The sequence below is a fragment of the Chromobacterium sp. CCUG 76385 genome (genome assembly GCF_059916625.1).
The window spans coordinates 1-55,706 of record NZ_JAUCGU010000002.1; the positions used below are offsets into that span (position 1 = coordinate 1).

56 protein-coding genes and 2 riboswitches (1 of these 58 running past the window's edge) are annotated in these 55,706 nt (G+C 62.2%); of the genes, 31 read left to right on the forward strand and 25 right to left on the reverse strand.

Features of this window, described 5'->3' with window-relative positions; translation table 11 throughout:
- Positions 1-346: 346 nt before the first annotated feature.
- The 3 genes from guaA to smpB all read right to left on the reverse strand — a co-directional run bounded on the left by guaA (position 347) and on the right by smpB (position 2,842).
- The gene (gene guaA, locus QUG01_RS01810) at positions 347-1,930 is read right to left on the reverse strand and encodes a glutamine-hydrolyzing GMP synthase (RefSeq protein WP_500828887.1); all 1,584 of its coding nucleotides are present in this window, start codon (positions 1,928-1,930) and stop codon (positions 347-349) included.
- Between the two features lie 226 nt (positions 1,931-2,156).
- Positions 2,157-2,369: a hypothetical protein gene (locus QUG01_RS01815; RefSeq protein WP_500828630.1), complete on the reverse strand. Its 213-nt coding sequence runs from the start codon at positions 2,367-2,369 to the stop codon at positions 2,157-2,159.
- Positions 2,366-2,842, reverse strand: a complete 477-nt coding sequence (gene smpB / locus QUG01_RS01820) for an SsrA-binding protein SmpB (protein WP_255408078.1) — start codon at positions 2,840-2,842, stop codon at positions 2,366-2,368. Before smpB ends, QUG01_RS01815 begins: the two co-directional genes overlap by 4 nt.
- 180 nt (positions 2,843-3,022) lie before the next feature.
- Here smpB and QUG01_RS01825 point away from each other — a divergent pair, with 180 nt between their 5' ends.
- On the forward strand, positions 3,023-3,460 hold the full coding sequence (locus QUG01_RS01825) for a type II toxin-antitoxin system RatA family toxin (RefSeq protein ID WP_071109124.1): 438 nt from the start codon (positions 3,023-3,025) through the stop codon (positions 3,458-3,460).
- On the forward strand, positions 3,453-3,755 hold the full coding sequence (locus QUG01_RS01830; protein ID WP_103319169.1) for an RnfH family protein: 303 nt from the start codon (positions 3,453-3,455) through the stop codon (positions 3,753-3,755). The genes QUG01_RS01825 and QUG01_RS01830 overlap by 8 nt, the downstream gene beginning before the upstream one ends.
- Before the next feature lie 68 nt (positions 3,756-3,823).
- Here the strand turns inward: QUG01_RS01830 and QUG01_RS01835 are convergent, their stop codons facing one another.
- The 5 genes from QUG01_RS01835 to pyrG all read right to left on the reverse strand — a co-directional run bounded on the left by QUG01_RS01835 (position 3,824) and on the right by pyrG (position 9,827).
- On the reverse strand, positions 3,824-5,596 hold the full coding sequence (locus QUG01_RS01835) for a GGDEF domain-containing protein (RefSeq protein WP_500828631.1): 1,773 nt from the start codon (positions 5,594-5,596) through the stop codon (positions 3,824-3,826).
- Between the two features lie 65 nt (positions 5,597-5,661).
- Complete coding sequence (gene ftsB / locus QUG01_RS01840) at positions 5,662-5,964, reverse strand: cell division protein FtsB (protein ID WP_043620961.1); 303 nt, start codon at positions 5,962-5,964, stop codon at positions 5,662-5,664.
- 4 nt (positions 5,965-5,968) lie between these two features.
- Complete coding sequence (gene eno, locus QUG01_RS01845; RefSeq protein ID WP_500828632.1) at positions 5,969-7,252, reverse strand: phosphopyruvate hydratase; 1,284 nt, start codon at positions 7,250-7,252, stop codon at positions 5,969-5,971.
- Between the two features lie 80 nt (positions 7,253-7,332).
- Positions 7,333-8,181, reverse strand: a complete 849-nt coding sequence (kdsA, locus tag QUG01_RS01850; protein WP_199155316.1) for a 3-deoxy-8-phosphooctulonate synthase — start codon at positions 8,179-8,181, stop codon at positions 7,333-7,335.
- 5 nt (positions 8,182-8,186) lie between these two features.
- Complete coding sequence (gene pyrG, locus QUG01_RS01855; RefSeq protein ID WP_500828633.1) at positions 8,187-9,827, reverse strand: CTP synthase; 1,641 nt, start codon at positions 9,825-9,827, stop codon at positions 8,187-8,189.
- 279 nt (positions 9,828-10,106) lie between these two features.
- Here pyrG and rpmB point away from each other — a divergent pair, with 279 nt between their 5' ends.
- Together rpmB and rpmG are read left to right on the forward strand one after the other, a co-directional pair.
- Positions 10,107-10,340: a 50S ribosomal protein L28 gene (gene rpmB, locus QUG01_RS01860; protein ID WP_011137003.1), complete on the forward strand. Its 234-nt coding sequence runs from the start codon at positions 10,107-10,109 to the stop codon at positions 10,338-10,340.
- A 34-nt stretch (positions 10,341-10,374) separates the two neighbouring features.
- Positions 10,375-10,530 (forward strand): 50S ribosomal protein L33, encoded by a 156-nt coding sequence (rpmG, locus tag QUG01_RS01865; protein ID WP_017506994.1) that lies wholly within the window; start codon positions 10,375-10,377, stop codon positions 10,528-10,530.
- Between the two features lie 161 nt (positions 10,531-10,691).
- Here the strand turns inward: rpmG and QUG01_RS01870 are convergent, their stop codons facing one another.
- Genes QUG01_RS01870 through QUG01_RS01910 form a run of 9 tightly spaced genes read right to left on the reverse strand, consistent with a single transcriptional unit; the run spans position 10,692 to position 19,043 of the window.
- Positions 10,692-11,549: a uracil-DNA glycosylase gene (locus tag QUG01_RS01870; protein WP_500828634.1), complete on the reverse strand. Its 858-nt coding sequence runs from the start codon at positions 11,547-11,549 to the stop codon at positions 10,692-10,694.
- On the reverse strand, positions 11,546-11,989 hold the full coding sequence (rimI, locus tag QUG01_RS01875) for a ribosomal protein S18-alanine N-acetyltransferase (RefSeq protein ID WP_500828635.1): 444 nt from the start codon (positions 11,987-11,989) through the stop codon (positions 11,546-11,548). The genes QUG01_RS01870 and rimI overlap by 4 nt, the downstream gene beginning before the upstream one ends.
- Entirely contained in the window at positions 11,986-12,657 is a 672-nt protein-coding gene (gene tsaB / locus QUG01_RS01880; protein WP_500828636.1) for a tRNA (adenosine(37)-N6)-threonylcarbamoyltransferase complex dimerization subunit type 1 TsaB, read from the reverse strand. Before tsaB ends, rimI begins: the two co-directional genes overlap by 4 nt.
- A 31-nt stretch (positions 12,658-12,688) precedes the next feature.
- A complete protein-coding gene (locus QUG01_RS01885) occupies positions 12,689-13,912 on the reverse strand; it encodes an EAL and HDOD domain-containing protein (protein ID WP_500828637.1) in 1,224 nt (407 codons plus the stop codon).
- A 15-nt stretch (positions 13,913-13,927) separates the two neighbouring features.
- Positions 13,928-15,811 (reverse strand): chemotaxis protein CheA, encoded by a 1,884-nt coding sequence (locus QUG01_RS01890; RefSeq protein WP_500828638.1) that lies wholly within the window; start codon positions 15,809-15,811, stop codon positions 13,928-13,930.
- Positions 15,812-15,860: 49 nt separating this feature from the next.
- The gene (cheZ, locus tag QUG01_RS01895) at positions 15,861-16,616 is read right to left on the reverse strand and encodes a protein phosphatase CheZ (RefSeq protein ID WP_500828639.1); all 756 of its coding nucleotides are present in this window, start codon (positions 16,614-16,616) and stop codon (positions 15,861-15,863) included.
- Positions 16,617-16,660: 44 nt separating this feature from the next.
- Positions 16,661-17,056 carry a chemotaxis response regulator CheY gene (gene cheY / locus QUG01_RS01900; RefSeq protein WP_011136995.1) on the reverse strand — a complete coding sequence of 132 codons (396 nt, stop codon included), beginning with the start codon at positions 17,054-17,056 and terminating at the stop codon, positions 16,661-16,663.
- Between the two features lie 51 nt (positions 17,057-17,107).
- A complete protein-coding gene (locus QUG01_RS01905) occupies positions 17,108-18,046 on the reverse strand; it encodes a chemotaxis protein (protein ID WP_043620931.1) in 939 nt (312 codons plus the stop codon).
- A 43-nt stretch (positions 18,047-18,089) separates the two neighbouring features.
- Positions 18,090-19,043: a chemotaxis protein gene (locus tag QUG01_RS01910; protein WP_043620928.1), complete on the reverse strand. Its 954-nt coding sequence runs from the start codon at positions 19,041-19,043 to the stop codon at positions 18,090-18,092.
- 178 nt (positions 19,044-19,221) lie between these two features.
- Here QUG01_RS01910 and QUG01_RS01915 point away from each other — a divergent pair, with 178 nt between their 5' ends.
- Together QUG01_RS01915 and QUG01_RS01920 are read left to right on the forward strand one after the other, a co-directional pair.
- Entirely contained in the window at positions 19,222-20,376 is a 1,155-nt protein-coding gene (locus QUG01_RS01915; RefSeq protein ID WP_500828640.1) for a sensor histidine kinase, read from the forward strand.
- 52 nt (positions 20,377-20,428) lie between these two features.
- Positions 20,429-20,743: an STAS domain-containing protein gene (locus QUG01_RS01920; protein ID WP_103319193.1), complete on the forward strand. Its 315-nt coding sequence runs from the start codon at positions 20,429-20,431 to the stop codon at positions 20,741-20,743.
- Between the two features lie 89 nt (positions 20,744-20,832).
- Here QUG01_RS01920 and fdxA read toward each other — a convergent pair whose 3' ends face one another.
- Entirely contained in the window at positions 20,833-21,156 is a 324-nt protein-coding gene (fdxA, locus tag QUG01_RS01925) for a ferredoxin FdxA (protein WP_500828641.1), read from the reverse strand.
- A gap of 93 nt (positions 21,157-21,249) precedes the next feature.
- Here fdxA and gluQRS point away from each other — a divergent pair, with 93 nt between their 5' ends.
- The 9 genes from gluQRS (at position 21,250) to QUG01_RS01970 (ending at position 34,543) form a co-directional block, all read left to right on the forward strand.
- Positions 21,250-22,146, forward strand: a complete 897-nt coding sequence (gluQRS, locus tag QUG01_RS01930) for a tRNA glutamyl-Q(34) synthetase GluQRS (protein ID WP_500828642.1) — start codon at positions 21,250-21,252, stop codon at positions 22,144-22,146.
- A gap of 320 nt (positions 22,147-22,466) precedes the next feature.
- Positions 22,467-23,750 carry an amino acid permease gene (locus tag QUG01_RS01935; RefSeq protein WP_500828643.1) on the forward strand — a complete coding sequence of 428 codons (1,284 nt, stop codon included), beginning with the start codon at positions 22,467-22,469 and terminating at the stop codon, positions 23,748-23,750.
- 175 nt (positions 23,751-23,925) lie between these two features.
- Positions 23,926-24,018, forward strand: a riboswitch (glycine riboswitch).
- 14 nt (positions 24,019-24,032) lie between these two features.
- Positions 24,033-24,131, forward strand: a riboswitch (glycine riboswitch).
- Between the two features lie 41 nt (positions 24,132-24,172).
- Complete coding sequence (gene gcvT / locus QUG01_RS01940; RefSeq protein WP_500828644.1) at positions 24,173-25,261, forward strand: glycine cleavage system aminomethyltransferase GcvT; 1,089 nt, start codon at positions 24,173-24,175, stop codon at positions 25,259-25,261.
- Between the two features lie 65 nt (positions 25,262-25,326).
- Entirely contained in the window at positions 25,327-25,713 is a 387-nt protein-coding gene (gcvH, locus tag QUG01_RS01945) for a glycine cleavage system protein GcvH (RefSeq protein ID WP_500828645.1), read from the forward strand.
- A 182-nt stretch (positions 25,714-25,895) separates the two neighbouring features.
- Positions 25,896-28,748, forward strand: coding sequence for an aminomethyl-transferring glycine dehydrogenase (gene gcvP / locus QUG01_RS01950; RefSeq protein ID WP_500828646.1), 2,853 nt, complete (start codon positions 25,896-25,898; stop codon positions 28,746-28,748).
- Between the two features lie 215 nt (positions 28,749-28,963).
- On the forward strand, positions 28,964-29,608 hold the full coding sequence (locus QUG01_RS01955; protein ID WP_500828647.1) for a class I SAM-dependent methyltransferase: 645 nt from the start codon (positions 28,964-28,966) through the stop codon (positions 29,606-29,608).
- 205 nt (positions 29,609-29,813) lie between these two features.
- On the forward strand, positions 29,814-31,808 hold the full coding sequence (locus QUG01_RS01960; RefSeq protein WP_500828648.1) for a putative bifunctional diguanylate cyclase/phosphodiesterase: 1,995 nt from the start codon (positions 29,814-29,816) through the stop codon (positions 31,806-31,808).
- Between the two features lie 128 nt (positions 31,809-31,936).
- Positions 31,937-33,520, forward strand: coding sequence for an ABC transporter substrate-binding protein (locus QUG01_RS01965; RefSeq protein ID WP_500828649.1), 1,584 nt, complete (start codon positions 31,937-31,939; stop codon positions 33,518-33,520).
- A gap of 372 nt (positions 33,521-33,892) precedes the next feature.
- Entirely contained in the window at positions 33,893-34,543 is a 651-nt protein-coding gene (locus QUG01_RS01970; protein ID WP_307913716.1) for a TetR/AcrR family transcriptional regulator, read from the forward strand.
- Between the two features lie 150 nt (positions 34,544-34,693).
- On the opposite strand, the gene QUG01_RS01975 is transcribed toward QUG01_RS01970, so the two are convergent.
- Positions 34,694-35,776 (reverse strand): porin, encoded by a 1,083-nt coding sequence (locus QUG01_RS01975; RefSeq protein WP_500828650.1) that lies wholly within the window; start codon positions 35,774-35,776, stop codon positions 34,694-34,696.
- Between the two features lie 571 nt (positions 35,777-36,347).
- Between QUG01_RS01975 and QUG01_RS01980 the strand changes: the two genes are divergently transcribed.
- Positions 36,348-37,229: a Rossmann-like and DUF2520 domain-containing protein gene (locus tag QUG01_RS01980; RefSeq protein WP_500828651.1), complete on the forward strand. Its 882-nt coding sequence runs from the start codon at positions 36,348-36,350 to the stop codon at positions 37,227-37,229.
- On the opposite strand, the gene pncB is transcribed toward QUG01_RS01980, so the two are convergent.
- From pncB to QUG01_RS01995, 3 genes are read right to left on the reverse strand one after another with little or no spacing between them, the layout of a single operon-like run.
- Positions 37,207-38,415, reverse strand: a complete 1,209-nt coding sequence (gene pncB / locus QUG01_RS01985; RefSeq protein WP_500828652.1) for a nicotinate phosphoribosyltransferase — start codon at positions 38,413-38,415, stop codon at positions 37,207-37,209. The two genes, QUG01_RS01980 and pncB, sit on opposite strands and share 23 nt — an antisense overlap.
- A gap of 12 nt (positions 38,416-38,427) precedes the next feature.
- Positions 38,428-39,132, reverse strand: coding sequence for an SAM-dependent methyltransferase (locus tag QUG01_RS01990; protein ID WP_500828653.1), 705 nt, complete (start codon positions 39,130-39,132; stop codon positions 38,428-38,430).
- Complete coding sequence (locus tag QUG01_RS01995; protein WP_500828654.1) at positions 39,129-39,710, reverse strand: Maf family protein; 582 nt, start codon at positions 39,708-39,710, stop codon at positions 39,129-39,131. The genes QUG01_RS01990 and QUG01_RS01995 overlap by 4 nt, the downstream gene beginning before the upstream one ends.
- A gap of 118 nt (positions 39,711-39,828) precedes the next feature.
- On the opposite strand from QUG01_RS01995, the gene QUG01_RS02000 reads away from it, so the two are divergent.
- The 11 genes from QUG01_RS02000 (at position 39,829) to QUG01_RS02050 (ending at position 49,820) form a co-directional block, all read left to right on the forward strand.
- Positions 39,829-40,332: a YceD family protein gene (locus QUG01_RS02000; protein WP_500828655.1), complete on the forward strand. Its 504-nt coding sequence runs from the start codon at positions 39,829-39,831 to the stop codon at positions 40,330-40,332.
- Between the two features lie 45 nt (positions 40,333-40,377).
- A complete protein-coding gene (gene rpmF / locus QUG01_RS02005) occupies positions 40,378-40,557 on the forward strand; it encodes a 50S ribosomal protein L32 (protein ID WP_011136965.1) in 180 nt (59 codons plus the stop codon).
- A 57-nt stretch (positions 40,558-40,614) separates the two neighbouring features.
- Positions 40,615-41,652 carry a phosphate acyltransferase PlsX gene (gene plsX / locus QUG01_RS02010; RefSeq protein WP_500828656.1) on the forward strand — a complete coding sequence of 346 codons (1,038 nt, stop codon included), beginning with the start codon at positions 40,615-40,617 and terminating at the stop codon, positions 41,650-41,652.
- Positions 41,653-41,657: 5 nt separating this feature from the next.
- Positions 41,658-42,617, forward strand: a complete 960-nt coding sequence (locus tag QUG01_RS02015; RefSeq protein ID WP_071109554.1) for a beta-ketoacyl-ACP synthase III — start codon at positions 41,658-41,660, stop codon at positions 42,615-42,617.
- A 129-nt stretch (positions 42,618-42,746) separates the two neighbouring features.
- Positions 42,747-43,676 carry an ACP S-malonyltransferase gene (fabD, locus tag QUG01_RS02020; RefSeq protein ID WP_500828657.1) on the forward strand — a complete coding sequence of 310 codons (930 nt, stop codon included), beginning with the start codon at positions 42,747-42,749 and terminating at the stop codon, positions 43,674-43,676.
- Positions 43,677-43,763: 87 nt separating this feature from the next.
- Positions 43,764-44,501, forward strand: a complete 738-nt coding sequence (gene fabG, locus QUG01_RS02025) for a 3-oxoacyl-ACP reductase FabG (protein ID WP_307913720.1) — start codon at positions 43,764-43,766, stop codon at positions 44,499-44,501.
- Between the two features lie 109 nt (positions 44,502-44,610).
- A complete protein-coding gene (gene acpP / locus QUG01_RS02030; protein WP_103319235.1) occupies positions 44,611-44,850 on the forward strand; it encodes an acyl carrier protein in 240 nt (79 codons plus the stop codon).
- 165 nt (positions 44,851-45,015) lie between these two features.
- Positions 45,016-46,257 carry a beta-ketoacyl-ACP synthase II gene (gene fabF / locus QUG01_RS02035; protein ID WP_500828658.1) on the forward strand — a complete coding sequence of 414 codons (1,242 nt, stop codon included), beginning with the start codon at positions 45,016-45,018 and terminating at the stop codon, positions 46,255-46,257.
- Between the two features lie 137 nt (positions 46,258-46,394).
- A complete protein-coding gene (locus tag QUG01_RS02040; RefSeq protein WP_500828659.1) occupies positions 46,395-47,687 on the forward strand; it encodes an aminodeoxychorismate synthase component I in 1,293 nt (430 codons plus the stop codon).
- Positions 47,687-48,499, forward strand: coding sequence for an aminodeoxychorismate lyase (gene pabC, locus QUG01_RS02045; protein ID WP_500828660.1), 813 nt, complete (start codon positions 47,687-47,689; stop codon positions 48,497-48,499). Before QUG01_RS02040 ends, pabC begins: the two co-directional genes overlap by 1 nt.
- 154 nt (positions 48,500-48,653) lie before the next feature.
- The gene (locus tag QUG01_RS02050; RefSeq protein WP_500828661.1) at positions 48,654-49,820 is read left to right on the forward strand and encodes a dicarboxylate/amino acid:cation symporter; all 1,167 of its coding nucleotides are present in this window, start codon (positions 48,654-48,656) and stop codon (positions 49,818-49,820) included.
- 345 nt (positions 49,821-50,165) lie between these two features.
- Here QUG01_RS02050 and QUG01_RS02055 read toward each other — a convergent pair whose 3' ends face one another.
- On the reverse strand, positions 50,166-50,426 hold the full coding sequence (locus tag QUG01_RS02055; RefSeq protein WP_500828662.1) for a DUF4936 family protein: 261 nt from the start codon (positions 50,424-50,426) through the stop codon (positions 50,166-50,168).
- A gap of 81 nt (positions 50,427-50,507) precedes the next feature.
- Here QUG01_RS02055 and QUG01_RS02060 point away from each other — a divergent pair, with 81 nt between their 5' ends.
- The gene (locus tag QUG01_RS02060; RefSeq protein ID WP_500828663.1) at positions 50,508-51,398 is read left to right on the forward strand and encodes a prephenate dehydrogenase; all 891 of its coding nucleotides are present in this window, start codon (positions 50,508-50,510) and stop codon (positions 51,396-51,398) included.
- Here QUG01_RS02060 and QUG01_RS02065 read toward each other — a convergent pair.
- On the reverse strand, positions 51,395-52,282 hold the full coding sequence (locus tag QUG01_RS02065) for a LysR family transcriptional regulator (protein ID WP_500828664.1): 888 nt from the start codon (positions 52,280-52,282) through the stop codon (positions 51,395-51,397). The two genes, QUG01_RS02060 and QUG01_RS02065, sit on opposite strands and share 4 nt — an antisense overlap.
- Positions 52,283-52,385: 103 nt before the next feature.
- On the opposite strand from QUG01_RS02065, the gene QUG01_RS02070 reads away from it, so the two are divergent.
- The 3 genes from QUG01_RS02070 (at position 52,386) to QUG01_RS02080 (ending at position 55,343) form a co-directional block, all read left to right on the forward strand.
- Positions 52,386-53,642: an MFS transporter gene (locus QUG01_RS02070; RefSeq protein WP_500828665.1), complete on the forward strand. Its 1,257-nt coding sequence runs from the start codon at positions 52,386-52,388 to the stop codon at positions 53,640-53,642.
- Positions 53,643-54,032: 390 nt separating this feature from the next.
- Positions 54,033-54,737, forward strand: coding sequence for a hypothetical protein (locus tag QUG01_RS02075; RefSeq protein WP_500828666.1), 705 nt, complete (start codon positions 54,033-54,035; stop codon positions 54,735-54,737).
- A gap of 12 nt (positions 54,738-54,749) precedes the next feature.
- Positions 54,750-55,343, forward strand: coding sequence for a C39 family peptidase (locus QUG01_RS02080; RefSeq protein WP_500828667.1), 594 nt, complete (start codon positions 54,750-54,752; stop codon positions 55,341-55,343).
- Between the two features lie 47 nt (positions 55,344-55,390).
- On the opposite strand, the gene miaA is transcribed toward QUG01_RS02080, so the two are convergent.
- On the reverse strand, positions 55,391-55,706 hold the final stretch of the coding sequence (gene miaA, locus QUG01_RS02085) for a tRNA (adenosine(37)-N6)-dimethylallyltransferase MiaA (protein ID WP_500828668.1). 662 nt of this gene lie beyond the right edge of the window; the window shows 316 of its 978 coding nt (coding positions 663-978); its start codon lies off the right edge, out of view; its stop codon occupies positions 55,391-55,393.

The window sequence follows — 55,706 nt, forward strand, 5'->3', positions numbered from 1 at the left end:
TGCGGCGCGCGAAACGCCTCGATTCGGCGCAAAACGCATCCCGGCGCGACCGCTCACCAAACGTCAACAGCCCCTAGTGTATTTTGACACAGCCGTTTAAGCGCCTGGGCCTGGTTGCTGTGTCACTCAGGTGGAGTCGCGGACTAAATCTAGTAAAAGTCCTGAGCCAAGGCCCGCGATTCCGACCGGTATTGGACCGGCGCAGGTAAATTTTGGACGGTTTTTTTAATCAATTTTGCCGGTCATCCGCCGGTCCGATATTTTGTCAAGAAAAAAGGCCAGCCGTTTGGCTGACCTCTTTTGGTTTCAATTGATTGGGTAAAGTCAATGAAAAATCAGTGACTTATTACTCCCACTCAATCGTTGCCGGCGGCTTGCCGGACACGTCGTAAACCACGCGGTTGATGCCCTTGACCTCATTGATGATGCGATTCGAGGCGCGGCCCAGCAGGCTGTACGGCAGCTCGGCCCAGTGCGCGGTCATGAAGTCGCTGGTCACCACGGCGCGCAATGCCACCACGTAGTCGTAGGTGCGGCCGTCGCCCATCACGCCGACGGACTTCACCGGCAGGAACACGGCGAAGGCCTGGCTGGTCAGTTCGTACCAGTTCTTGCCGGTCTTCTCGTCCACGGTGTTGCGCAGCTCTTCGATAAAGATGGCGTCGGCCTGGCGCAGCAGGTCGGCGTATTCCTTCTTCACTTCGCCCAGGATGCGCACGCCCAGGCCCGGGCCAGGGAAGGGGTGGCGGTAGACCATGTCGTGCGGCAGGCCCAGGGCCACGCCCAGCTGGCGCACTTCGTCCTTGAACAGCTCGCGCAGCGGCTCCAGGAGCTTCAGGTTCATGTCTTCCGGCAGACCGCCCACATTGTGGTGGCTCTTGATGGTGTGGGCCTTCTTGGTCTTGGCGCCGGCCGATTCGATCACGTCCGGGTAGATGGTGCCCTGGGCCAGCCATTTGGCGTTGGTCAGCTTGCCGGATTCGCGGTCGAAGACTTCGATGAATTCCGCGCCGATGATCTTGCGCTTCTTTTCAGGGTCGGATTCGCCGGCCAGCTTGGCCAGGAAGTCGTCTTCGGCCTGCACATGCACGACTTTGACGCCCAGGTTCTGCGCGAACATTTCCATCACCATCTTGCCTTCGTTCAGGCGCAAGAGGCCGTGGTCGACGAAGACGCAAGTCAGCTGCTTGCCGATGGCGCGGTGGATCAGCGCGGCGGCCACGGAGGAATCGACGCCGCCGGACAGGCCGAGGATGACCTCTTCGTCGCCGACTTGCTCGCGGATCTTCTTCACCGCTTCGTCGATGTAGTTGGGCATGGTCCAGCTGGGTTTGCAGCCGGCGATGTGCAGCACGAAGCGGTGGATCATCTCCGTGCCGCGCTTGGTGTGGGTCACTTCAGGGTGGAACTGCACGCCGTAGAAGCCGCGGGCTTCGTCGGCCATGGCGGCGTACGGGCAGGACGGCGTTTCGGCGATCACTTGGAAGCCGGCCGGTAGCTGGGTGACTTTGTCGCCGTGGCTCATCCACACGTCGAGGAAGCCGTTGCCGGCGTCGTCGATCTGGTCTTGCAGGCCTTCCAGCAGCTTGGAGTGGTGGCGCGCCTTGATCTGGGCGTAGCCGAATTCCCGCTTGTCGCCGCTTTCCACCTTGCCGCCCAGGGTCTGGGCCATGAACTGCATGCCGTAGCAGATGCCCAGCACCGGGATGCCCAGCTCGAACAGCTTGGGATCGGCCTGGTAGTCGGATTCGTATACCGAGTTGGGGCCGCCGGACAGGATGATGGCCTTGGGCGCGAAAGCCTGGATCTCTTCGATGGGCATGTCGAAAGAATGAAGCTCACAGTAGACGTGAGCTTCGCGTACGCGGCGGGCGATCAGCTGGGTGACCTGGGAGCCGAAGTCGAGAATGAGGATCTTGTCCATGCCTATCCTTGAAATGTAAAGCAGACCGTTAAGGCCATTATCGTCAATGCTGTAAATAATTCTGCGGTTTCAGGGCGTCAGGCGCCGGGTTCCGCTCAATCGGGTTGCCGCGGGAAGCGGCGCGGCGCTTCGCGTCGTTCGGGCACGCGGTCGCTGCGCGCGATCAGCATCAGCACGCCGGCCAACACCATGCCCAGCGCCACGAAATGGCTGGTGCGCAGGCCGAGCTGGTCTATCGCGTAAATGGCGCCGCCGGCATAAGCCAGCAGCGGGCTGCTGACCAGGGTGGATTTGTTGATCCATCCAGCGCCAATAGCAGCACGCCGGCGGCAAACAGCAGCAGAGCGAGCAGGGTGGTGGTGTTGGGCAGCAGAGCGGTGCTCTTCAACAGCCAGACGCAGCCCAGGCAGATCAGCATGATGGGCAGGGCGGCGCTGCGCTTCATGCCGCGCCTCGCTGGTTCTTCATCACGCGCTGTTTCTCGCGCTGCCATTCGCGGTCTTTTTCGGTATCGCGTTTGTCGTGCAGCTTCTTGCCTTTGGCCAGGCCGACTTCGGCCTTGACGTTGCCTTTGCTGTAGTGCAAGTCGAGCGCCATCATGGTGTAGCCGGCGCGTTCCACCTTGCCGATGAAGCGGTTGATTTCAGCCTGCGACATCAACAGCTTGCGCGGGCGCACCGGGTCCGGTTTGACGTGGGTGGAGGCGGATTGCAGCGGGGTGATGTGGCAGCCGATCAGCCAGAAGGCGCCGTTTTTCCAGTCCACGTAGCTTTCCTTGAGCTGAACGCGGCCGGCGCGGATGGCCTTGACCTCCCACCCTTCCAGCACAAGCCCGGCCTCGAGTTTTTCCTCGATGAAGTAGTCGTGGAAAGCCTTGCGGTTCTGGATGATGCTCATGTGTGGCGGGTTCCTTTGAATCCGCCATTGTAGCAGAAGCCGCCACGCAACCAAAGTCGTACAAATTCAGTGGTTTGACGTGAAAGCACTTGCTCCGGATAGCGCGCGCTTGGCGCGGGAAGGGCGGAGCGGGGCGGTTTTTGCTAGAATTGTGGCTTGATTGTCAGATTCGAGACCCCGGCCGCGCCGGGTTTTTTGCCGATGCAGCATGTCGAAAAAAGCGTCCTGGTGGCGCACACGCCGGCGCAGATGTACGCGCTGGTGGAGGATGTCGATCACTATAGCCGTTTCCTGCCCTGGTGCAGCAAGGCCGAGGTGTTGTCGCGAGATGGCGGGCAGGTATTGGCCAGCCTGCATATCGATTACCTGAAGGTGCGTCAGCACTTCACCACCCGCAACCGCAATGTGGAGAACGAATCGATCCGCATGGAGCTGGTGGACGGCCCGTTTGAGTCGCTGGAGGGCGTGTGGCAGTTCAAGCCGCTGGGCGATTACGGCTGCAAGATAGAATTCAGCCTGCGCTACCAGTTTTCCAGCCGCATTCTGGAGAAGCTGATCGGGCCGGTGTTTGGCCACATTTCCAGCACGCTGGTGGATGCTTTCATTCAAGAAGCGGACAGGAAGTATGGCGATGACTGAACGGCTGCGGGTGGAAGTGGCGTATGCCAGGCCTGACCGGCAATGGCTGGCGGCGGTGACGCTGCCGGCAGGCGCTCATGCCTTGGATGCCGTGCGCGCGTCCGGCATTCTGGCGCAGTGCCCGGAGCTGGATGAGGCGGCGTTGAAGCTCGGCGTTTTCGGCAAGGCTGTCAAAGCGGAGGCGCCGCTGCGCGACGGCGACCGTGTGGAAATCTATCGCCCCTTGCTGGCCGACCCGAAAGAGGTGCGTCGTCAGCGCGCCGAGGCCGGCAAGCGGATGAAGAAGGGCGGCTGAAGCCGTTGGCGGGGTTCATGAAAAAAGGGATGGCTTAAGCCATCCCTTTTTGTTGTCTTGTCTCAGCCTCAGGCTATCTCATTCTCCGCAGAGCAGACGCGGTTCTTGCCATTGATCTTGGCTTGGTACATCGCGTGGTCGGCGCGTTCCAGCACGTCTGCCTCCTGCTCGCCCAGGTGCCAGCGCGCGATGCCGGCGCTGAAGGTGATCAGCAGCTTGTCGTTGTTGGCCAGGAAGAAGGTCTTGGTCAGCTCGCGCTGCAGCCGTTGCACGGTTTGAATGGCTTCGGTTTCCGGCGTGTCCGGCATCAGGATGACGAACTCCTCGCCGCCGAAGCGCGCCACGATGTCGGCCGGCCGCAGGCTGTGCTTGATGGTGTCCACCAGGTACTTCAGCGCGTCGTCGCCGGCCAGGTGGCCGTAACGGTCATTCAGCTGCTTGAAGTTGTCGACGTCGATCAGCGCCACGGATAGCGGCGCGGCGGTGCGCTCGGCGCGGCTGATCTCGCGCTGGAAGTATTCGGCCAAACCGCGGCGGTTGTAAGCGCCGGTCAGCTGGTCTTCCTTCACCTTGGCGCTGGCGGCTTCCAGCGCGGCTTCCAGTTCGTGGATGCGGTGTTCCGCCGCTTCCACCTGCTCTTTGGCTGAGACCAGTTCGTCGCGCGAGCGGGTCAGGTCCAGCTGCATGATGGAGGTGTCTTCCATCAGCGCGCTGATGATGCCGCCCAAGTCGTCTACATTGCTGGTGTGTTTCAGCTTTTCGCTGTGATTCTGGATCTTGGTATGGAATTCGTCGGTGCTGTCGGTCATCGCCGCCAGCCGGCTGACGAAGCGGTCCAGCAGGGCGCGCAGGGAGCTGGCGGCTTCGTCCAGCGAGCTTTTCAGCATGCCCTGCTTGCGGATGACTTCCTTCAGGCTGCTTTCCAGCTGGTAAATCTGCTGCATGGACAGCGGTTCCTGGCTCAGCATTTCCTGCAAGGAGCCAACTTGTCCCAGCAGGTAGTCATCCGAGCGGTTGAGCTCCGCGATATTGTCCAGCATCAGCTTGAGCAGATTGGCCAAGCCGGTGGCGAGCCGCCCTTCCTGTTGCGACTGCAGCTCCAGTTTGATCATGAAGGCGCGCAGCTTGGGCATGAAGGCGTTCAGATTCTCGTCGTCGACGATGCCATCCAGTTCCTTCAGCAAAGCCTCCAGATTGTCCACCAGGTCCGGATAGCTGGCCAAGCGCGGCTCCAGGCCGTGCTTCAAGGCGAAGGCCAGCGTTCTTTGCCAGGCTTGCCAACTGTCCGGGCTGATGGGGATGTCCGCCGAGCTTTCGCCGTTGACGGTTTCGATCCCGGGCAGGGTTTCGCGCACGGAGGGCGCGGCGTTCCAGTTCTGTAGCAGCCCAACCAGTTTCTGATTCAGCTCTTCCGGCTGGTTGCCGTAATTGATCAGCACGCGCTCGAGCGTGCTTTGCTTGTGATGCTGGGGAAGGTCGGGCTGGCGGATTTCCCAGCTTTTGATGAGGTTCTGGATCAGCAGGCCCCAGCTCTGCGTCAACTGCTGGCTGGCGAAGCTGCTGCGCAGAAAGTCGATGACCAGCTGCGGAGCCTGCTCCCAGCGGTTTTCGTCGCAGACCTGTTTCAGGCGATTGAACGTCACCTTGGCCTGGACGTTGTCCTGCGGGAGGGTCTCCAGGGCGCGCAATAGCAATATGGCCAGCTTGTTGTCGCGCACCATGGGAGTTTGCGTCAACTCGTGGTAGACCCGCTCGAAGTTTTCTGGTGTCGGAAGCAGTTTTCGCGATGACAGCTGCTTCAGGGTTTCGCGTGCCACTTCGATAGGGTTCTGTGTCGTCATTGCCCAAACCTTGGTGCTTTTAAGGCGGCCAGCCATCATGGGATTGTTCAGCGAATGAGGGTCCGTTATCGGGTGACCCGCGGCGGAGGCCGCTTGCTGGAGTCCAGCAATTGGAAAAATACCTCACCGTCGCGAATCATGCCAAGTTCGTTACGAGCTCTTTCCTCTATGGCATCGCTGCCTTGCTTCAGATCGCGCACTTCCGCGTCCAGAGCAGCGTTGCGGGCAATCAGCTTTTGGGTGATTGCCCGCTGTTCCTGCAGCTGCTTGTCCAGCTGCCAGACCCTGAACCAGCTGCCCTTGCCGAACCAGAGCGGCCATTGCAAGGCAAGGATTACGGACACCAGGGTCGCGGTCAGCCAGCGCATGCAATTACTTCAGGTGGTAGAAGGCCGCGCGGCCCGGGTAATAGGCGGCGTCGCCCAGCTCTTCTTCGATGCGCAGCAGTTGGTTGTACTTAGCCATGCGGTCGGAGCGGGACAAGGAGCCGGTCTTGATCTGCATGCAGTTGGTTGCGACTGCCAGATCGGCGATGGTGCTGTCCTCGGTCTCGCCCGAGCGGTGACTCATAACGCAGGTATAGCGGGAACGCTTGGCCAGATCAACTGCTTTCAGGGTCTCGGACAGGGTGCCGATCTGATTTACCTTAACCAACAGCGAGTTGGCGACGCCCTTGGCGATGCCTTCGGCCAGGATTTTCGGGTTGGTGACGAAGACGTCGTCGCCCACGATCTGCACCTTCTGGCCCAGGCGGTCGGTCAGCAGGCTCCAGCCAGCCCAGTCTTGTTCGGCCATGCCGTCTTCGATGGAAATGATCGGGTACTTGTTGACCAGGTTTTCCAGGTAGTCGGCGAACTCTTCCGAGCTCAGGGACAGTTTTTCGGCAGTCAGGTGGTACTTGCCGTCGCGGAAGAATTCCGAAGCGGCGCAGTCCAGCGCGATCATCACGTCCTGGCCGGCCACGTAACCGGCAGCGTCCACGGCTTCCAGAATCAGCTTGATCGCGTCTTCATGGCTTTCCAGGTTCGGCGCGAAGCCGCCTTCGTCGCCGACGGTGGTGGCGTAGCCCTTCTTGTCACAGATCTTCTTCAGGTTGTGGAAGATCTCGGCGCCCATGCGCAGCGCTTCGCGGAAGGTTTGCGCGCCCACCGGAATGATCATGAATTCCTGGATGTCCAGGGTGTTGTTGGCGTGTTCGCCGCCGTTGATGACGTTCATCATCGGCACCGGCAGGGCCATCGGGCCGGCACCGCCCAGGTAGCGGTACAGCGGCAGGCCGGCGTCTTCGGCGGCGGCGCGGGCCACGGCCATCGATACCGCCAGCATGGCGTTGGCGCCGAGGCGAGACTTGGTTTCGGTGCCGTCGAGTTCGATCATGGTCTTGTCGATGAAGACTTGGTCGGCGGCGTCCAGGCCGATGATGGCTTCGCAGATTTCGGTGTTGATGTTGTCTACGGCTTTCAGCACGCCCTTGCCCAGGTAGCGGCTCTTGTCGCCATCACGCAACTCCAGGGCTTCGCGGGTGCCGGTGGAGGCGCCGGACGGCACGGCGGCGCGGCCCATGACGCCGGACTCCAGCAGGACGTCGGCTTCTACGGTCGGATTGCCGCGCGAATCCAGAATCTCACGAGCTACTACGTCAACGATCGAACTCATTGTCTTTCCCTTCATAGCTTTCAGTTGAACTTGCAGAGGCGGTCCGCCCGGCTTGCCGGACGGACTCTACCGGCTGTCTATTACAGCGAGTGCTCCAGCCAGGGATTTTGCTTGACCAAGCCATCCAGCGCCTTGAGCGTGGTCAGCAATTCCTTGATGCGGTGCAGCGGCCAGGCGATATGGCCGTCGCACAGCGCCCGATCGGGATCGGGGTGGGTCTCCAGATAGATGCCGGCCACGCCTGCCGATACGGCGGCGCGCGCCAGCACCGGCATGAAGCGGCGGGGATTCGCGTCGCCGGCCTGCAGGCCGGGCAATTGCGCCGAATGGCTGACATCGAACACCACCGGGCACGCGGTTTCCCGCATCACGGCCAGCGAGCGCATGTCGGCGATCAGATCATTGTAACCGAAGGAGGTGCCGCGCTCGCAGGCCAGGAAGACATCTTCCGGCAGGCTGGCCTCGCGGGCCGCCTCGCGCGCGCGCTGAATCACCTGCTGCATCTCGCCGGGCGCCATGAACGGCCCCTTCTTGATGTTGACCGGTTTGCCGCACTGCGCCACCGCGCGGATGAAGTCGGCCTGATGCGCCAGGAAGGCCGGCGTCTGCACCACGTCCACTACGCTGGCTACCTGCACCACTTCGTTCTCGGTGTGCACATCGGTGAGAATGGGCACGCCGATCTGGCGGCGCACATCCTCCAGAATGCGCAGTCCCTGGTCGATGCCAAAGCCGCGGAACACGCCGAGAGCGGGGCGGTTGGCCTTGTCGTAGCTCGACTTGTAGATGAACGGAATGTCCAGCGCGTCGGCGATCTCCTTCAGCCGGCCGGCGGTGTCCAGCGCCATCTGGGCGCTTTCCACCACGCTGGGGCCTGCGATCAGGAACAGCGGCCGGTCAAGGCCGACTTCGAATCCACACAGCTTCATCGGCTTCAGTTGCCCTGCTTGTCGGCCTGATAGGCCAGCGCAGCCTTGACGTAGGCGATGAACAAGGGATGGCCGTCGCGCGGGGTGGAAGTGAACTCCGGATGGAACTGGCAGGCGAAGAACCAGCGATGGTTGGCCAGCTCTATGGTTTCCACCAGCTTTTCATGGCCGGACGAGCGGCCGCTGATGGTCAGGCCGGCTTGCTCCAGGCGCTGGATGTAGTAGTTGTTGACTTCATAGCGGTGGCGATGGCGTTCGACGATCTCGCTGTTGCCGTAGACGCGCGCGGCCAGGGAGCCCGGCGCCAGATCGCACTGCTGGCCGCCGAGGCGCATGGTGCCGCCCATATTCGAGTTTTCGTCGCGCTTCTCGATCTTGCCGTCGTGGTTGACCCACTCGTCGATCAGGGCCACCACCGGGAAGTCGGTGTCGAGGTCGAACTCGGTGGAGTTGGCGCCGGCCATGCCCGCCACATCGCGCGCGTATTCGATCAGCGCGATCTGCATGCCCAGGCAGATGCCCAGGTAGGGGATATTGTTTTCGCGGGCGAACTTCACCGCCTTGATCTTGCCTTCCACGCCGCGCTTGCCGAAGCCGCCCGGCACCAGGATGGCGTCCATGTCCTTCAGCGATTCCGCGCCGTCGCGGTCGATTTCTTCCGAATCAACGTAGATGATGTTGACGTTGGTGCGGGTGTGGATGCCGGCGTGCTTCAGCGCCTCGGTCAGCGATTTGTACGATTCGGTCAGATCGACGTACTTGCCCACCATGGCGATATTGATGCTGTGGTCCGGATGCTGGATGGCGTCGATGATGCCTTCCCAGACCGACAGGTCGGCCTTGGGCAGGTCCAGTTGCAGCTGTTCGGCGATGATGTCGTCTATGCCCTGGGCGTGCAGCATGCCCGGCACCTTGTAGATGGAATCGGAGTCGTAACAGCCGATCACCGCGTTCTCTTCCACATTGCAGAACAGCGCGATCTTGCGCTTTTCGTCTTCCGGCAGCTCGCGGTCCATGCGGCACAGCAGGATGTCCGGCTGGATGCCGATCTCGCGCAGCTCTTTCACCGAATGCTGGGTCGGCTTGGTCTTGATTTCGCCGGCGGTGGCGATGTAGGGCACGTAGGACAGGTGCACGTACAGGGTGTTCTTGCGGCCGTGGTTGGAGCGCATCTGGCGGATGGCTTCCAGAAAGGGCAGCGACTCGATGTCGCCGACGGTGCCGCCGATCTCGACGATGGCGACGTCGGCATCGGCCGCGCCTTCGCTCATCTTCAGCTTGATTTCGTCGGTGATGTGCGGGATGACTTGCACGGTGCCGCCCAGGTAGTCGCCGCGGCGCTCCTTGGTGATGACCGATTCGTACACCTGGCCGGTGGTGAAGTTGTTGCTCTTCTTCATCTTGGCGTGGATGAAGCGCTCGTAGTGGCCGAGGTCAAGGTCGGTTTCCGCGCCGTCTTCGGTGACGAACACCTCGCCGTGCTGGAAGGGGCTCATGGTGCCCGGATCGACATTGATATACGGATCGAGCTTCAGCATGGTGACTTTCAGCCCGCGGGATTCGAGGATGGCGGCGATGGACGCAGCGGCAATGCCCTTACCCAGGGAGGACACCACGCCACCGGTTACGAAGATGTACTTGGTCATGAGATTACGGCTCTGTGGGAATCCGGGATTTTACCCTGAAATCGTGCGAAGTTGAATCACTTGCTGCATCGAGTTGCAGCAAGGGCTCGGCGAAGAATGCAACACTCACTATAGACGTCCGACAATAAAGCTCGCGCAGTTGTGGCGAATCCGTTACAATGCCCGCCGACTGTTTCATTACGAGAGCGCGCCCGTCCTGCGTCGGGTGCGCGTTCCGCTTGAATTACTGGCTTTTTCTATGTTATAAAGCCAGCTTTTACCGGTTTTGGGAGTTTAACCATGGCGCGAGTTTGCAAAGTCACCGGCAAGCGTCCGATGACCGGGAACAACGTTTCCCACGCCAACAACAAGACTAAACGTCGTTTCCTGCCGAACCTGCAATATCGCAAGTTCTGGGTAGAGAGCGAAAACCGCTGGGTGCGTCTGCGCGTATCCAACGCCGCACTGCGCACCATCGACAAGGTGGGCATCGATGTAGTGCTGGCTGATCTGCGCGCTCGCGGCGAGATCTAAGCGGTCAACCAGATAAGGCACAGAGGTATACATCATGCGCGATAAGATCAAGCTGGAATCCACTGCTGGTACCGGCCACTTCTACACCACCACCAAGAACAAGCGCACTATGCCGGAAAAAATGGAGATCAAGAAATTTGATCCCGTTGCCCGCAAGCATGTTCTGTACAAGGAAACCAAGCTGAAATAAGCTTGTTTTCTGGTTGTTTGAAGAGCCCTTCTCTGGTGCACGGAGAAGGGTTTTTTATTTTCACCCATGCATTTGCTGATGGGTGCGCTGCACAGCAGAAAGGCCAGTCGGGAGACTGGCCTTTTGGCTATTGATATTGGCTGATATTGGCGCGGCGCGCTTCAGTTGGCGGCTTGGCGGAACACCTTGCGCGCCAGCAACAGGTCTTGCCAGGCCTTGGCCTTGTCCGGTTGATTGCGCAGCAGGTAGGCGGGGTGGTAGCTGACTACCAGCGGCACGCCCTGGTAGCGGTGCACCTTGCCGCGCAGGCGGCCGATGGAGTCTGCCGTTTCCAGCAGCGTTTGCGCGGCGAAGCGGCCCAGCGCCACGATCAGCGTCGGCTGGATGTGATGGATTTGTTGCAGCAGATAGCCGTTGCAGGCGGCGATCTCGTCCGGTGCCGGATTGCGGTTGCCAGGCGGGCGGCACTTCAGCACGTTGGCGATATAGACATCCTGGTCCCGGTCCAGGCCGGCCGCGGCAAGCATATTGTCCAGCAACTGGCCGGCGCGCCCGACGAAGGGCAGGCCTTGTTTGTCCTCGTTCTCGCCCGGGGCCTCGCCGATCAGCATCCAGCGCGCTTGCGGATTGCCGCGGCCAAATACCGTTTGCGTGCGGGTTTCGCACAGGCGGCAGCGCTGACAATCGGCCACTTCGCGTTGCAGCTGCGGCCACTCCAGTCGCGGCAGTTCGATGCGGGTTTCGGCGATGGGCGCGTCCGGTAGCGGAGGGGGCGGCTCGGCCGGCTCCGCTGCCTGGTTGGTGATGGCTGTTGCGGCGACGAGGCTTGGGCTGTCGTCGACGGTCGGGATGGCCGCTGCCGCGAGGGGCGGCGCGTCGGTTTCATCCGCGGCATCTATGACTGCGGCGCTCATCTCTTGCCGTTGCACTTGGGCGGGATGGCGCTCGAACCAGCCGTCACGCGGCAGCCAGGCCGGACCCAGGCCCATTTCTTGTTGCAACTGGCTGGCGCGGCTCACAGTGTGGCTTCCATCAGGATGGCGTGTTCTCTGCCCGGGGGGGCTGGATAGTAGTTCTTGCGCAACCCGCATTGGCGGAAGCCGCAGCGCTGGTAGAGTTTGCGCGCGATGGCATTGCTTTCCCTGACTTCCAGGAACAGCCGCCGGCAGCAGTCGTCGCGCAGATCCTGCAGCATCGCTTGCATCAGTTGGATGCCCAGGCCCTTGCCCTGGTGCTCGCGCGCGACAACGATATTGAGAATCTCCGCCTCGTCCAGCACGCGCATGATCAGCGCGAAGCCTTGCAGCGCGTCCTGCTCGTCGAACAGACCGTAGCACGGGTAGCCGGCTTCCAGGCTGTCGCGGTATTGTCCCACCCTCCAAGGATGCGGGGTCGCCAGCTGTTCCAGATCGGCTAGCAGCTGGGGATTGTCCGGCGTGAAGCGGCGTACGCGGCTCATCGTTGGCGCGCCTGTTGCTGTTCCACCGAGGTCAGCGCCACCTTGTTGCGCACATAGAGCAATTCGGCGTCGCGCGGATGAGTGGCTGGGTAGCGGCCGCTCTCGGCCAGCTTGATGTAGGCGGATGCGTGGGGGCGCACCGGGCCGGCATGGGGCAGCCGGGCGCGCGCATCGGCCAGCAGCTGCGGATAGTTGTCGAAGCCATCGCCGGCCAACAAGGTGGTGCCATCCAGCAGCTGCACGTCTTCGGGGGACGCCACCCGGATGGGGCTTAGCCTCTCCCAGTCCGGGCCGGTTCGATAATGCGCGCTGTACACCTGTTGCATGCGGGCGTCGAAGCAAACGAGCACCTGACCCACGCCAGCCTGGTAGGCCAGGTTGTCCAGCGTGGGAATGGCGATCACCGGCAGGTCGGCGGAGTAGGCCAGGCCCTGGGCGATGCCGCAGGCGATGCGCAGGCCGGTGAAGGCGCCAGGGCCTTGGCCGAATACGATGCCGTCCAGTTCGGACAGCGAGCATCCTGCGGCGGCGAGCAGTTTCGAGACCTCCGGCAGCGTGCGCTCGGCATGCTTCTGCTCCACGCATTGGTGGAAGATCAGCATGTCGTCGCCCTGGCTCAGGGCCAGCGACAGATAGGTGGTGGAGGTATCTAGGGCTAACAGTTTCATCGGGCTTGCTACAACCTTGCAGGGTTGAGAATTATAAGCCCAGTTCCTCTACCCAGGCGAGCGCGGATATATGGGCTTCGTTCAATTGCTCGGAAGAAAGGCCTAGTTGCTCGCACAATTGCGGCACGCCATCCAGTTGTCCATCCTCGCAGGCGCGCGCCAGGCGCAGGTAGTGGCTCATCGAGCCGCGGTCGTGCAGCAGGGCGTCGGATACCTGCACAGGCAGCTGCAGATGTTCGATGATCTTGTCCATCGGCATGTCGAACAGCACGTCCAGCAGGCTGAATAGGCCGACGATGAACAGATTGTCGTTGACGTCGTGCCGCTCTCCCAGCGCGATGCCCAGCAGCTCCATGAAGCGGCCGCGGGTGACCGCGGTTTTTTGCAGCGCCGGCGGCGCGTGGTTGTCGTCGGAAGCGGTGACCAGCAGCAGCGTTAGCCAGCGGTACAGCTTCTGGTAGCCCAGCACGGTAACGGCTTGCGAAAACGAGCTGATGGCGGTATTGAGCCCGGCGGCAGCGGAATTGACATAGCGCAGCAGCTTGTAAGACAGCGCCACGTCCCGTTTCAGGACCTGTTCGATATCGCGGATGTCGGCGTCCATGCGCAACAGGTTCAGCAGTTCCAGCGTGTTGCTGAATGCCGGATGGATGACCTTGGCTGCTAGGGTCTCCGGCTTGGCGAAGTAATAGCCCTGGAAGCCGTCCATGCCCAATTCCTTGCACAGGTGGAATTGGGCGTGGGTTTCCACCCGTTCCGCGATGCGGATCAGCGGATAGCTGCGCAAGCGCGCCGCCTGCATCTGAAAATGGGTGGCGTCCTGGTTCTGTATGTCCAGCTTGACGTAGTTGGCCAGCTCCAGGAAGGCCGCTGCCGGGGATTCGAAGCTGAAGTCGTCCAGCGCGATGCCGAAGCCCATCGAACGCAGATGGCGCGCCCGCGATAACAGTTCGTTGCTGGGCGCGGTGCGCGGCGACAGGTCGAGGATGATGCGGCGCGGCGGCAGCAGCTCCAGAAACTCGCTGTTGAGCATCGCCTCGCCGACATTGATGAAAGCCAGCTTGTTGCCGATCAGCCAGCTGGTTCCCATATTGTTCAGCGTATTGACCAGCACGTCGGTATCGGCTTGCAGCTCGCTATGCTTGCCGACGCCGACCGCATCGCTGCTGGGACGAAAAAGCAGCTCATAACCTATGAGCTGCTGATTGCGGTTCAGAACCGGCTGCCGTCCTATATAGGCGGTGTTTGAGGTCATCATTGCACCTTAGCGTTAGGTGGCAATCATATCCGTCGTTCGTACCCCTGCGTTGCTGCCTTCGCTGGAGGCCAGCAAGTCTTCCATATCCAGCACCAGCACCACGGAGCCGTCGCCGGACAGCGTTGCGCCGGCCACGCCTTTGGGGCGGATGTTCTGCAGCGGCTTGATCACTACGTCGTCGCGGCCGACGAAGGAGTCGATCGCCAGGATGAAGGACTTCTCGGCCGACTGCATCAGCACGCCAAAATAGGGTTTTTGCGTCGGTTCCCAGCCCAGCAGGCCGGCCAGCGTCTTCAGCGGCAGGATTTCGTCGCGCACCACGATGGTGGGGCGGCCCGAAACTTCCTGAATGGCGCTGCCGTCGATGGTGATGATTTCCCGCACCATCGCCAGCGGCACGGCGAACGGTTGATTGCAGGCGCGCACCACCAGCACCGGCAAGATGGCGAGGGTCAGCGGCAGCGAGATGCTGATGCGAGTGCCTTCGCCGCCTACCGAATTAATGTCGATGCGGCCGTTCAGTTTTTGAATATTGGTGCGAACCACGTCCATGCCGACGCCGCGGCCGGACACGCTGGAAATCTGGTCCTTGGTGGAGAAGCCAGGCAGGAAGATCAGCTGCAGGCACTGCTTCTCGTCCAGCGAGTTGGCGGTTTCGGTGTCGATCAGGCCTTTTTCGATGGCTTTGCGGCGCAAGGCATCGGGATTCATGCCCTTGCCGTCATCGGTGATCTCGATCAGGATGTGGTCGCCGACTTGTTCGGCGGTCAATTGCACCAGTGCCTGCGGCTTCTTGCCGGCGGCGATGCGTTCCTCCGGCGATTCGATGCCGTGATCGACCGCGTTGCGGACCAAGTGAACCAATGGATCGTTCAGATCCTCGATCATGGTCTTGTCGAGCTCGGTTTCCTCGCCGGACAGCACCAGTTCCACTTCCTTGCCCAGTTGGCGGGCCAGGTCGCGCGCCAAGCGCGGATATTTCTGGAACAGGCGACCGATCGGCTGCATGCGGGTTTTCATCACCGCGTTTTGCAGGTCGCCCACCAGCAGGTCCAGTTGGCTGATCGCCTCGTCCAGCGAGCGCAGGGTATTGGTGTCGCGATTGCCTTGCAGGATCTCGGTTCGCAGCGTGGTCAGCCGGTTCTTGGTCAGGCCGATTTCGCCGGACAGGTTGAGCACCATGTCCAAGCGCACCGTATCGATGCGGATGGTGTTTTCCTGCGGGCCGCTGGCAACGGGACCGCTGCTGGATGGTTTGGCCGGCGCCGGCTTGGCCGGGGCCGGCGGTGGCGGAGCCGGCGTCGCCGCGGTCGGCTCTGCCTTGGGCGCCGGTGCCGGGGCGGGCGCCGCAGGAGCGGCGTGCTGCGGCGCTGCGGCAGCCGGCGCGGCCGCGGGGGCCACCGCCTGATACAGCTGATTCCAGTCCGGCCCGCTGCCCGCGGGTGCCGCGGCAGACTCGGGTGCTGGCGCGGCTGCTGCTGGGGGAGCCTCCGCCACCAGCGGTTCGCCGGCGAGCGCGGCGTCCAGTGCCGCCAAGGTGTGCGGGTCGGCGTCGCCCGGCATCAGGCCCTGTCCCAGGGTGCCGAACATGTCGCGAACGATGCCGGTGGCGTCCAGAATGACGTCCATCACCTCGGGGGTGATGTGCATCTCGCCATTGCGCAGCTTGTCGAACAGGTTTTCCGTGCGATGGCACAGATTGACCATGGGAATGACATTGAGGAAGCCGGCGCCGCCCTTGATGGTATGGAATCCGCGGAAGATGTCATTCAGCAGAGCCTTGTCTTCCGGGCGCTTTTCCAGTTCGACCAGTTTATTGTCCACATCGGACAGGAGGTCGGTGGACTCCATCAGAAAGTCCTGAAGCAACTCTTCCATGCCGCCAAATTCGCTCATTTTTCCACCCCACGCGTCATCGTGCGTTGTCTTGCTTGCGTATCTTCAGTTAGAAGCCCAGGCTTTCCAGCAGATCGTCTACCTGTTGCTGGCTGGTGACCACATCGGTTTTGCCTTCCGGATTGATGACCGGACCGTTGAGCAGGCTGGTGTTCAGCTCGCCCTTCTTCTCGTCCGGGGAGAATTCAATCAGGAAGTTGACCAGTTCGGTTTCCAGGATCTTGACCATGCCCATCATCTTTTTGATGACCTGGCCGGTCAAATCCTGAAAGTCCTGCGCCATCACAATTTCGAGCAACTGGGTATTGGTTGCCTGGGTTTGATTCGGCACATCCTTCAGATAGCGGTGCGTTTCCTCGGCCAGCGTTTTGAACTCTTCCACGCTGAGCAGATTGGCGTACAGTTTTTCCCAGCGCGCGCTGAGCGCTAGCGCCTGGCTTTCCAGGTTGTCCTGGAAGGGCTTTGCGATGTCGGTGGCATTCAGCACCCGTTCCGCCGAGTTTTCCGTCAGGGTGGCGATGTATGCCAGCCTGTCTTTGGCGTCCGGAATGGTTTCCGCCACTTTTTCCAGCGATTTGTCGTAGCCCAGATCGCGCAAGGCGTCGTGCATTTTGCGGGTCATCTGCCCAATGTGTTCGTACATTGTCGAAGGATTGGTTTCACTTGAGAATAGCTTGGGGCTGCTCTCTTGGTTGGCCGGTGCGGCGGCCGGCGCTTCTTCCTGCGCATGCTGCTGTTGCGCAACGCTGTCAAACAGGGCTTCGAGCTCTGGCGAGTCTCCATTCTCCAAAATATGGTCCGGCACGTTCAATCCTCCTCAATGCAGATGCGGGCAGTCTTGTGCAATGCTCAGGCTGGCTTGTTCATGTTCTGGAAGATCTTGTTCATTTTTTCTTCCATGGTCGCAGCGGTGAAGGGTTTCACAATGTAGCCGCTGGCGCCGGCCATTGCTGCCTCGATGATGTTTTCCCGTTTAGCCTCGGCGGTGATCATCATGAATGGGAGGTGCTTCAGCTGGGGATCCGCCCTGACTGCCTTGAGCAGCTCAATGCCCGTCATATTGGGCATGTTCCAGTCGGAGACGACGAAGTCGAAGCTCTGGGTTTTCAGCTTGTGCAACGCCACCTGGCCGTCTTCAGCCTCGTCGACGTTGGTGAAACCCAACTCTTTCAGCAGGTTGCGAACGATCCTTCGCATGGTGGAGAAGTCGTCCACGACCAGAAAACGCATATTCTTGTCTGACATCGAGGTATATCCTGAATTATCTATGTTCCATCAAGGCGCACATTGTAGCGACTACCTTTGCAGGAATGGAATCAAAGTTTCTGCCAGCACGCCCGGGTCAAACTTGGCAACGTAAGAATCCACGCCGACGCTGGAGCCCATCGCCCGGTTGGCGTTGGACGACAGCGAGGAGTGCATGATCACCGGAATGCCTTTGAAACGCTGGTCGGATTTGATCAGCTTGGTCAACACGTAGCCGTCCATTTCCGGCATTTCGGCATCGACCAAAATGATTTTCAGATAATCGTGCAGGCATTCGCCTTCGGCCCAATTGCGGCCTGCCAGCACCTGCAGCCGGTCCCAGGCTTCCCGACCATTGGTGGCTTGCTGGAATTTGATCCCCATTTTCTCCAGCACGCCGGTGATCTCCTTGCGAGCCACCACCGAGTCGTCGACGAAGAAAATGTATTGATCGACTTCCAGCTGCGCGGAAGGGACATCCGGCAAGCGGGGTTCGCCCACGACGCTGGCCAGAATCTGCTCGACGTCAAGAATCGAGACCAGCTTGCCGTTTTCCAGCTCCGTGACCGCCGTGATCAGGTTTTGATTGGTGCCCGCGGCCGCCATGATGTTTTCCGGCGCCCGCACCTTGTCCCAGTCGACGCGGATGATGCGGTCGACCGAGTCCACCAGGAAGGCCTGGGTGCTCTTGTTGAACTCGGTGACGATCATGGTGTCGAACTTGCTTTCGGTGTTGTGGCCGATGAACTTGGCCAGTGATATCACCGGAATGATGTTGCCGCGCAAGGACAGCACGCCTTCGACGCCAAACGGCATATTGGGCGTCTTGGTGATGGCAGGCGTCTGCGAGACTTCGCGCACCTTGAACACGTTGATGCCGAATGTTTCCCGCGTTCCCAAAGAGAACAGCAAGATCTCCATCTTGTTGGAGCCGGCCAGTTTGGTCCTGGCGTCCACACTGGCAAGCAAGGAGGCGTCGGTGCTAGGCATGTCTTAATCCCTATCCCTTGAAAATCTTGAAGAAGACCGCGGTCTAGTCCATCGGTTCCAGTTTGAGCATCTGGCGCAACTTGCTCGCCAGTTTTTGCGGCTCGAACTTGGAGACGTAGGAGTCGACACCGACGGATTCGCCGAGCTTCTGGTTCGATGAACCGGACAGCGACGAGTGCATCAGCACCGGAATGCCAGCAAAGCGCGGGTCGCTTTTGATCATCTTCGTCAGCATATAGCCGTCCATCTCCGGCATTTCCACATCGGTGAGGACGAGATGCAACTCGTCGGACAGCTTGCGACCGGCCGCTTCGGCCTGTTGGGCCATTTTCTGCAGATCTTCCCAGCCGCGCATGCCGTTGATGGCGTAGGTATAGCGTATATTCATCGCTTCCAGCGTGCGTTCGATCTGCTTGCGCGCCACGGCGCTGTCGTCGGCGAAGAAGATGCGGCGGTCTTCCTTGACCGGTTCGATATTGATGAAGCTGTGGCCGTCATCGATCACGCTGGTTTCAGCCAGAACCTTTTCCACATCCATCATCATCACCAACGCGCCGTTTTCCAGCTCCGTGACAGCAGTCACCAAGCCGGCCATGCGGTTGGTGATCATGTCCGGCGGCACGCGCATGGCGGACCAGTCCAAGCGCAGAATGGTGTCGACCGCCTCGACCAGGAAGCCCTGAGTGTGGCCGTTGTACTCGGTGACGATCATGATCTCGGGGCGGTTGCTGGTGACGATGCCTGCGTACTTGGCCAGATCGATCACCGGAACCAGCGAGCCGCGCAGGCTGACCATGCCTTCCACCGAGGACGGCATTTCCGGCGCGGAGGTGATTTCCGGGGTGCGCATCACTTCGCGCACCTTGAATACATTGATACCGAACACTTCTTTGCGTCCGGTACGCTGATCATGCCCCAAGGAGAAAAGCAGGATTTCCAGCTTGTTGGTGCCTGCCAGTTTGGTTCTGGCGTCGATTTTTTTGAGAAGCTCTGACACAGAAACCTCCGCAGCATCTTTTGGAATGGCGCACTACTTCCCTTTATACGCCCAGATATGAGTTTTTCCCGGTTTTTTTTGCTTGCGGCCGCTTCTGCCGCGAGTTGGCTCACCGTAGACTGGCCATTATCATACCGTTTAAGTGTTTTTTACAAATGACAGTGAGGCGATGCCTACCATGGTTTCAAGCTTGAAGGATCAACAGCAGTTGGAGGCGGCGTTTGAGCAGTTCAACGCCGTGTCGGGTCAACTCATTGATGCATATAAACAACTTGAGGCCCAGGTCAATGTTTTGAATGCCCAGCTGGACGAGGCCAACAACCAGTTGCGAAAACAACGAGACGAGAATGCCGCGCTGGCGGAACGCTTGGGTTTGCTGTTGAAAGTCTTGCCGGCGGGGGTGGTGGAGTTGTCTCCCGCCGGCGAAGTGATCGCTCAGAATCTGGCGGCCGAGTCCCTGCTAAGCGGTTGTTATATCGGCGAATGCTGGGATACGGTGTTCGAAAAACTGCAGCGCAGCGAATTGGATGATACCTACGCCTTGTCGCCGGATGGCCAGGGCAGCCGTCTGACCCTGCAATATCAGGATTTGCCGGCATCGGGCGGCCGAATTGTGCTTATTCACGATGTCTCGCGCTTGCATCAGCTGACCAGCGAACTGGCCCGGCAGCAAAAGTTGGCGTCGATGGGCAGCATGGCGGCTTCTCTGGCCCATCAGCTGCGCACCCCCTTGGCCAGCGCCATGCTGTATACCGCGAACCTGAAGCAGGATTTGCCTAGGCCGGAGGATAGGGCGCGTTTCGTGGACAAGAGCCTGGCCAGAATGCGGGCTCTGGAAGGTTTGATACAGAATATGCTGAGCTTTGTAAGGGGGCAGGTTTCGTCGCTGGAGCCGTTGGATGTCGCGGCATTGCTGGATGACGTTTGTGCAATCATGCTGCCGCAGTGCCATGACAAAAGTGTGCATTTCGATTGCCATCCGCCAGCGGTTTCTGCCATAACTGTCTTGGTGGATCGCAAGGCCTTGCAGGGCGCATTGATCAACTTGCTGGAAAACGCCTTGCAATACACGCCGGCTGGCGGGCAGGTGGGGTTGCATGTAGAGGCCGGGGCGTCGGAAGTGGTTTTCCGGGTGGAGGACAGCGGACCCGGTGTCGATCCAGCCGTGCAAGACAGGATTTTCGAGCCTTTTTTCACGTCGCGCCCTGGCGGTACCGGCCTTGGCTTGGCTATCGTGAAGAAAGTGGCGGAAGAGCTGGGCGGCGATGTCAGGTGTTGCAACAAGGAGGCGCATGGCGCCTGCTTTGAATTGAAATTACCGCGGGCCGGATAAGCGGTCGTTAAGCTTGTTCAGCGAATCAATCAGGGAAAGAACAGGGGCTGCGATGAGACCGATTGTTAGAGTCGAGGGGAATGTCGGCACGATGATGCTGATTGGTCAGTTTGACTTTAATCTGCACAAGGATTTCCGCCAGGCCAGCCAGGAACTGCTGGATAACGCCGCGGTGCAGGAAATACGGGTCGACTTTGACCAAGTGCCGTTTCTGGACAGTTCTGCATTGGGCATGCTGCTGTTACTCAAGGAGCGCGCTGCATCGCAGAAGAAGACCATGGTGCTGGTGAACTGCCATGAGGCGGTGTTGCAGGTATTCGAGATTGCCTGTTTCAACAAGATGTTTACGATTCGCCCGGCCGGTTGAGGGCGGCTCCGCCCAGGTTGGCTGTGACCGGGGCGGCCCCGTGCCAGACTGGGCGCGCCAGCCCATTGGGAGCGGCGGGTTGGAGACGCTTAGCGTTCCAGATATTGCAGCTTATCCTTCACCTCCGCCCAGTCGGCATGATCCGGCAACGGGTCGATGCGGTTGACGATGCTGGGCCAGTTCTTGGCCAGTTCCGCATTCAGCTTGATGAAGGCCATTTGGTCCTTGGGTAAATCGTCCTCCGGATAGATCGCGCCGACCGGGCATTCCGCCACGCATAGCGAGCAGTCTATGCACTCGTCCGGGTCTATCGCCAGGAAATTGGGGCCCTCGCGGAAGCAGTCAACCGGGCAGACTTCCACGCAGTCGGTGTATTTGCATTTGATACAGGCTTCGGTTACAACGTAGGCCATTCTTGTTTCCTTCTTAAGGCTGGCGCGTGATTGTAGGGATAATCGTATTTTAGCGAGAAATTTCCCGCCAAGCGCTCCTGCCGTCTGTTTCCGATGTCCATAGCCACTTACCGGGGCCGTTTCGCGCCCAGTCCAACCGGCCTGCTGCATGCGGGCTCGCTCAGCACCGCCGTCGGCAGTTACCTGGAGGCGCGCCGGCGCGGCGGCCAGTGGCTGCTGCGGATGGAGGACTTGGACCCGCCGCGCGAGGTGCCCGGCGCCGCCGCGGATATCCTGCGCACGCTGGAGGCTTTTGGCTTCGAGTGGGATGGCGAAGTGGTTTATCAAAGCCGGCGCCACGATCTATACAGAGATGCCTTGCGGCAATTGATCGCCTCCGGCCATGCCTATGCTTGCTGTTGCACGCGCAAGGAGATCGCGGCGGCGGCGCAACGCGGGCTGGATGGCTATGTCTATCCCGGAACCTGCCGCAATGGCTGTCCGGATGGCCGCGCAGGCCGCGCCTGGCGGCTGCGGCTGACGCCGGGCGAGAGCGTCGTCTGCGATAGGCTGCAGGGCGAGTATCGGCAGAATCTGGCGCGCGACATCGGCGACTTCGTGCTGCTGCGCGCCGACGGCTTCTGGGCCTATCAACTGGCGGTGGTGGTGGATGATGCCGAGCAGGGCGTCAATGATATCGTGCGCGGCGCCGATCTATTGGTGTCCACGCCGCGTCAATTGGCGGTATACGCCGCGCTGGGCTTGCCCGCGCCCACCTACTGCCACTTGCCGGTATTGACCAACGAGGCCGGCGAGAAATTGTCCAAGCAGACGCTGGCGCCGGCGATTTCCGGCGTCGATGCCGCGCGGCAGCTGCGAGCGGCATTGACGCTGCTGGGGCATGCGCCGCCGGCCGAGTGCGGCGATCTGGCGGAGCTGTGGCGCTGGGCCTTGGCCAGTTGGTCGCTGGCTAGCGTGCCGCGCGGCCCCTTGCGTTTGAGTGCCGGCTGACTTGCTTGCGTCGGTTTGGCATGACTTGCGCTGTATGCCGGTTTCTGTGAAAAAAATCGGTAATGCGACATGTTTTTGCATCAAATCTGTGTTCTAATGCGCCCTTTTTTTCGGCGCGACGCCATTTCCCCCACCGCCTGAGATTCTGACTTCGTCTATGTTGAAGTCATGACGCGTGGCGGTCGGCCGTGAGTCCGCCTGTTTCACGCATGCACGACGCCCGTTGCGGACCGGCGGCGCGCCATGCTTTCGTTCGCGATGGAGAATCAGGTTTGAGCGAAAACAGTTCTTCCCCCAAAAAAGGCTCGCTCGGAGTCTGGATGTGCACCGCCCTGGTGGTGGGCAATATGATAGGTTCCGGCGTGTTCCTGCTGCCCGCCTCGCTGGCGCCGTTTGGCGGCATTTCCTTGCTTGGCTGGCTGATCACGGCTGGCGGCGCCATCTGCCTGGCGCTGGTGTTCGCCCGCCTGTCGGCCATCCTGCCGCGCGAAGGCGGGCCATATGCTTATATTCATGCCGGCTTTGGCGATTTTGCCGGGTTCTGGATTGCCTGGGGATACTGGATCGCCTTATGGGCAGGCAATGCCGCGCTGGCGGTGGCGGCCACCAGTTATATGCAGGTGTTCTTTCCGGTTCTCGGCCATAGCGAACTGCTGGCTGGCGTTTTCGCCATCAGTCTGATCTGGATCGTTACCTGGATTAACAGTCGCGGCGCGCACAGTTCGGGCGTGGTGGCGGTGGTGACGACCCTGCTCAAGCTGCTGCCGCTGGCGGCGGTGACCTTCGTCGGTTTTTTCCATCTGAATACCGACAATCTGGCGTTCAATCCTCACCATAAGCCCTTGTTGTCTTCGCTGTCCGCGACCATGGCGCTGACGCTTTGGGCCTTCCTCGGCCTGGAGTCGGCCTCGGTGCCGGCTGGCGATGTCGATCAGCCAGAGAAGACCATTCCGCGGGCCACCGTCATCGGCACCTTGCTGGCTACTGTGCTGTACATTCTGTCGACGATATCGCTGATGGGCTTGATGCCTTCCGATGTGCTGGCGGCGTCTCAGGTGCCGTTTGCCGATGCGGCCCGGTTGATGTGGGGGGATTGGGGTTACTGGCTGGTCGGTTTCGGCGCCGTGGTGTCCTGCTTCGGCGCCCTCAACGGCTGGAGCCTGATGCAGGCGCACGTGCCGGCTGCTGCAGCCAAGGACAAGCTGTTTCCCAGCCGCTTCAATCAACGCAATGCGGCAGGCGTGCCGATCTTTGGCCTGGTGCTGTCCAGCGCCTTGGTCACCATCCTGATGGCGATGAAATACGCTGGCGGCGACAGCGGAGTGAAGATTTTCGAGTTCATCATCCTGCTGGCCACGGCCACCACCTTGTTGCCGTACGCGTTCTGCTCGATGGCGCTGATTGCCATCATGCTGATGCGCGGCAAGGCGTTTGCGCCGCGCGATTACGTGGCGCCGGGCTTCTTCGCCGGCATCGGTTTTGTGTATTCCTTGTGGGCGCTTTACGGCTCCGGCGCGGAGATCGTGATGTGGGGCATGCTGTTGCTGCTGCTCGGCCTGCCGATTTATGTCTGGCAGTTGAAAGAGCGCCACGCCGCCGATTGAGCGGCGGAGGCGGGGGCATGTCAAAGCGCAGCGCGAAAGCCTGCGCTTTTTTCGTTTCCGAATGGTTTTTATTGATAAATATGTGCGCTTATTTTCTTTGAGAAACATTTATTCAGACTGTTTGACATCGAAATAAACTCGGCTTGCCAAGGCGGGGAGATGCCCACCATAATCGGCGAGTCATACAGGAGAGAGCGGCACCCGCGGCCGCCGCCGAAGGCGCAAGCGCACCCGCTAATCGCTCAGGCAAAAGGACTGTATCATCGAGCCGGCGGCCGCCGGCTTGCGCAATCTGGAGAGCGGCGCCCGCGCGGCGTCCACCGAAGGGGCTAACGGCTTATCCGGCCGGAAAATCTCAGGTGCAGGGACAGAGGGGTGTGGTTGATAGAGGCTATCCACACTTTTCTCGAAGGAACCGCGCCATGACGGCCCCGAAACGTACCCCGCTGTTTGAAGCCCACATTGCCGCCGGCGCCAAGATGGTCGATTTCGCCGGTTGGGAAATGCCCATCCATTACGGTTCCCAGCTGAAAGAGCACGAAATCGTCCGCACCGATGCCGGCATGTTCGACGTTTCCCACATGACGGTGATCGACATCACCGGTTCCGACGCCAAGGCCTGGCTGCAAAAACTGATCGCCAACGACGTGGCCAAGCTCGGCTTCGAGGGCAAAGCCTTGTATTCCGGCATGCTGACGCCGCAGGGCACCGTCGTCGACGACCTGATCGTCTATCTCACTTCCTATGGCTACCGCATGGTGGTCAATGCCGGCACCACCGAAAAAGACCTGGCCTGGATGGAAAGCCAGAAGGCCGGTTTCGACGTGGCGCTGAAGGTGCGCCGCGACCTGGCGATGCTGGCGGTGCAAGGCCCCCAAGCCATTGAAAAAGTCTGCGCCATCAAGCCGGAGCTGGCCGAGGCCATCCGCGCGCTGAAAGTGTTCCAGGGCTTGCCGCAGGGCGAATGGTTCTACGCCCGCACCGGCTATACCGGCGAGGATGGCCTGGAAATCATGATTCCCGCCGCGGAAGCCGTTTCCTTCTTCGAACAATTGCTAGCCGTCGGCGTCGCGCCCATCGGCCTCGGTGCGCGCGACACGCTGCGTCTGGAAGCCGGCATGAATTTGTACGGCCACGACATGGACGAAACCGTGTCGCCGCTGGAGGCCGGCATGGGGTGGACCATTGCCTGGGAGCCGGCCGAGCGTAAATTCAATGGCCGCGAGGCGCTGGAAGCGCAAAAGGCCGCTGGCGTGAAAATGAAGCAGGTGGGCCTGGTGCTGGAAGGCCGCGGCGTGCTGCGCGAAGGCCAGAAGGTCCTGGTGGAAGGGGTGGGCGAAGGCGTGATCACCAGCGGCACTTTCTCGCCGACGCTGAAGCACTCCATCGCCATCGCCCGCGTGCCGGCCGCCACCGGTGCTGCCGCCCAAGTGGATCTGCGCGGCACGCTGACCGATGTGCGCGTGGTCAAGATGCCCTTCGTGCGCAATGGCAAGAAAGTATTCGAATAATCGGGCAGCGTCCTTGCGACGACTGCCGTCACCATTGATCCGATCTTAAGCTGGAGAACTTCAAGATGAGCAATATCCCCGCCGAACTCAAATACGTCGAGAGCCACGAATGGCTGCGCCTGGAGGCCGATGGCTCCGTGACCGTGGGCATCACCGCCCACGCGCAGGAACTGTTGGGCGACATCGTCTTCGTCGAGCTGCCCAAGATCGGCAGCGTACTGGCCAAGGAAGAGCAGGCTGGCGCGGTGGAATCGGTCAAGGCGGCTTCCGACGTCTACTGTCCGATCGCCGGCGAAGTGCTGGAAGTGAATGGCGAGCTGGAAGGCGCGCCGGATCTGGCTAATAACGATCCGTACGGCGACGGCTGGTTCTTCAAGATCAAGCCGGCCAATGCGTCCGACCTGGACGGCCTGATGGACGCCGCCGCCTACGCCAAGGAAATCGGCGCTTGATGTGATACGCCCCTGAGTCGCAAGACACAGGGGCGTTTGTTTTTTAGCCACGAAAACCACGAAAAGACACGAAAGATAACAGGAAGCCTATTTCGGCTTCTCTCAGAGTGAGCGGCTTTTCGGCTTCGCGTCATGCCGTTCGTGTCCTTTCGTGGTTTTCGTGGCAAAAGAAAGGTTTTGTTATGTCTCTTGCCGAACTCTTCAATCGTCACGAATTCCTCTCCCGCCATATCGGCCCCAATGACGCCGAGCGCGCCGAGATGCTGGCCGCCATCGGCGCGCCGTCCATCGATGCCCTGGTCGACCAGACTCTGCCGGCCGACATCCGCCTGAACCGCCGCCTGGACCTGCCGGCGCCGCAGCCGGAAGCCGAAGCGCTGGCCGCCTTGAAGGCAGTTGCCAGCAAGAACGTGGTCAACAAATCTTTCATCGGCCTCGGCTACCACCCGGTGCTGACGCCCACCGTCATCCTGCGCAATGTGCTGGAAAATCCGGGCTGGTACACGGCGTACACGCCGTACCAGGCCGAGATCGCCCAGGGCCGTCTGGAGGCGCTGCTGAACTTCCAGCAGATGGTGATCGACCTGACCGGCCTGGAAATGGCCAATGCGTCGCTGCTGGACGAAGCTACGGCCGCCGCCGAGGCGATGGCGATGGCCAAGCGCGTGTCCAAGTCCAAGTCCGTCAGCTTCTTCGTCGACAGCCGCGTGCTGCCGCAGACGCTGGACGTGATGAAGACGCGCGCCAAATACTTCGGCTTCGAGCTGGTGCAAGGCCATCCGGAAGAGGCCGGCAACGGCGACTACTTCGGCGCGCTGTTCCAGTATCCGGGCGAGGCCGGCGATCTGATCGATCTGACCCCGCATATCGCCGCCGTCAAGGCCAAGGGCGGCATCGTCGCCGTCGCCGCCGACGTGATGGCGCTGGTGGCCTTGAAATCTCCGGGCGAAATGGGCGCCGACATCGCGCTGGGCAATACCCAGCGCTTCGGCGTGCCGATGGGCTTCGGCGGCCCGCATGCCGCTTATTTCGCCTTCAAGGACGAGATGAAGCGTTCCGCGCCGGGCCGCATCATCGGCGTGTCCATCGACGCCAAGGGTAAGACCGCGCTGCGCATGGCGCTGCAAACCCGCGAGCAGCACATCCGCCGCGAGAAGGCGAACTCCAACATCTGCACCAGCCAGGTGCTGCTGGCCAATATCGCCGGCCTGTATGCCGTCTATCACGGCCCGGAAGGCGTCAAGCGCATCGCCGCCCGCATCCATCGCCTGGCCGCCATCTTCGCCCACGCGGTGCAAGCCGCCGGCGGCAAGCTGGCGTTCGACCGCTTCTTCGACACGGTGCAGGTGGACGCCCCTAAAGCTGACGCCATCTACGCCGCCGCGCTGGCCGCCGGCTACAACCTGCGCCGCGTCGGCAAGACCGTGCTGGGCGTGGCTTTCCACGAAGCCGCCACCGAGGCGGACCTCGCCAAGCTGATCGAGCTGTTCACCGGCAAGCCGGCCGACATCGCCGCGCTGGACGCCGTGGCCAAAGAGGCCATCCCGGCCGCGCTGAAACGCGAGTCGGCCATCCTGACCCACCCGGTGTTCAACACCCACCATAGCGAGCACGAGATGCTGCGCTATATGAAGAAGCTGGAAAACCGCGACCTGGCGATGAATCATTCGATGATCTCGCTGGGCAGCTGCACCATGAAGCTGAACGCCACCAGCGAGATGATCCCGATCACCTGGCCGGAATTCGCCAATATGCATCCGTTCGCGCCGCGCGAGCAGACCGTGGGCTATCTGGAACTGATCGAGGGTTTGCAGCGGCAGTTGAAGGCGATCACCGGCTTCGACGCCATCTCCATGCAGCCTAACTCCGGCGCCCAGGGCGAGTACGCCGGCCTGTTGGCCATCAGCCGCTACCATGAGTCGCGCGGCGAAGGCCATCGCAATATCTGCCTGATCCCGCAATCGGCGCATGGCACCAACCCGGCCACCGCGCAGATGATGAATATGCAGGTGGTGGTGGTGAAGTGCGACGAGGCCGGCAACGTCGACGTGGCCGACCTGAAGGCCAAGGCCGAACAGCACGCCGCCAACCTGGCCGCGCTGATGATCACCTATCCGTCCACCCACGGCGTGTTCGAGCAGGCCATCCGCGAGATTTGCGAGGTGGTGCATGCCCACGGCGGCCAAGTGTATATGGACGGCGCCAACCTGAACGCCCAGGTGGGTCTGACCCGTCCGGCCGACATCGGCGCCGACGTGTCGCATATGAACCTGCACAAGACCTTCTGCATCCCGCACGGCGGCGGCGGGCCGGGCATGGGCCCGATCGGCTTGAAGGCGCACTTGGCGCCGTTTATGGCCAACCACGTGGTGGCTTCGGTGCCGGGCGCGGAGGAGGGCCAGACCGCAGTCTCCGCCGCGCCGTTCGGCTCGGCTTCCATCCTGCCGATCTCGTATATGTACATCGCCATGATGGGCGCGGAAGGCATGAAGCAGGCGACGGAAAACGCCTTGCTGTCGGCCAACTACCTGGCCACCCGCCTGGCCGAGCACTTCCCGGTGCTGTATACCGGCGTCAATGGCAGGGTGGCGCACGAGTGCATCATCGATCTGCGTCCGCTGAAGGCCGCCTCCGGCGTCACCGAAGTGGACGTGGCCAAGCGCCTGATGGACTACGGCCTCCACGCGCCGACCATGAGCTTCCCGGTGCCGGGCACGCTGATGATAGAGCCGACCGAATCCGAGCCCAAGGCCGAGCTGGACCGCTTCATCGCGGCGATGGCGTCCATCCGCGCCGAGATCGACCAGGTGCAGAACGGCGCATGGCCGGCGGACAACAATCCGCTGGTCAACGCGCCGCACAGCAAGGCCGACATCGCCGGCGACTGGGACCGCCCGTACAGCCGCGAGCAGGGCCTGTTCCCGCTGCCTTATGTGCTGGAGAACAAGTTCTGGCCGAGCGTGAACCGCATCGACGACGTTTATGGCGATCGCAACGTGCAGTGCAGCTGCCCGAGCATCGACAACTATCAGTAAAACTCGTCTCCTGACTGTAAACGACCCCGTCCGGCGCGCGGCCTGACGGGGTTTTTCTTTATCTTGTTGGCCATCGTTTAAGTGTAAATACTTAGTATGTGTATCTAAGTAGTAACAATTTCCCATAAGAACTATTACTAGTAAGTAGTTTCCGCCTGCCGATGATTTGTCTTGTCGGCGCTTGTTTTTGGGAGTGCGTGAGCAGGGGAATAAATATGGGTGCCGCGGATTTTGATGGTTTTTATCGCAGCAATGCGTCGTTCTATGGGGACCGGCCAGCCCTGTCCCTGATTTATTATCTAGATAAGTACAATGTGAAAGGAGAGGGCGTCGGACTGGACCTGGGATGCGGCCAAGGGCGCAATGCCCTGTATCTGGCGCGCCGCGGTTTTTCCATGCGTGGTCTGGATCAGTCTGCGGAGGCGGTGGCGCGTCTGAGCGGGCTGGCCGACGAGCTGCAACTCGACGTCAACGGAGGCGTGGCCGATCTGGCCAATATGGCGGAGGCGGATATCGAGCCGCAGCATTATCAGATCATCGTGGCTTACACCCTGCTGGATCATTTGAGCGAGGATGCGGGCGCCAGGTTGGCGCAAGCCATGGTAGCGGGCCTTGCGCCAGGCGGCTTTCTGTTTGCCTCGGTCTTCCTGGTGGACGATCCCGGCTGCTGCGGCCGTGGCGGGCGCGCCAGCGAAACCGCCGCCTATATCCGGCATTACTACCGTTCCGGAGAGCTGAGAGCGCAATTCTCTCAACTGGAGGCCCTGGCCTATCAGGAGGAATATGCGCTCGATCTCAGCCATGGCTGGCCTCATCACCACAGCATGGCCAGATTATTTGCGCGCAAACCGATCAATTAAAGATATTCACCTCCTCCAAGCAGGGCGAGCGCCCTGCTTTTTTCATTCGGCAACTGAAACGCATGTTTGCCGAAATGGCAGCGGTGAAAATGCCGGCTGCGCAAAATAACAGCAGCGCAGGCGATCTCGTTTGCTACAATGGCAAGCCTTGCCGATAGACGGCGAGCCGGTTTTTTGATGAATAAATAAAAGGTTAACGGCAATCATGCCGAAGAAGAACGTCATCTCCTGGCAGGGAGACAATTTGCCGATGCTGGAGGCTTTGAGCCTGCCGGTTTGGGTGTTCGATATCGATAACAAACGCGTATTCTGGGCCAATCCGGCCGCTCTGGAAGTGTGGGGCGCGGATAGCCTGCAGGAATTATGCGCGCGCGACATGTCGCGCGATATGTCGGTATCCGTGGCGCAGCGGCTCAGCCAGTATCAACAGGATTTCGAACGCGACAATGCCGTGTTCACCGAGAGCTGGACGCTTTACCCCAAAGGCATGCCGCGGCAGTTGAAAGTCGTATTCCGCGGCATCCAGGTCGAAGGCCGGATGATGATGTTCTGCGAGGCCCAGAATACGCTGTCCACCGATCCCGCCACGTTGCGCAGCGCCGAGGCGCTGATGCATACCTCCATGCTGGTCACCTTGTACGACTCCGCCGGCATGGTGTTGTACCGCAACCCGTCGGCCCGCGCCAAGGTGGCCTATGCCAGCGAAACCTGGCGCCAGCATTTCATTCATGATGGCGACTGGCAAACCCTGCAGCAGGGAGTGGCGGCCGCCGGTGAGGCCAGGCAGCTGGCCCAGGTGCACACCCGCCAGGGCATGCGCTGGCATGAAATCGCCGTGCGCGCGTGCCGCGACGGGGTGTCGGGCCAGGACGCGCTGCTGGTCACGGAAGTGGACATCACCGATCTGAAGCACGCCGAGGCGCGCGCCAGCTTCCTCGCCAATCACGACGTGTTGACCGGCCTGCCCAACCGCAACGGCATTCGCAGCGAGCTGCTGCCGTATTTGCAACAGGCCCTGCGCGATGGCCGCCAGGTGGCCTTGATGTTCATCGACCTGGATCGCTTCAAGAACGTCAACGACTCCCTGGGCCACGCCAGCGGCGACGAAATGCTGATCCGCATGAGCGGGCGTTTGTCGCAACTGCTGGGGCATGATGAGAAAGTGGCCCGCCTGGGCGGCGACGAATTCCTGGTGATGCTGGCGGCGCCGGATGTGGCGCAGCGGGCGGAGGCCTTGGGGCTTCGAATTTTGCAAAGCCTGGCGATGCCAATGCGGCTGGGCGGCATGGATATCAGCGTTTCGGCCTCCATCGGCATCAGCGTGTGCGGCGAGGGGCGGCTGGACATCGAACAGATGATGCGCCACGCCGACTTGGCCATGTATGCCGCCAAGGACGCCGGCCGCAACAATCTGATGTTCTTCGCGCCGGTGCTCGAAGAACGCAGCCAGGCGCAGCTGGCGATGGAGCGCGATATCCGGCGCGGCCTGGACGGCGGCGAATTTATCGCCTATTTCCAGCCGCGCGTCGATGTGGCCAGCGGACGCATCGTCGGCGCCGAGGCCTTGGCGCGCTGGCAACACCCGATGCGCGGCATGCTGATGCCGGATGCCTTCATCCCCTTGTGCGAAGACTGCGGCATGGTGCGCGAACTGGGCCGGCAGATCCTGTCCCAGGCGGCCCGCCAGCAGCGCCAATGGCGCGAGCGCGGCCTGGATCTGATGGTGTCGGTCAACCTGTCCCCCAGCCAATTCGTCGATCCGGCGCTGTCCGAGATGGTGGCGCAGGCCTTGCGCGACAGCGGTTGCCAGCCGGAAAAGCTGGAACTGGAAATCACCGAGTCGGTGCTGCTGGGCGATGACGAGCAAACCATGCGCACGCTGCAGTCGCTGCGCGCGCTGGGCGTGCGCATCGCGGTGGACGACTTCGGCACCGGCTACTCCAATCTGGCCTATCTGCAGCGCTACCCGTTGACCTCGCTGAAGATAGACCGTTCTTTTGTCGCCGATCTGGAACGGCGGCCGGCCATTGCCGAGATGATCACCACGCTATGCCGCATGATGGGGCTGAACATGGTGGCGGAAGGCGTGGAGACGTCGCAGCAACTGCGCTGGCTGGCGGAGCGCGGCTGTCAGGAGTACCAGGGCTTCTTGTGCAGCCCGGCCTTGCCGGCCAATCTGTTCGCGCAATTGGTGATGTAGCCGGGCGCCCGTTTGAACGGGCGCTTATTTTCTTAGCCTGATTAATTCGTTGGTTTTCATACCGGATTGGCTTACCCTATTGCGAATCATGCGCCCGGCATGTTGACGGGCGCCGCAAGGAGAATGCCATGAAGGTTCTGTCCGCCGCCCTGCTGACGGCCTGGTTGCCGCTGGGCGCCATGGCCGCCAAGCCGCTCACCATTTGCACCGACGCCAACCCCGAAGGCTTCGATGTGGTGCAATACAACTCCCTGGTCACCACCAATGCCTCCGCCGATGTGCTGATGAGCCGGCTGGTGGAATACGATGCCGCCGCAGGCAAGCTGCGCCCCGGCTTGGCGCGCAGCTGGGAGGCCAGCCCGGATGGCCTGTCCTACACCTTTCATCTGCGTACCGACGCGGCCTTCCATTCCACCGACTACTTCAAGCCTACGCGCAAGCTGAACGCCGACGATGTGGCGTTCACCTTCGACCGCATGCTGAATCCGGACAATCCCTGGTACAAGACCGCGCCTGCCGGTTATCCGCACGCCCAGGCCATGCAGTTTCCCAAGCTGATCAAGGCTGTGCGCAAGCTGGATGCGCAAACCGTGCGTTTTGAGTTGAACTACCCCGAGGCCACGTTCCTGTCCAGCCTGACCATGGGCTTCGCCTCCATCTATTCTGCCGAATACGCGGCGCAGCTGCTGGCGGCGGGCAAGACCGCCGAACTGAACAGCAAGCCCATCGGCACCGGTCCGTTCATTCTCAAGAGCTTCGTCAAGGACGCGCTGGTGCGCTATCAGCCCAACCCCGCGTATTTTGGCGGAAAGCCCAAGGTATCGGCGCTGATCTACGCCATCACGCCGGACTCCAGCGTGCGCTTGCAGAAGCTGCGCGCCGGCGAATGCCAGATCGCGCTGTCGCCGAAACCGCAGGACGTGCAGTCGGCGCAGGCCGACGCCCGCTTGCGGGTGTGGCAGACGCCGGCTTTCATGACGGCCTTCGTCGCCTTCAACAGCCAGAAGAAGCCGCTGGACAATCCGCAGGTGCGGCAGGCGATCAATCTGGCCTTCGATAAAGCCAGCTATCTGAAAGCGGTGTTCGGCAACGGCGCGATTGCCGCCAATCTGGTGTATCCGCCCAATCCCTGGAGCTACGACAAGACCATCAAGCCTTATCCTTACGATCCGGCGCGGGCCAAGAAGCTGCTGGCGCAGGCCGGCTATCCGGACGGCTTCGATGTCGATGTCTGGGTCCGCCCCAGCGGCAGCACGCTGAACCCCAGCCCCAAGGCCGGCGCGGAGATGCTGCAGGCGGATCTGGCCAAGGTCGGCATCCGCCTGCGGATACAGGTGCTGGAGTGGGGCGAACTGATCAAGCGCGGCAAGGCGGGCGAGCACCAGATGCTGTTCATGGGCTGGGCCGGCGACAACGGCGATCCGGACAACTTCCTGACGCCGCAGTTTTCCTGCTCGGCCGTGCAGTCCGGCACCAATTTCGCCCGCTATTGCGATGCGCGCTTGGACAAACTGATCAGCGACGGCAAGAAGACCGCTGACTTCAAGGCGCGCGGCAAGTTGTATCAGTCGGCGCAGCGCCTCATCCATGACCAGGCGCTATGGCTGCCGCTGGCCCATCCCACGGCCTATGTCTTGGCGCGCAAGGAAGTCAGCGGCTTTGCGGTCAATCCGTACGGCCGGGTCGACTTCTCCGCGGCGGCGGTGAAATAGTTTCAGCTGCATTGGTCGGAAAGCGATTTTTTGAAATAGAGCAGTCGCTTTTTTGATGATTCCTTGCCGACGCGCAAGGCGGACAGGCCGCAGCGGGCGCATCCTCTGCGCCACGGTCGGCCGATCTTGCGCGCCGCTCGCCTGATCTCCCCTGATGGCGGCGCATTGCGCCGCAAAATCCGCTTGCATGCAGCGCCATTGATTTTGGTAGTATTGTGTTGGCGGCTGCCGCTTTCAGCGGCCGCCAGGGGAGAGAGGAGCGCCGGGCTATTGGCGTGTCTAGCTTGTTCTTAGAATGTGCCCACCCTCGCTTGGGCGCGCGGTTTCGCGTATCATGCGGCGGACTTGGGACGATAAATGATAAAACAATAGATGCAAACCAGACGAACACAGCAAAGCCGCAGGGAGTCCACCATAGGGAAACTGGTGGAGGCGGCGATAGAATGCCTGATGGAGTGCGGCTATCACGGCACCAGCGTACAACTGATCTGCAACCGCGCCGGCGTGTCGCAAGGCGCGCTGTTCCGTCATTTCGCCACCAAGAACGAGTTGATGCTGCCGGTGGGGCGCAAGGTGGTGGACGATATCTTCGACGCCGCGCTGACGCTGGCTGGCCAGCAGCCGCCGGGCATGGCGGAAGAGGAGCGTATCGTCGGGCTGATGCGGGCGCTGGTGATGTCGCCGCGCCACATCGTGCTGCTGGAATTGCTGATGGCGGCCCGGACGACGCCGGACTTGCGCGATATTTTCCTCGGCAGCGCCAGCACCTATTTCCGCGACCGCTTCGTCGCCTTGATGGCCTCGCTGTTCCCGCGCTACGCCATTTCCACCGGCTTTTTCGCCACGCTGCTGACCATGATGACCACCATGCACGGCATGGCGCTGTACCGCACCCTGGCCGAGCATCCGGAAGGCGACAGAATGCGCGAGCAGTGGCTGCAGGCCGCGCTGCGCACGGAACTGGAGCGGATACGGGAAGAGGGCGCGGATACGCGCAACCCGGTGTACCAGCTGCCGTTCTGATGCCGGTTTGATTGCAATAAAAACCGCTGCCTCGCGTAGCGGTTTTTCTTTGGCCGGAGAGGCTTGTTTCCGTTTGGCCATAGAAAAAGACCCGCCAAGGCGGGTCTTTTCTGCTTCTGCGTTCGCAGGTTCTTGCGTCGAACCGTTGAATTAGAAGTTGTGAACCATATTCAGGCCGAAGGACTTCTGGGTCTTGATGTCGCCATCCTTGGGCTTGATCTGGCCATATTGAGCGCCAACGGTGGTGCGCTTGGACAGAGCATAGTCAGCACCCAGCAGGAACTGGTCATAGCCAGTGTTCTTTTGCTTCGCGCCGTTGACCTTGATGTCATCGCCGTGAGCGTAGGTGAACTTCGGAGTGATGGCGCCGAAGGTGTAAGCAGCGGTCAGCGCGTACTCTTGGGTCTTCACTTCGTCAGTCAGGTTGCCGCCAGCTACGTAGCCGCCGTACAGGTTGGCCCAGCCAGAACCGATCACGTCATAGCCACCCTTTTCTTGCTGGTAGCCGAAGCCTACGAACAGGTTGTTGGCGTTGTAACCAACTTCCAGGCGATGCTTGTCGTTAGCCTTGTAAGAAGTTTGGGTGTAAACGTTGGTCACCGGAGCCGAGAAACCAGTGTTTGCCTTGGATTCATGGGTGTAGGCGTATTTGCCGAAGAAGCCGCTGTTTTCGTAGCCCAGGCCGATGTTGGATACTTCGCGATCCTTGGAGCCAGCGGACTTGTCTTCCTTAGTGCCGTACTGGATGGCGGCGGTCAGGCCCGGAACGATGGCCGGCAGGTCGTAGCGTACGGAGTTCTTCAGGCGGGTAGCGTCGCGGGTGAAGATGCCCAGACCCAGGTTGTTGCTGTTGTAAGTCCAAGCATCAACCAAGCCCATGTCGCTGTCCAGGTAGTTGGACACGTTGCCGAAGCGCAGGGTACCCAGGTTGCTCTGCAGGCCCAGGAAGGAGTTACGGTTAGCGAAGGTGCCGGAGCTGGAAGCACCGTATTGATCCTTGTTGCCGTCGATAGCGAAGCCGGTTTCAACTTGCCAGATGGTCTTCAGGCCATTGCCCAGATCTTCGGAACCCTTGAAGCCGATGCGGGAACCCAGGTCGTCGATGTTGGTTACCTTGGTGGAACCGTTGTCGTTGTATTCAACGCCGCCCTTGATGGCGCCGTAGATGGTTACGTCAGCAAAAGCGGCAGCCGGCATGGAGGCTACCAGCAGGGCGATCAGACTCTTTTTCATGGTCAAGTCATCCTTAGTTGGTTTAGGAATGTGAGCAAATGCTATTGGCTGGGTTGTGAAAATGCAACTATGAGGACTGGGAAGTGTTGCTGATGAGCAACTTGTGTTGGGTTTCTGCAAACGGAAAATTCGTTTTTGCTGCTGGTAAGTTGTTGAATAGTATTGGTTTGTAATGTTGGGTCTGTGGCGGTCTATTTCTGTTGCAAAAATACATCAAAGCGCAGGCGGTGCCGTTTTACAATGGTTTACACGGTATGGGTAGCTGTAATTGGATAAAAAAAAGCCCGCGCTTAAGGGCGGGCTTGAAAAATCAACGTGACTTGAAGTGAATTCAGGCGGTGCGGATTGCATCTACTTGAATTCGCTAGCGAACATAGTAAAAGAAAGCGGAAACTATGTAAATGGAGCAATTGTTCCAATGGTGTTTCATTTCTATGAAGATATTTGTATTAAGTTTTTGTTTTTAAATGAAAATAAGTGATAGGTCGCCTGAGGTGTTTCGGTGTGAAACTGTTGCATTCCGGCCATTCTTGCCGGGGTGGCAAGGTCTGGCGGATGGGAACCTATATATATGGTTGAACTGAGTGTGATTGGCGCGGGCCGGGTGGGGCGCAGCCTGGCGCGTCTGGCGCATCTGTCTGGCGCTTGCCGGGTGGTGGATGTGGCTGGGCGCAGTGAGGCCTCCTTGGCGGAGGCGCGCGACTTCATCGGCGCGGGGCGGGTGGTTGCGGATTGGCGCGCGCTGGCGCCGGCTGATTTTTATTTGCTGGCGGTGCCGGATGCGGCCATTGCCGACTGCGCGCGCGAGTTGGCTAGGGCGGGCGCGGCGCCTGCCGGCAGTGTGGTGTTTCATGCCAGCGGCGCCTGCGAGGCTTCGCTGTTGGCGCCGCTGGCGGAGCAGGGGGTGTTGCTGGCCAGTCTGCACCCGGCATTCTCTTTTGCCGAACCTGAGCGGGCGGTGGCAGGTTTTGCCGGGACGCTGTGCGCGCTGGAGGGCGATGAGCTGGCTTGCCAGCGTTTGGAGCAACTGGCGCGGCTGCTGGGCGGTAGGCCGTTTCGGCTGGCGCTGGGCGGCAAGGCGGCTTATCACGCCGGTTTGTCGGTGGCTTCCAATTATCTGGTGGCGTTGACGGCGATGGCGGAGGGCTTGGAGCGCCAGGCTGGGGTGCCGGCCGAGCTGTTGGGCGATCTGTTGGGCGGCTTGATGCGGCAGACGCTGGACAATGCGATGGCCTTGGGGCCGTATCAGGCGCTGACCGGGCCTATCCTGCGCGGCGACGTCGAAACGGTGGCCAGCCATCTGGCGGTGTTGCCCGATGCCGCCGCGCGGGCGGCGTATCGGGCCATGGGTTGGCAGACGCTGGCGCTGGCTGGCGACCGGCTGGCCGAGCCGGCGCGCCAGCGTTTGCGCGCGCTGCTGGAAGGCTCGTCTAGCGCGGAGCGGGAATCTTGAAGACCTGGCGCAGGTAGGCGAGAAAGGTTTCGTCGCTGCACATGATCTTGCCTGGGCTGTCGGACAGCTTGGCCACCGGCTGGCCGTTGCAGCTGACCAGCTTCAGCACGATCTGCAGCGGCTCCAGCCCCATATCGTTGGTGAAGTGGGTGCCGATGCCGAAGCTGACCTGGATGTGCGGACTGAAATGGCGGTGCAGGTCCAGCGCGCTGTCCACCGTCAGGCCGTCGCTGAAGGTCAGCATCTTGGTGGCCGGGTCGATGCGCAGCTTGCGGTAGTGGGCGATGGCCTTTTCGCCCCATATATAAGGATCGCCGCTGTCGTGGCGCAGGCCGTCGAACAGTTTGGCGAAGTACAGGTCGAAGTCGGCCAGGAAGGCGTCCATGCCGACGACGTCGGTCAGCGCGATGCCGAGGTCGCCGCGGTATTCCTGCACCCAGGATTCCAGCGCCGCTTTCTGAAAGTCGCGCAGCCGCACGCCCAGCGCCTGGAAGGCCTGGAAGAATTCATGCGCCATGGTGCCGATGGGCGTGATGCCCAGCTTGCGCGCCAGATGCACATTGCTGGTGCCGCGGAAGATTTGCGGCAGCGCCCGGTTTAGCCGTTCCACTACATGGGCTTGCCAATCGCGGCTGAAGCGGCGGCGAGTGCCGAAGTCGGCGATCAGCAGCGGGAAACGCTGGCTGGCGGCTTCTTCGCGCTGGAAGCGTTCCAGGGTGGCGATCTTGGCCTCCAGCCGGCGGCGGCCTTCCTCAAGCACGGCTTCGCCGCCTAGCGGGCGGAAATACAGCTCGTTGACGATGGCCAGCACGAAGATTTCGAAGAACATCGCCTGCACCATCGGCCCCTTGATCAGGATGGCCAGCTGCTCGCCGTCTTCGGTCACGCTGATGAAGCGGCGTTGCAGGTGGAACAATTCCAGGTAATCGACGAAATCGCTCTTGATGAAGCGCAGGCCGCGCAGGTAAGCCAGCTCTTCCTGCCGGAAGCGCAGCTGGCACAGCAGGTCCAGCTGTTCTTCCAGCTGGGCTTTCAGTTGCGACAGCGGCGTGTCGGGGTGATTGCGGCAGCGGAACTCGTATTCGCCATGCGCGGCCGGGAATTGGTGCAGCACCACCTGCAGCATGGTGAACTTGTACAGGTCGGTATCCAGCAGCGACTGGATGATGGGCTTGGTCTTGGGCATGGCGTCGCTTCTTCAGGCGGCGTGGATCACGAAAATGGCTGGGCGCTTGTGCAGGTCCGGCGCGTCCTTGGGCCAATCCTGCACGCGATGGCTGACGATGGTCTGCGTGGGCAGCGTCAGGTCGCAGGCTACCGCAAGCCGGGTGCTGGGCGCCAGCGTTTCACGCAGCTGCGCCAGCAGCGCGTTGTTGCGATAGGGGGTCTCGATGAAGAGCTGGGTCTCGTTGTGCTGGCGCGAACGCTGCTCCAGCTCCTTCACCCGCTTGGCCTTTTCCGCCGCGTCCACCGGCAGGTAGCCGTGGAAGGCGAAGCATTGGCCGTTGGCGCCGCTGGCCATCAGCGCCAGCAGGATGGACGAGGGGCCGATCAACGGCTCGACGCGGATGCCGTGGCGGTGCGCCAGCGCCACCAGCTGCGCGCCGGGGTCGGCCACGGCCGGGCAGCCGGCTTCGGAGATCAGGCCGACATCGTGGCCGGCCTGCAGCGGCGCGAGCAGGGCGGCGACGTCCGCTTCCTTGGTATGCTCGTTCAGCGTGCGCATGGCCAGATCGCGGATGGGTGTGGTCACGCCCAGCGCCTTCAGGTGCTTGCGCGCGGTTTTTTCCGCCTCCACCACGAAGTGGGTGAGGTGCACGACCTTGGCGCGCTCGCCCTCCGGCAGCCAGGCGACGGTTTCATCGCCCAGCGGGGCGGGAATCAGGAATAGCGTGCCGCTCATTTCAGCACCTCCACGCCCTCGTTGGCCAGCATGGTGATCAATTGGAACAACGGCACGCCGATCAGCGCGTTGGGATCGTCGGATTCCACCTTTTCCAGCAGCGCGCCGCCCAGTCCTTCGCTCTTGGCGCTGCCTGCGCAATGCAGGGCGTCGGGCTCGCGGGTCAGGTAATTGCGGATCTGCGCTTCGCTCAGTTGCCGCAGCGTCACGCGGGTGAGGCCCACGCCTTCCTGCAGCCGGCCGCTGTGGCTGTTGTACAACGCCAGCGCCGAGTGGAACACCACGGTGCGGCCGCTCATCCACTTCAGCATTTCCACGCCGTTTTCGAAGCTGCCGGGCTTGCCGATCTGCTGGCCGTCCAGCAAGGCTACCTGGTCGGAGCCGATGATCAGCGCGTCCGGGTGTTTGGCAGCCAGCGATTGCGCTTTGGTGCGGGCCAGGCGCACCGCGGTTTGCAGCGCGGTTTCGCCTGCTAGCGGCGTCTCGTCGCAGATCGGTGGTTCGGCTTGGAAAGGCAGGCCCAGGCGGGCGATGATTTCTTGGCGATAACGGGAGGTGGAAGCCAGTACGATGTGCATGTTTCGAGCCTGGTGGCGGCAGGGCGCGGCGCTGTTGCCGCGGCGCGGACGACGGCGGTTTGCGCCTGCCTTGTTTCTTTTGACAAATCAGGGGAATGGATTGTACCATGCGGAGTTTATGTCTAAACCGATTTTGATTGATCCGCTCAAGTTCGCCCGGGAGGGCCGCTCGCTGTCCGGCGCATTGCCGGTTGGCGGGCTGGACGAGCGCGTTCATGGCGACCTGTCGGACACCTCTGGCGAGGTGTCCTACCAGCTCGACGGCTTTCGCGACGAGTTGCAGCGCCTCGCTCTGCGCATCCGCCTGACGGCGGAGCTGCAAGTCACCTGCCAGCGTTGCCTGGATGGCATGCCGTTCAGCCTGGACACCGACTCGGTGCTCACGCTGTTCGCCAGCCAGGAAAAACTGGATGAAGCCTGCGAGCAGGACGAGGAACTGGACGCCATTCTCGCCGAACCCGAACTGGACGTGATTGCGCTGATCGAAGACGAAATCATCATGGGCTTGCCGCATTCGCCGAAACACGACGAATGCAGCAGGGATACTCTCTCGCTCGCCAAGGCTGACAAGCCCAACCCGTTTGCGGTGCTGGCGGCGCTTAAGAGACCCAAGTCCGAGTAACCCTGATTCGCATTAGAATCTACTTGAATTTCTTAGGAGTCGACCATGGCTGTTCAACAAAACAAAAAGTCCCCGTCCAAGCGCGGCATGCATCGTGCACACGATTTTCTGACCGCTCCGGCCCTGGCAGTTGAAGCCAGCACCGGCGAAGCCCACCTGCGTCACCACATCAGCCCGAACGGCTTCTACCGTGGCCGCAAGGTTGTGAAGACCAAGGGCGAGTAATCTCCCCGTCCTCACTTCCTTTCCTTTTTTGGTAGGCACTTTATACCGCACTCGTTGATGACTATCACCGTCGCGGTTGATGCTATGGGCGGTGACGTTGGCCTCAAGGTCACCGTCCCGGCATCGATCCAATTCCTGCAAGACCACCCCGACACCCATCTGATTCTCGTAGGCGACCAGCCAGCCCTTGAGGCGGAACTGTCCCTGCATGCGGGCGCCGTGCGTGAGCGCATCCTCATCCAGCATGCCACCCAAGTGGTGGGCATGGACGAGGCGCCTCAGCTCGCCCTGAAGAACAAGAAGGATTCGTCAATGCGGGTGGCGATCAATCTGGTCAAGGAAGGCAAGGCGCAAGCCGCCGTCTCCGCCGGCAATACCGGCGCGCTGATGGCCACCGCGCGTTTCGTCCTCAAGACCATTCCAGGCATCGACCGTCCCGCCATCGCCAAGCTGCTGCCCAATGTCAAGGGCACTTCCTGCGTGCTGGATCTGGGCGCCAACGTCGATTGCACCCCAGAACAACTGTTGCAGTTCGGCATCATGGGTTCCGAACTGATGGCCTGCCTGCAAGGCAAGACCAACCCCAGCCTCGGCCTGCTGAACATCGGCAGCGAAGACATCAAGGGCAACGACAACATCAAGAAGACTGCCGAACTGCTGCGCCAGTCGGAGCTGAATTTCTACGGCAACGTGGAAGGCGACGACATCTGCAAGGGCACGGTGGATGTGGTAGTCTGCGACGGTTTCACCGGCAATGTGGCGCTCAAGACAGCTGAGGGGCTGGCGCACATGTTCGCCGTATTCCTGAAGGAAGAGTTCGGCCGCAGCTGGTGGACGCGCCTGTGCGCGCTGGCCGCGCTGCCGGTGCTGGCGCTCTTCAAGAAGCGCATCGATCCGCGCCGCTACAACGGGGCCAGCTTGCTGGGCCTGCGCGGCATCGTGGTGAAAAGCCACGGCGGCGCCGATGTCACAGGATTCCGTTACGCGTTGGCGCAGGCATGCGAGGAGGCCGGCTCCGACGTGATTGGTCACATCGCCGAACGGGTTGCTAAACAACTAGACAACCTCAAGCAATCCGAGGCAGAAGCGAACTGACATACATGGGCTATTCCCGCATTCTCGGCACCGGCAGCTACCTGCCGTCCCAGGTGCTCACCAATGCGCAATTGGCCGAACGCGTGGAGACCAGCGACGAGTGGATTGTCACTCGCACTGGCATCCGCGCGCGCCATATTGCCGACGAGCAGCACAAGACCAGCGACCTCGCCTTGAGGGCGGCCGAAGCCGCCATCGCCAGCGCTGGCATAGACAAGGACGAGATCGACCTGATCATCGTCGCCACCACCACCCCGGACATGATCTTCCCCAGCACCGCCTGCATTCTGCAGGAGAAGCTGGGCCTGCCCGGCGTGCCTGCGTTTGACGTGCAGGCCGTCTGCGCCGGCTTCATCTACGCGCTGAACACCGCCAACGCCTATATCAAGAGCGGCATGGCGAAGAAAGCGCTGGTGGTGGGGGCGGAGATCATGTCGCGCGTGCTGGATTGGGATGACCGCCGCACCTGCGTGCTGTTCGGCGACGGCGCCGGCGCAGTCGTGCTGGGCGCCTCTGACGAGCCGGGCATCCTGCATGCCAAGCTGGCGGCCGATGGCCGTTACCAGGGCTTGCTGAATACGCCGGCGCAGATTTCCGGCGGCAAGATCCAGGGCATGCCGTATCTGCACATGGACGGTCCGGCGGTATTCAAATTCGCTGTCAAGTCCTTGTCCGAGATCGCCATGTCCACGCTGGCCGAGGCCGGCGTGGAGAAATCCGCCGTCGATTGGCTGGTGCCGCACCAGGCCAATCTGCGCATCATCGAATCCACCGCCAAACACCTGGGTTTGTCCATGGACAAGGTCATCGTCACCTTGCCGGAGCAGGGCAATACCTCTGCGGCCTCCATCCCGCTGGCGCTGGACGTCGCCGTGCGCGATGGCCGCATCCAGCGCGGGCAGACTGTGCTGCTGGAGGGGATAGGCGGCGGTTTTGCCTGGGGCGCCGCGCTGCTGATCTTTTGATAAGCGGATGACGCGAAAAAACGCATTTCGCCGCCGATTCGCCGATTATCAGCGGTTTTTTTGATCGGCGGGCTTGGCAGCGAGGGGCGTCTTGCGTCATCCTTTGCGTCGAATTCAGTGGAGTCGACAATGACTTTTGCATTTCTGTTTCCCGGTCAAGGCTCGCAGAGCCTGAAAATGATGGATGGCTTCGCCGACCTGCCGGTCGTGCAGCATACCTTCGAAGAAGCTTCCGACGCGTTGTCGGTGGATTTGTGGGCCATGTTGCAGGCCGATAGCGCCGATGCCATCAACGCCACCGTCAATACCCAGCCCATCATGCTGGCCGCCGGTTACGCCACGTATCTGGCGTGGCAGGAGCTGAACGGCAAGCAGCCGGCCGTCGTCGCCGGCCACAGTCTGGGCGAGTACACGGCCCTGGTGGCTGCCGGCGCGTTGCCGTTCGCCGAAGCCATCAAGCTGGTGCGCCTGCGCGCCGAGGCCATGCAGGCTGCCGTGCCGGCCGGCACCGGCGCGATGGCCGCCATCCTGAACCTGTCCGACGACGACATCCGCGCCGCTTGCGCGGAGGCGGCGCAGGGCGAGGTGGTGGAGCCGGTCAACTTCAACTCGCCGGGGCAGGTGGTGATCGCCGGCCACAAGGCCGCGGTGGAGCGGGCGATGGAAGCATGCAAGGCCAAGGGCGCCAAGCGCGCGCTGCCGTTGCCGGTTTCCGTGCCGTCGCATTGTTCGCTGATGCGCCCTGCCGCCGAACGTCTGGCCGAGGCGCTGCGCGAGGTGAACCTGAACGTGCCGGCTATCCCGGTGCTGCACAATGCCGATGTGGCCAGCTACAGCGATCCGGCGCAAATCCGCGACGCGCTGACCCGTCAGCTGTACATGCCGGTGCGCTGGACCGAAACCATCCAGAAGCTGGCCGGCGACGGCATCCTGCTGATGGCGGAATGCGGTCCCGGCAAGGTGCTGGCGGGCCTGGCCAAGCGCATCGACGGCAACGTCAAGTGCCTGACCTTGACCGATCGCGCCTCGCTGGAAGCCGCCAGCGCCGAGCTGGCCTGAGCACCCATTGACAGCGGGTTGGCCTGAGGCTGGCCCGCGGCGATCCGCGCTGCATGGCGCGGGCGCCGACCATAAGGAGACATATTGATGAGTCTGCAGGGCAAAGTAGCGCTGGTGACCGGCGCGTCCCGCGGCATTGGCGCGGCCATCGCCGACGCCTTGGCCGCCGAAGGCGCGATTGTCATCGGCACCGCTACGTCGGAATCCGGCGCGGCTGCGATCCATGAGCGTCTGTCCGGCAAGGGCGGCGCCGGCCGCGTGCTGAACGTGACCGAGGCGGGCGCGGTCGAGGCGCTGGTGGAGGCGGTGGAGAAGGAATTCGGCGCCATCGCCGTGTTGGTCAACAATGCCGGCATCACCCGCGACAATCTGTTGATGCGGATGAAAGAAGACGATTGGGACGCCATCATGGACACCAATCTGAAGTCGGTGTTCAAGACGTCCAAGGCCGTGATGCGCGGCATGATGAAGGCCCGCACCGGCCGCATCATCAACATCGCCTCCGTGGTGGGCGCGATGGGCAACGCCGGCCAAGCCAACTACGCCGCCGCCAAGGCGGGCATCATGGGCTTCACCAAGTCCATGGCGCGCGAGGTGGGCAGCCGCAACATCACCGTCAACTGCGTCGCGCCGGGCTTCATCGACACCGACATGACCCGCGCGCTGCCGGAAGCGCAGCGCGAGGCGCTGGTGGGGCAGATCGCCCTGGGTCGTCTGGGCGACGCCAAGGACATTGCCGATGCCGTTGTATTTTTGGCGTCGGATCGGGCCGCGTACATCACGGGTCAGACATTGCATGTAAATGGTGGCATGCTGATGCCATAAACTGGTCCGGCAAATGTCCGGATGAGATTTAGGTAGGCTGCTCTAATTTTTTTTTGTAGAATACCGGGGTTTTGTGATCCCGAATCAGAAAGGTCAAGGGTTTAAACAAATGGAAAACATCGAAGCGCGCGTTAAGAAGATCGTCGCCGAACAACTGGGCGTGAACGAAGCCGAAGTGAAGACCGAGTCCTCCTTCGTGGACGATCTGGGCGCCGACTCGCTCGACACCGTTGAGCTGGTAATGGCTCTGGAAGAAGAGTTCGAGTGCGAAATTCCGGACGAAGAGGCCGAGAAGATCACGACCGTTCAGCAAGCCATCGACTACGTCACCGCTCATCTGAACAAATAATCCCTTTCTTCGGGACCAGGACCTCTGCCCGGTGCTGCTTCGGCTCGCCCGCAGAGGTTCTTTTGTTATGAGGATTCCAAACGTGCGTTTGAATTGCGCGCTTGCGCAATCGACTCGCTTGGTTTCAACGGGAGACTGCCCTCCCATCTCTCACGGAGATTCTTCGTGTCCAAACGCAGAGTAGTAGTCACCGGCCTGGGTCATGTGTCCCCGGTCGGCAATGATGTCGCCACGGGTTGGGCCAATCTGCTGGCCGGCAAGAGCGGCATCGCCAAGATCACCCGTTTCGACGCCAGCGACATGGCGTGCCAGATCGCGGGCGAAGTCAAGGATTTCGACATCGCCCAGTACATCTCGCCCAAAGAAGCGCGTCGCAACGACCTGTTCATCCATTACGGCATCGCCGCGGCCTTCCAGGCCATCGCCGATGCGGGCCTGGATGACATCCCGGGCCTGGACAAGACCCGCGTCGGCGTCAATATCGGTTCCGGCATCGGCGGCTTGCCGCTGATCGAGGACACCGGCGTGGCGCTGATGGAAGGCGGTCCGCGCAAGATCGGTCCGTTCTTCATTCCGGGATCGCTGATCAACCTGATCGCCGGCCAGGTGTCCATCCTGAAGGGCTTCCAGGGGCCGTCCTATGGCATCGTGTCCGCCTGCACCACCGGCGCGCACTGCATAGGCGACGCCGCGCGCCTGATCCAGTACGGCGACGCCGACATCATGGTGGCCGGCGGCGCCGAGGGCGCGATCTCGCGCCTGGGCATCGGCGGCTTCGCCGCGATGAAGGCGCTGTCCACCCGCAACGACGATCCGGCAGGCGCGTCCCGTCCTTGGGACAAGGGCCGCGACGGCTTCGTGATGGGCGAGGGCGCCGGCGTGCTGGTGCTGGAAGAGTACGAGCATGCGGTGAAGCGCGGCGCGACGATTTACGCCGAGCTGATCGGCTTCGGCATGAGCTCGGACGCGTATCACATCACCGCGCCGAATGCCGAGGGTCCGGCCCGCGGCGTGGCCAACGCGCTGCGCGACGCCGGCATCAACGCCGACCAAGTGCAGTACGTCAACGCGCACGGCACCTCCACGCCGCTGGGCGACGCCAACGAGACCAACGCCATCAAGATGGCGTTCGGCGACCACGCCGGCAAGCTGGTGGTCAATTCCACCAAGTCGATGACCGGCCACTTGCTGGGCGGCGCCGGCGGCGTGGAGGCGATCTACACCATCCTGGCCATCCACAACCAGATCTCGCCGCCGACCATCAATCTGGTCGAGCAGGATCTGGAAGCGGGTTGCGATCTCGATTACGTGGCCAACACCGCGCGTGAAATGAAGATCGACGTGGGTATCTCCAATTCCTTCGGTTTTGGCGGCACCAACGGCACGCTGGTGTTCAAGCGCGTGTAAAACCGTCGCGCAAGCGATTGACAGACCGAACCGCTGCGCTACACTCGCAGCGGTTTTTCTTTTTTCCGCCGCCGTGCGCAAGGTTGGCCGGCGGAGGTCGTAAATCAGTGCCGGGCCTTGCCGGCCCAGGACTCCCGATGTTCACGCAGAAACTCGATTTCATTCCCGACTTGTTGGCGCTGCACGTCTCCGATCGCGAGAATTTCCCGTACTTGATGCAGTCGTCCGGCGACAGCGGCTGGGACTTGCTGCTGATGCAGCGCGAGCGGCGCGTGTTCCGCAGCGGCGAGGGCCAGGCGTTTCTCGAGCAGATGCGCGCCTTCCAACCGCGGCCGGTGGCCAATCCGCATGGACTGCCCTTTGTCGGCGGCTGGTTTGTCTATCTTGCCTACGACCTGTTGTCCGAGTTTGAGCCGCGCGTGCCGGCCGCCTTGCCCGATAGTTTTCCACTGGCCGTATGGGCGCGCGCGCCGGCGGCGGTGCTGGTGGACCGCGTCCACAACGAAGCCTGGCTGGTCGGCGAGACGGCCGAGGACTGGCACCGGCTGGAGCGCCTGGTCGGCGCGTGTCCGGCTTTTGAGCCGGCAGCGGTAGCGCTGAACGCGCTGGAAGAAGACCCGCCGCAGTGGTACACCGACGCGGTAGTCCGCCTCAAGCGCTACATCTACGAAGGCGATGTGTTTCAGGTCAACATCTCGCGCGGTTGGCGCGCCGAACTGGCCGACGGCATCGCCGCGCCGGATCTGTACGCCGCGCTGCGCCGAGCCAACCCGGCGCCGTTCTCGGCCTTGGCGGACTTTGGCGACGCGCAGATCGTCAGCTCGTCGCCAGAACGCCTGGTACGGGTGCAGGACGGCTGGGCCGAGACGCGGCCGATCGCCGGCACCCATCCGCGCTCGCCGGACCCGGCGGAAGACGCCGCGCTGAAGCAGCGGCTGATCAGCAGCATCAAGGAGCGCGCCGAGCACGTGATGCTGATCGATCTGGAACGCAACGATCTGGGCCGCATCTGCCGGCCGGGCACGGTGGAGGTCAACGAGCTGATGGCGGTGGCCAGCTACGCCTATGTCCACCATATCGAATCGAATGTGCGCGGCCGGCTGCGCGACGATGTCGCGCCGGCGGACGTGCTGCGCGCGCTGTTCCCCGGCGGCACCATCACCGGCTGCCCCAAGGTGCGCACCATGCAGATCATCCGCGAGCTGGAAAACGGCGCGCGCCGCGCCTATACCGGCAGCCTGGGTTATCTGAACCGCGACGGCAGCATGGACTTCAACATCCTGATCCGCACCTTCATGCAGGAAGGCAGCCAGCTGCGCTTCCGCGCCGGCGGCGGCATCGTGGCCGACTCCGATCCCGAGCGCGAGCTGATGGAAACCCGCCACAAGGCGCGCGGCTTGCTCAGAGCGCTGGGCGTGGAGCAGGCTTGATGGCCATGCTCATCAACGGCCTGCCGGGCGAAATGGTCTCGGCCTTGGATCGCGGCTTCAATTACGGCGACGGCGTGTTCCGCACCCTGCAGCTGCGCCATGGCCGGCCGTGGATGTGGCGCTGGCAGTACGCGCGGCTGGCCGACGACGCGGCGCGGCTGCGGCTGGAAGCGCCGGACGAGCAGTTGCTGCTGGACGAGCTGATGGCGCTGGGGCGCCAGCATGAGTCGGCGGTGGCCAAGATCGTGCTGACGCGCGGCATCGGCGCCCGCGGCTACGCGATGTCGGCGGCCGGTGCGCCGACGCGCATCGTATCAGTCTCGCCATGGCAGGGCTACCCGCAAGAATATGGCGAGCAGGGCGTCGCGGCGCGCTGGTGCGAGCTGCGCCTGTCCATCCAGCCGGCGCTGGCCGGCGTCAAGCATCTGAACCGGCTGGAGAATGTGCTGGCGCGTTCCGAATGGGACGACCCGGCCATTCAGGAAGGGCTGTTGCTGGATCAGGACGGCTGGCTGGTTGAGGGCACCATGAGCAATGTCTACCTGCTGCGCGGGCGGCAGCTGCTGACGCCTAGGCTGGATCGCTGCGGCGTAAACGGCGCGGTGCGAGATTGGTTGACGGACAATGTTTCTGATTTCGGACTTGAATTTATGGAAATGCGACTTTCCGCCGCCGATTTGATTGACGCTGACGCGGCCTTTCTCTCCAATAGCCTGATGGGCATCTGGCCGCTGGCCCGCTTGGGCGAGCGCGTCTGGACGCCTTCCCTTTTGCTGCAAGCATTGCGGCAAGCCTTGTTACAACAAGCCTGAAGCCTGGCGTCGGAGGGACAAACCGGCGCCGCGTTCCGCCTGCCGTCTCGGCGGGTCTCCCCTCATCGCATGCCATCCGGCCTGGACCGGAGCGGTGATGCTTTGCCTGCGCGCGGCGGATATGGGCTGATACAACGGACAAAGAGGTCGTGTTTTGAAATTGATTCTGAAATTGCTGGCCGGCATGGCGCTGGGCATGCTGCTCGGCCTGTACGCGCCGGACCCGGCGCAATCCTTGCTGCTGACCTTCAAGGGCCTGTTCGGCCAATTCATCGGTTTCATGATCCCGCTGATCATCGTGTTCTACATCATGCACGGCATCGCGTCGCTGGAGAGCGGCTCCGGCCGCATGCTGGGCTGGACCGTCGGCCTGGCCTATGGCTCCACCGTGCTGTCCGGCGCGCTGGCCTTCGGCGCCGCGTCGACCGTGTTGCCGCAGTGGGTGGGCGAGGCGGCCCAGACGCCGGTTGCGGCCAGCGCCATCGCGCCGCTGTTCAAGCTGGAGATCAAGCCCTTGTTCGATGTGATGACGGCCCTGACTCTGGCCTTTGTCTTCGGACTGGGCATTTCCGCCACCGGCGCGACGCGCCTGCACGAGATGGCGGAGCAGGGCAAGGACATCGTCGAGAAAGTGTTGGCCCGCGTGCTGGTGCCGCTGCTGCCGGCTTATATCGCCTGCGTCTTCGCCGACATGGCCGCCGCCGGCACCGCCTTCGCCACCTTGCAGACCTTTGCCGTGGTGCTGCTGCTGGCCATCGGTCTGCACGCGCTGTGGTTGACGCTGCTGTACGGCGTCAGCGGCCTGCTGCTGGGGCGCAATCCGTTCTCGCTGCTGCGCGCCATGCTGCCGGCCTACTTCACCGCGCTGGGCACCATGTCGTCCGCCGCCACCATTCCGGTGGCGCTGCGCTCGGCCGGCAATATGAAGGTGGCCTCGCCGGTGGTGAACTTTGTCATGCCCTTGTGCGCCACCATCCACCTGTGCGGCTCCACCATCACCCTGGTCAGCTGCGCCACGGCGGTAATGCTGATGACGGAGGGCCTGGCGCTGCCGGGCTGGGATGTCATGCTGCCATTTATCTTGCTGTTGGGCGTGACTATGGTGGCGGCGCCGGGCGCGCCCGGCGGCGGCGTGATGGCGGCGTTGGGCATCCTGTCCAGCGTGCTGGGCTTCCCAGAGGCCGCGCTGGCGCTGATGATCGCGCTGTATCTGGCGCAGGACAGTTTCGGCACCGCCTGCAATGTGGCGGGCGATGGCGTGATCGCGCTGTGGGTGGAGCGGCTGGCGCTGCGCGCCGAACCTGCCATGCAAAACGGTTAACGGTGATTTGCAAAGCAGAACAAGTGATTTGGTGGAGGCGGCCGCGTTCGGTATATTGCTTGCCATGACCGAGTCGCCAGGCGCAAGCCGGGCATGAGTTTCGGTTTCTCTCGTGAATCGTGTTTCTTTCGGCCGGGCTTGCGCCCGGCCTTTTTCTTGTTTAGGGGCTGTTGACGCTTGCTGCGTGGATCGCGTTTGCGCTTCGCCAAACCTGAAGGGCCGGGCGCCTTTCGCGACGACTCTTCGTTGTTCCGCGCTGGCAGAGAATGAAATGCGGCGCGCGAAACGCCTCGATTCGTCGCAAAACGCATCCCGGCGCGACCGCTCACAAAACGTCAACAGCCCCTAGAGCGGCTGGAACCATTCCTCATGCGCCGGCATCGCCAAGTGGTGGCGCTGACGCGCGGCCTGCCAGGCGCCGCGGAAGGCGTCCCGGTCCGCGATGCCGGCATACACCTCCATCCAGGTCGTTTCATCGTCGCAGCGCCGCAGCAACTCGCCCGTCCAGCCCACGGCGGCCAGTTCGCGCTGCAGCGCGCGCAGTCTTTGCAGCTGCGCCTCGGCATCGGTTTCGACTTTGAAATAGCAATACAGCGTGACGGTCATGTCGGTCTCCAGACTGGCCTGATCGGGAAAATCGCTTATGATAGACCTTCGCGCCGCGCGGGTGGCGGCAGAACAAGGGGGATGCAGGTGCAGCAGCAGATAGACACGCTGGTGGTGGCGGGCGTCGGCCTGATCGGCGGCTCGTTCGCGCTGGCGCTCAAGCGCGCCGGCCGGGTGCGCCGGGTCATCGGCGTGGGCCGCACGCAAGCCAATCTTGAGAACGCGCTGGCGCTGGGCGTGGCCGACGAGGTGACGCAGGACATCGCCAGCGTGTCGCATCGCGCCGACATGGTGCTGCTGGCCGCGCCGGTGGGGCAGATGGGCGCCTTGATGCGGGCGCTGGCGCCGGGGCTGCGGCCGGGCGCCATCGTCACCGACGGCGGCAGCACCAAGAGCGATGTGGCGGCGCTGTATCGCGAGCATCTGCCGCAGCATCTGCCCTGGTGCGTGCCGGCGCACCCGATCGCCGGGTCGGACTTGTCCGGCGCCGCCGCCGCGCAGTACGGCTTGTACGAGAACCGCCGCGTGGTGCTGACGCCGCTGGACGAGACGCTGCCAGAGGCGGCTCACGCCGTGGCTGAGCTGTGGCGCGCCTGCGGCGCGGAAATCCATGCCATGAGCGCGGCCGAGCACGACGCGGTGTTCGCCAGCGTCAGCCATCTGCCGCATTTGCTGGCCTTCGCCTATGTCGATCAGGTGGCGGCCAAGGCCGACGCCGAACGCTGCTTCGACTTTGCCGCCACCGGCTTTCGCGATTTCACCCGCATCGCCGGCAGCCATCCGGAAATGTGGACCGACATCAGCCTGGCCAACCGCGACGCCTTGCTGGCCGAGCTGGCGGACTACCGCGCCAACCTGGAGCGCTTGTCAGCCTTGCTGGAGCAAGGCGACGCGGCCAGTCTGAATCAATTGTTCAGCGAAGCGCGCGCCGCGCGCACGCGCTGGCATCAGCAGTTTTTGCGCAGGGGCTAGTTTTCAGTCTCCACTCCGGCCAAAAAATTGGCCACCAGCGGCGAATCTTCGTCGCGGCGGGTGGCGATGCCCATCGACAGGTAGGCGTCCGCGTCCGACAGCGGCACATAGCTCACCGCGGGGATCTGCACGCACTCCAGCGGGGACGGCAGGATGGCGGCGCCGACGCCGGCCGCCACCAGCCCGATCTGGGTGATCGCCTCTCCCGCCTCCTGCACCACGTTCAACTCCAGTCCATTTTGCCGCGCCAGCTGCAGAATCACGTCGCGCAGGCCGGCGCCGGATTCCTGCGGATAGCCGATCAATGGCTCGCGCGCCAGTTCGGCCAGCGCCACGCTGCCGGCTCGCGCCAGCGGGTGCGCGCGCGGCAGCACGGCCAGCAGGCGGTCGCGGTGCAACTCCCTGACTTGAATCCGCGCGCTGGGCGCGGGGCCGTTGAAGCGGACGAAACCCAAGTCCAGCTGGCCGCGCTCCAGCGCGTCGAACTGGCCGGCGGTGAACATTTCGCGCAGCGTCAGCCTGACGTCTGGGTAGGCGGCGCGGTAGTGTTGCAGGCTGTGGTGCAGGATGGGGGTGAGCGGCAGCGAGGAGGTGAAGCCGATACGCAGCTCGCCGATCTCGCCATCGGCCGCTCGCCGGGCGGCTGCAACGGCGGCGGCGCTGTCGGCCAGGATCTGCCGCGCGCGGGGAAGAAACTGGCGGCCAGCGGCGGTCAGCTCCACTTTGCGTTGGTGGCGGCGGAACAGCGCCACGCCCAGTTCCGCTTCCAGCGCCTGGATCTGCTGGCTCAAGGGCGGCTGGCCGATGTGCAGGCGTTCGGCGGCGCGGGTGAAGTGCAGTTCTTCGGCTACCGCCAGGAAATAGCGCAGATGTCGCAGTTCCATGATTAATATTTTATAAGTATCAATGATGATTTAAATATATATTGGACTGCTGCAATGGCCAAGCCTAAGCTGGCGGTGTTGTCAGTTTCATGAGATTGTCGCCGTGTCCACCCCCCTTTCCGCTACTGTCTTGTCCCCATCTGTTGCCGCCGCTGCAGCATCGCCTGTCGGCAAGCTGCACGTTGGCAGCCCGGCGTTTCGCGCCACGTCCCGCGCCATGTTTGTCGGCGGTTTCTGCACTTTCGCCATGCTGTACTGCACCCAGCCCCTGATGCCGGTATTCGCGCACGACTTTGGCTTGACCCCCGCCGCCGCCAGCGGCGTGGTGTCGATGTCCACCGGCACGCTGGCGCTTAGCCTGATCCCGGCCAGCCTGCTGTCGGATCGTTTCGGCCGCCGCGCCTTGATGAATGGCGCGCTGGCGCTGGGCGCGCTGCTGACGCTGCTGTCGGTGTTTGTCGGCAGTTTCGGGCAGCTTATCTGGCTGCGAGCGCTGTTCGGCGTGGCGCTGGCAGGCCTGCCGGCGGTGGCGATGGCGTATCTGAGCGAGGAGGTGGACGGCAAGTCGCTGGGCCACTCCATGGGGCTGTATATCGCCGGCAACGCGCTGGGCGGCATGTGCGGCCGGTTTCTGGCCTCGGTGCTGGCCGATCATTTCGGCTGGCGCGGCGCAGTGCTGGCTTTGGCCTTGCTGGGCGGAGTGGGCGCCTGGCTGTTCTGGCGCTGGTTGCCGCCATCGCGCCATTTCCAGCCGCGCGCGCATGATTTTGGCCGCATGCGGCGGGAATGGAAGGCCATCGTTGGCGACGGCGGCTTGCCGTGGCTGTTTCTCACCGCTTTCCTGCTGATGGGCTGTTTCGTCAGCCTGTACAACTATCTGGGCTTCCGTTTGCTGGCGGCGCCTTTTCACCTGAGCCAGAGCATGCTGGCGCTGGTGTTTTCGCTGTATGTGGTGGGCATCTGGTCGTCGGCCTGGGTGGGGCGGCTGGCGGACCGGCTGGGTCGCCGCAACGTGTTGTGGCTGATGGTGGCGATGATGCTGGCTGGCCTGGCGCTGACCTTGGCCGACACCTTGTGGCTGATGGTGCCCGGCATCGCCTTGTTCACTTTCGGCTTCTTCGCCGGCCATTCGGTGGCCAGCAGCTGGATAGGCCTGCGGGCCAGGGAGGCCAAGGCCATGGCTGCGGCGCTGTATCTGAGTTGCTATTACCTCGGCTCCAGCGTGTATGGCTCGCTATCCGGCCTGATGTGGGGGCGCGGCGGCTGGCATGGCGTGGCCGCGGTGCTGGCTGGCGGTTTGTTGCTGCTGCTGGCGGTGGCCTGGTGGCTGCGGCGTTTGCAGCCGCTGCCGCAGCGCTGAGCGCGACTTCAGGCAACAGCCCCGCGATTAACCGCGGGGCTTTATTCTGCGTGTTTGCCATCGGGCTATGACGGATGGTGGGCGTCGCGCGAGCAGTCCGGTAGTGCAACGCGCTGCGATGCGCATCAGGCCATTCTCAGGCCTGGGGCAATAGGAGCCTGGCGACAGTTTGGGTGCTGACCTTACGGGCAGGTTTTATCTGATAGGCCACTTTAATACCACGCGGCAAGCGACTGAATTGTCGATATTTTCAAAAATAAATCAATGAGATGTATGTTTTTCCACGGATTGGGACGCGCAATTTCTGCTGCTATGACTATCAGCATGCTCATGGTATGCCATGGGCAGGTATTGAACTGCAAACGCGTTCCAACTCTGGGGAGTCGAAACATGCAGTCGAAATCCGTGATCATGGCGGCCTGGCTGGGCCTGGCCGTTCTCGCCGGCGGCAGCGCGCCGGCCCACGCGGCGTCATTATCCGCCGCGCAACTGGCCGAGCAGCAAACCGGTGCCGCCGCGGCGGCCAGGCAAGGCCTGGACGCTTTCGTCAGGCAGAACGGGCAGGCGTTCGGCAATCGTCTGCCGGAAGGCTTTCCGCTGGAGGTGGCGGATGGCCGCGCGCTGGCGTCTTTGCGCGTCGGCGCCGGTTTTCCGGTATACAGCGTGACGCCGCAACAACTATTGGCGACCGATGCCGATCTCAGCCGCCAAATGGCGCCCACCGGCGCCTGGCGCTTCACCGTGTATCAGCAACAGCGGCCGGTTGGCCTGGTGACGGTGGAAAAGGTGGCGGGCCGCTGGCAAGCGGTGTCCTATGGCGCGGCCGGGCTGGCTAAGGATCTGGAGTCCTTGCGCGCGGCTTATGGCGATGGCGGCCGGGCCGCTACCCGTTTCCTGCGGGTCTACCAGGCGCAATCGGATTTTCTGGAGGTGACGCCGGCCGGCGGCAAGCCGCGCTTCGCCGCGCTGACTTCAGCCAATGCGTCGCTGCAACTGCAACGCCAGGCCGATGGCGGCGCTGTCCTGCTGGACGGCGCGCAGTTGCTCGAACCGCTGCGCGCCGTGGTGCGCAGCAATCTTTCCAGCTGGCGCTGAGGGGAGGCCATCATGATGAATATGCATCTGGGCAAGACCATTCTGGCGGCGGCCATGCTGGCCGGCGCCGTTGCCGCGCAGGCCGACAGCAAAGTGCTGGGCGTGCCCTTGACGGTGCAGGAGCATAGCCAATGGTGCTGGGCCGGCTCCAGCAAGGCGGTGCTGGCCTGGTACAAGCAGACGCCGAGCCAGTGCGCCATCGTCAACTGGGCATTCGGCATCAACTACGCTTGCGGCAACAGCAACTTCAACTGGAACAGCGACGCCAACAGCCCTAATAATATGTTCGGCGGCGGAGGCAGCCTGCAGGACATCCTGAGCAACTGGGGCGTGTCCAATTACGCGGTCTACGACTATCTGTCCTGGACGCATGTGCAGCAGGACATCCAGGCCAACCGGCCATTTGTGATCCGCTATGGCTGGACCAGCGGCGGCGGCCATTTCATCGTAGGCCGCGGCTACCAGAGCGGCAGCGGCGGCAGTTACGTCTACATGATGAATCCGTGGCCGGGGGAGGGCATGACTTACGCCTTGTACGACAATGTGGTATCGGCCAGCGATCATGACTGGACCCATACCCTGCGCATGAGCGTCAGCCCCAGATAGACTTGATCGACGATCAAAGACGGCAGCTTGGCGCTGCCGTCTTTGATTCAGAAATCCCCGCCGTAACGCAAAGCGTCCGCCGCGGGGCGCCCGGCCAGGAAGTCTTCCACGGCTGCGGCCAGCAGATCGGCCAAGCCATCCTGCTGCGCGTCCACCGGGATCACCTCCAGGCTGCGCGTCCAGGTCAGCTGGCGTTTGGCCAACTGGCGGGTGGCGGCGATGCCGCGTTCGATGAAGTCGTCGTAGCCATATAGGCCATCTTGATGCTCCCAGGCCTGGCGATAGCCGACGCAGCGCATCGATGGCAGGTCCAGCCTCAGTTCCGGGTAACGGGCGCGCAGCCGGCTGACTTCATCCAGAAAG

Bases quoted from the DNA above. Each gene is read 5' to 3' on its own strand.
- acpP (WP_103319235.1), top strand. From the start codon at position 44,611: ATGGAAAACATCGAAGCGCGCGTTAAGAAGATCGTCGCCGAACAACTG.
- cheY (WP_011136995.1), bottom strand. From the start codon at position 17,056: ATGTCAGACAAGAATATGCGTTTTCTGGTCGTGGACGACTTCTCCACC.
- rimI (WP_500828635.1), bottom strand. From the start codon at position 11,989: ATGAGCCGCGTACGCCGCTTCACGCCGGACAATCCCCAGCTGCTAGCC.
- QUG01_RS01935 (WP_500828643.1), top strand. From the start codon at position 22,467: ATGTGCACCGCCCTGGTGGTGGGCAATATGATAGGTTCCGGCGTGTTC.
- QUG01_RS01825 (WP_071109124.1), top strand. From the start codon at position 3,023: ATGCAGCATGTCGAAAAAAGCGTCCTGGTGGCGCACACGCCGGCGCAG.
- QUG01_RS02075 (WP_500828666.1), top strand. From the start codon at position 54,033: ATGCAGTCGAAATCCGTGATCATGGCGGCCTGGCTGGGCCTGGCCGTT.
- QUG01_RS02060 (WP_500828663.1), top strand. From the start codon at position 50,508: ATGCAGGTGCAGCAGCAGATAGACACGCTGGTGGTGGCGGGCGTCGGC.
- QUG01_RS01955 (WP_500828647.1), top strand. From the start codon at position 28,964: ATGGGTGCCGCGGATTTTGATGGTTTTTATCGCAGCAATGCGTCGTTC.
- QUG01_RS01905 (WP_043620931.1), bottom strand. From the start codon at position 18,046: ATGCCTAGCACCGACGCCTCCTTGCTTGCCAGTGTGGACGCCAGGACC.
- plsX (WP_500828656.1), top strand. From the start codon at position 40,615: ATGACTATCACCGTCGCGGTTGATGCTATGGGCGGTGACGTTGGCCTC.
- QUG01_RS01835 (WP_500828631.1), bottom strand. From the start codon at position 5,596: ATGACGACACAGAACCCTATCGAAGTGGCACGCGAAACCCTGAAGCAG.
- QUG01_RS01885 (WP_500828637.1), bottom strand. From the start codon at position 13,912: ATGACCTCAAACACCGCCTATATAGGACGGCAGCCGGTTCTGAACCGC.
- QUG01_RS02040 (WP_500828659.1), top strand. From the start codon at position 46,395: ATGTTCACGCAGAAACTCGATTTCATTCCCGACTTGTTGGCGCTGCAC.
- QUG01_RS01830 (WP_103319169.1), top strand. From the start codon at position 3,453: ATGACTGAACGGCTGCGGGTGGAAGTGGCGTATGCCAGGCCTGACCGG.
- fdxA (WP_500828641.1), bottom strand. From the start codon at position 21,156: ATGGCCTACGTTGTAACCGAAGCCTGTATCAAATGCAAATACACCGAC.
- QUG01_RS01965 (WP_500828649.1), top strand. From the start codon at position 31,937: ATGAAGGTTCTGTCCGCCGCCCTGCTGACGGCCTGGTTGCCGCTGGGC.
- gcvT (WP_500828644.1), top strand. From the start codon at position 24,173: ATGACGGCCCCGAAACGTACCCCGCTGTTTGAAGCCCACATTGCCGCC.
- fabG (WP_307913720.1), top strand. From the start codon at position 43,764: ATGAGTCTGCAGGGCAAAGTAGCGCTGGTGACCGGCGCGTCCCGCGGC.
- rpmG (WP_017506994.1), top strand. From the start codon at position 10,375: ATGCGCGATAAGATCAAGCTGGAATCCACTGCTGGTACCGGCCACTTC.
- QUG01_RS01815 (WP_500828630.1), bottom strand. From the start codon at position 2,369: ATGAAGCGCAGCGCCGCCCTGCCCATCATGCTGATCTGCCTGGGCTGC.
- QUG01_RS01990 (WP_500828653.1), bottom strand. From the start codon at position 39,132: ATGAGCGGCACGCTATTCCTGATTCCCGCCCCGCTGGGCGATGAAACC.
- QUG01_RS02055 (WP_500828662.1), bottom strand. From the start codon at position 50,426: ATGACCGTCACGCTGTATTGCTATTTCAAAGTCGAAACCGATGCCGAG.
- rpmB (WP_011137003.1), top strand. From the start codon at position 10,107: ATGGCGCGAGTTTGCAAAGTCACCGGCAAGCGTCCGATGACCGGGAAC.
- gluQRS (WP_500828642.1), top strand. From the start codon at position 21,250: ATGTCCATAGCCACTTACCGGGGCCGTTTCGCGCCCAGTCCAACCGGC.
- pyrG (WP_500828633.1), bottom strand. From the start codon at position 9,827: ATGACCAAGTACATCTTCGTAACCGGTGGCGTGGTGTCCTCCCTGGGT.
- pncB (WP_500828652.1), bottom strand. From the start codon at position 38,415: ATGCCCAAGACCAAGCCCATCATCCAGTCGCTGCTGGATACCGACCTG.
- ftsB (WP_043620961.1), bottom strand. From the start codon at position 5,964: ATGCGCTGGCTGACCGCGACCCTGGTGTCCGTAATCCTTGCCTTGCAA.
- QUG01_RS01980 (WP_500828651.1), top strand. From the start codon at position 36,348: ATGGTTGAACTGAGTGTGATTGGCGCGGGCCGGGTGGGGCGCAGCCTG.
- QUG01_RS01975 (WP_500828650.1), bottom strand. From the start codon at position 35,776: ATGAAAAAGAGTCTGATCGCCCTGCTGGTAGCCTCCATGCCGGCTGCC.
- QUG01_RS01920 (WP_103319193.1), top strand. From the start codon at position 20,429: ATGAGACCGATTGTTAGAGTCGAGGGGAATGTCGGCACGATGATGCTG.
- QUG01_RS02015 (WP_071109554.1), top strand. From the start codon at position 41,658: ATGGGCTATTCCCGCATTCTCGGCACCGGCAGCTACCTGCCGTCCCAG.
- tsaB (WP_500828636.1), bottom strand. From the start codon at position 12,657: ATGAAACTGTTAGCCCTAGATACCTCCACCACCTATCTGTCGCTGGCC.
- QUG01_RS01960 (WP_500828648.1), top strand. From the start codon at position 29,814: ATGCCGAAGAAGAACGTCATCTCCTGGCAGGGAGACAATTTGCCGATG.
- QUG01_RS01995 (WP_500828654.1), bottom strand. From the start codon at position 39,710: ATGCACATCGTACTGGCTTCCACCTCCCGTTATCGCCAAGAAATCATC.
- QUG01_RS02000 (WP_500828655.1), top strand. From the start codon at position 39,829: ATGTCTAAACCGATTTTGATTGATCCGCTCAAGTTCGCCCGGGAGGGC.
- gcvH (WP_500828645.1), top strand. From the start codon at position 25,327: ATGAGCAATATCCCCGCCGAACTCAAATACGTCGAGAGCCACGAATGG.
- QUG01_RS01890 (WP_500828638.1), bottom strand. From the start codon at position 15,811: ATGAGCGAATTTGGCGGCATGGAAGAGTTGCTTCAGGACTTTCTGATG.
- eno (WP_500828632.1), bottom strand. From the start codon at position 7,252: ATGAGTTCGATCGTTGACGTAGTAGCTCGTGAGATTCTGGATTCGCGC.
- QUG01_RS01970 (WP_307913716.1), top strand. From the start codon at position 33,893: ATGCAAACCAGACGAACACAGCAAAGCCGCAGGGAGTCCACCATAGGG.
- kdsA (WP_199155316.1), bottom strand. From the start codon at position 8,181: ATGAAGCTGTGTGGATTCGAAGTCGGCCTTGACCGGCCGCTGTTCCTG.
- QUG01_RS02065 (WP_500828664.1), bottom strand. From the start codon at position 52,282: ATGGAACTGCGACATCTGCGCTATTTCCTGGCGGTAGCCGAAGAACTG.
- pabC (WP_500828660.1), top strand. From the start codon at position 47,687: ATGGCCATGCTCATCAACGGCCTGCCGGGCGAAATGGTCTCGGCCTTG.
- QUG01_RS02080 (WP_500828667.1), top strand. From the start codon at position 54,750: ATGATGAATATGCATCTGGGCAAGACCATTCTGGCGGCGGCCATGCTG.
- QUG01_RS01915 (WP_500828640.1), top strand. From the start codon at position 19,222: ATGGTTTCAAGCTTGAAGGATCAACAGCAGTTGGAGGCGGCGTTTGAG.
- rpmF (WP_011136965.1), top strand. From the start codon at position 40,378: ATGGCTGTTCAACAAAACAAAAAGTCCCCGTCCAAGCGCGGCATGCAT.
- gcvP (WP_500828646.1), top strand. From the start codon at position 25,896: ATGTCTCTTGCCGAACTCTTCAATCGTCACGAATTCCTCTCCCGCCAT.
- fabD (WP_500828657.1), top strand. From the start codon at position 42,747: ATGACTTTTGCATTTCTGTTTCCCGGTCAAGGCTCGCAGAGCCTGAAA.